Consider the following 46,501-nt stretch of genomic DNA (forward strand, 5'->3'; position numbering starts at 1 on the left):
TGACGATGATGTTTTGCTGGCGATGTTGAAGCAACGTGGGCGCGATTGGTCCGAAGTCCGGCCGGAATGGGGACTGGCCAATAATGCGGCAATCGTTTTTGCGAGGCGCGAACTGACCCGAAGCGTGGACCTTGGCGGACGGGTATTTCTTCATGAGTATGACCCGGACATGGATCCAAATGGCGACATCCTGGAAAGCCTGCTCAGCGCGCCCATGGTTGTCGCCAACTGGATTAACCTGCAGTATTTTGCTTCGGTTACTTCACCCCAGACTTACGGATCCGGAAACAAACTGTTGCATTCGGTCATTGGTGGCAAGCTGGGCGTAATAGAGGGAAATGACCCGCAGCTGAGAATAGGGCTACCACTTCAGTCGGTCCATGATGGGCAGCACTGGCGCCACGAGCCGGTTCGGCTTACGGTTTTGATTGATGCGCCGCGGCATCGAATCGAGCGCGTATTGCAACAGCGAAGCGAGGTCGCTGCCCTGGCTGAAAACCAGTGGCTTTTTCTGTATCGACACACAGGAAATGGCGTCGAATGTTACCGGGAGGGGGCCTGGCACTCACCAACGGGAGGCAATGGATCGGGCTCCTGAGCCCGATCCTCGGCAACGTTCGTCACAGGGGATGATTACCATTGCAAACGACTGCCTGAAGCCCCGGCAACTTTTCCGGCTCCTGCGGATGGGGTTCACGAATCCGGGTTATTGCAATATATGGACAATTTCAGCCTGTTCTGGTCTTCCCGACACTATGTCCTTTCATTAACGCGCTCTCAACCATTCCTCCAATGGCTCGACGGCCATTGGCCGGGCGAACCAGTAACCCTGAAACAGTTCACAGCCAAAGCCCCGCAGTGCATCAAACTGGGCCCTGGTTTCTATGCCCTCAGCCACGGCGATCAGATCCAGCTCATTGGCCAGAGCGATGACACCTTTGCACACGGCTGCATCTTTCTCATTCTCCGTGACGTCCTTGATAAAGCTGCGGTCAATCTTGATCTTGTCAATTGGCAGGGCGCGAAGGTAACTCAGGCTCGAAAAACCGGTACCAAAGTCATCTATGGCTGTTGCTATGCCCATGTCTCTCAGGGCATGAAGAATATCGACGGCGCCGTCGGTATCTTTCATCAGAATCCCTTCGGTGAGCTCCAGCTCCAGATGACGGGGCGGCAACCCCACCATGGTCAGCGCCTGCTGCAAGGTGGCAAGGAAACTGGACCGATGAAACTGGGTTGGCGAAAGGTTCACCGCCAGCCGGCCACTGAACAACCCTGCGTTGATCAGCTGAAGCGCATCGCTGCACGACTGTTCCAGCACCCAACGGCTGAGGGCGGTGATCTGCCCGGTCTCCTCAGCAATGGGAATAAACTGGGCGGGAGAGATGGCACCCTTTACCGGGTGATGCCACCGCACCAGTGCTTCGAGGCTCACCAGCTCGCCCTGGGCATCCAGTATCGGCTGGTAGTTCATATGAAGCTGATTGCCTTCAATGGCATCCTGAAGGTCATTCTTGAGTGCTACCCGGCGCTGTAATTTACTGTCGAGATCACCGGTGAAACGCTGCCAGGTATTCCGGCCCATCTGTTTGGCCTTGTACATGGCCATGTCAGCCTGCTGGATGAGTTTCTCCGGCGCGTCGGTGCCCGGTTCCAGAACCGCGATACCGACACTCGCTGAAATATGAAGTTCATGGGGGTTCACCCGATGGACCCGCTCAAGGGCTTCGATGACCCGTTCGGCCACAATCGCTGTTTCATCAGCGGTGGCCAGGTTTGGCAGCAGCAGCACAAATTCATCACCGCCAAATCGAGCCAGGGTGTCGCTTGGCCGCAGTATGGATGACAGCCGCTCAGTCACGCTTCTGAGCAAAAGGTCGCCGACCTTGTGTCCGAGGGTGTCATTGATGGGTTTGAATTCGTCCAGATCCACAAACAGAACCGCCAGAATATGGCCTTGTCGTTTTGCCAGCTCAAAATCGTGCCTCAGGCGATCATTGAACAGAGCCCGGTTTGGCAGGCCCGTGAGCGCATCGTGGGTGGCCTGATAAGCCAGTCGGTTCTCCTGCTCCCGCTGCTCGGAGATATCCGTCATGATGGCCGCGAAGTGACTGATGCGACCGGACTCATCACGAACCGGGGCCATCGAGAGCTGATTCCAAAAGGGAGTGCCGCGCTGATGGTAGCTTTTGAGGGTTATTTTCAGGGGCGCTCCGCGGCGTACGGCAGTTTTCACCTGTTTCAGGTCTTCCGGGTCAGTCCCCGGGCCGTCCAGTAACGTCGCTTTCTGACCGATCATCTCGGCCGCTGTGTAACCGGTAATTTTGGTGTAAGCGGCATTGACGTAAATCGTCTTCGCCGTGCCGGAGCGCACGTCGATAATCAACACCGCGTTGCGGCTGGCATCCAGGCTTCGGCGAAAGACCCGTTCCGACGCTTCGGCTCTGACCCGGCGGGTGACGTCCTTCGCAACTCCAAAAGCACCAGTGACCTTGCCATCCACCACAATGGGAATGAATGTAATATTGTAGTGAACCGGTTCTTCAGCGGGCGCACTGAGGGCCACGGAGAAGTTCTGGGGGTGCCCGGCCAAAGCGTTGCCAAACGCCGTTTCAAAGGACTCCTGATCATCCTCAGGCATCGCACCAGGCTGACCTATAATATCGCGGTAGTGCAATGGCTGCGTGTCCAGATCACCATGCTCCACGATGGTCGCGCCCTGCGGATTGATTTCCCGATAGAAACCCCGGGTATCGAAGCCAAAAATGGCATCCGGGCTCTGGGTAAATAGCGAGCGAAACTCCTGTTCCTTTATATTGAGTGCTTTGAGATGATCTTCCCGTACCGACAGGAGTGAGCGACTGATAATCAGCAGATAGCTGAACACCAGGCCCATCAGGATGATCAGCAGTGGCAACTGCCCCCGCAGGGTACTGAGCCCTGGCTGATCGGCATAGACCCCGATATGTAACTGAAGACCTTCCGGAAGTTGCCTGACTGCCTGCCCATAGAGAATCTGGCCGGTCGTGTGCTCAGCCTCTGAGTCGTCAGACTGCGCGGATTGCGGCGTCATCAACGCAACGGCAACGTCAAACCGGTGACCTCCCGATGGGAACAGGCCACTGAGCATGTCGTTAAGATCAAGGGAAGCCAGCAACAGATAGTCCGATCCATCACTGGCGGTCACCGATAGCAGTGCCTTGTGCCGATTGGACTTGTCCGGGATCAGCCAGCGGGTTTCTGACGGCTGGCCTGACCGCAGCCAGGCCTGGACCCGGGGTTCCGCAACCTGCTCGCTGCCCCATCGCTGGTATTCGGCATCCCCCGTGGCTTGCCAACGCATTGCGGCTTGCCCGTCAAACAGATAGAGCGCCGTCAGGGCAGAAATATCGTTAAAGTAAGCAGTTGAATCCTCGTCCAGCAAAGCGGGCGGGACGTCAAACTCAAGGCTCTGCCAGCGCCGCAGCATTCGTTCAAGAGCGGCCTCGTGCAATCGAATGCTCTTTTGCGCGAGTATGCTGACACTTTCGGCGAGCCGGGTTGCGGACCGGGTCCGCTCATCATGATGGGCCCAGCTGGCCACGGTGGCCAAAACAAACGTTAAGGCTACGGAGGCAACACCGGCGAAGATGGCAGCTGGTCTGGGTATCAGGCGGGTGGCAGCATACTTCCGTGCTGCCACCAGCAGAACGCCAACCGCAAGAAAAATAACGAAAGAACCGCCCCGGCCAAAGGCCAGGCTGCCGGGCAACTGCACCTTTGGCAACTGATCCAGGATCAGACCACTAAAGCCGACCAGGGCGCTGCTCGTCAGAAAGATAAGGAATAAGGCTTGCAGCCTGAGATCGCGCGGGGTTTCGGTCATCGAAAACTCGTACATCTACCGTCGAGCTGAAAGACTCCCTCCATACTCACGCATCGAATGACGTCATACCAAAGCTGCCTGCTTCGGGTAAGCCGCCTATCATTGGACCTGAGTGAATAACATGCAATAGGTTATTGCCGCTCTCGTGGCGAGGTCCATGTTAAAGGTTGTAAAACATGAAACAGATTAATGTCTTTTCGTTATCTTTCGGGTCAGCGAACCCCATGTCCTTGGGAATCACTCCCTCCCGTCACATGCAGAAGCCATTGAGAAGGCGGTTTCAAGGTGTTTATACTCGACAGCCTAGGCATGAAGTCTGTGAACCGCAGTCAGAAAAACAAGAATCGTCGACGCCGGCAACAGCGTGGCATCGACTCCATAAACATACACAAGGCTTATTGATGAAACTCGATCAGGCAATTCAGGAGCGTCGCTCCATCCGCGGGTTTACAAACGACCCGATTCCCCGTGAACTGCTGGAAGAAGTAATCGCACTGGCAAACCGCGCACCCTCCTCCATGAACACCCAGCCCTGGCACCTTCATGTACTGACCGGCGAACCGCTGGAGCGGGTCCGTCAGGGCAACACCGAAAGAATGCTTGGTGGCGTACCCCCTACCCGTGAAATCGAGGATTACGGTGCCTACGAGGGTGAACATCGCAAACGCCAGGTGGAAATCGCAGTACAACTGTTCGAGGCCATGGGTATCGAACGGGATGATAAAGAGCGTCGTCAGGACTGGGTCATGCGGGGTTTTCGTCAGTTTGATGCGCCCGTTTCCATTGTGGTCTGCTTTGACCGGGACCTGCTGAACAACACTATCGCTCACTTTGACACCGGTGCCATGACCTACGGTCTGGTACTGGCCGCCTGGAGCCGGGGCCTTGGTGCGGTCATTAACGGTCAGGGCATCATGCAGAGCCCGGTGGTGCGGGAAGTGGCTAACATTCCCGAAGACCAGGTCATTCTCACCTGCGTCGCCCTAGGCTGGCCGGATGAGGAGTTTGTAGCCAACTCGGTGATCTCCCGCCGGCGCCCGGTGAGCAATACGGCACGCTTCGTCGGCTTCGAAGAGTAAACAATTCAAGGCCTGAATGATCATGGAATCGATCATCACAGCGTTTGCAACCGGGTTCGGCCTGGGTTATTCACCCTGGCTGCCCGGCACGATCGGGGCGCTGCCAGGCCTGCTGCTGGCCTGGGTGATTCTCCGCCAGTCCCGACGGCGACAGGTCCTGAGCGTGCTCTTTCTGATCGTTCTGGCGGTGCCGGTTTGTCACATTACCTCCAACACCCTTGGTGGCAAGGACGACTCGCGGATTGTTGCTGACGAATTCCTCCTGTTTCCCGCGGCCGTGGCACTCCAGTCTGCTGCGCGCCATCCTGCCGTGCTGCTCGGCACCTTCGCGGTCAGTCGGGTAATGGATGGACTGAAACCTCCACCGGCGGCACAGGCAGAGGGCTTTGCCGGTGGCCTGGGCATTGTGCTGGATGACCTGATCGCCAATATTTACCTGTGGCTTCTGCTGGCGGCTGGTATCGCGGGACAGAGGCGAATCAGCAAGCACAGGTAATTAAATCCGCTCCAGTTCCTTGCCGGAGCCCCGGGTAGCAAACCAGTCCTTTCAAACGATCGTATGAGCCCTCTGATGCCAACAAGCCAGCGAGGTTCATATGCCCTACCAAGCCCCCACCAACGATCTGAAATTTCTGCTGTTTGACGTACTGGGCGTTGACCGCCTCAGTGAACTGGATACCTACACCGACGCCACCAGGGATCTGATTGAAGCCATTCTTGGAGAGGCCGGCAAAGTCTCGGCGGAAGTCCTGGCACCGACCAACCAGGACGGCGACCGGATTGGCTGCCAGTTTGATCCGGAGACCAAGAGTGTCACCACGCCCCCCAGCTTCAAACCGGCCTACCGTCAGTTTGTTGAAGGCGGCTGGACTGCGCTGGACTCGCCGGTGGCCCACGGCGGCCAGGGTCTGCCCCATACTCTCAAGTTTGTGGTGGATGAGATGGTCTGCTCCACCAACCTGTCACTGGGCATGTACGCAGGCCTCACCCACGGCGCCATCTCCGCGCTGTATGCCCACGGCTCCGATGAGCTCAGGAACACCTATCTGGAAAAGCTGATCAGCGGCGAATGGACCGGCACCATGTGCCTGACCGAGCCCCAGTGCGGCACCGACCTGGGCCTGATCCGCACCCGCGCCACGCCAAAGGAGGACGGCAGCTACGCCATCGAGGGCACCAAGATCTGGATCACCGGCGGTGAGCATGACCTGGTGGATAACATCGTGCACCTGGTGCTGGCCAAGCTGCCCGGAGCACCGGACACCACCAAGGGCATCTCGCTGTTCCTGGTGCCCAAGTTTCTGCCCGATGGCGCTCGCAACCCCGCCTTCTGTGGCGGCCTTGAGCACAAGATGGGCATCAAGGGCTCCGCCACCTGCGTGATGAATTTCGAAGGCGCCACCGGCTGGCTGGTGGGCGAGCCCAACAACGGCATGGCCTCCATGTTCACCATGATGAACGAAGCCCGGCTAATGGTGGGTATGCAGGGCCTGGGGCTGGCCGAGCGGGCCTACCAGGAGAGCCTCGCCTTCGCCCGGGAGCGCCTGCAAAGCCGTTCCCTCAGTGGCCCGAAAAATCCCGATGGCCCGGCGGATCCGATCATCGTGCACCCGGATGTCCGCCGCATGCTGATGCAGCAGAAGGTCATGAACGAAGGCATGCGGGCAATGGCCCTGTTCACCGGTCATCAACTGGATCTGTCCGTCGCTCACCCGGACGCTGATCACCGCGAGCGGGCCGACGACCTGGTGCAGCTGTTAACTCCGGTGGTGAAAGCGTTCCTGACCGATGAAGGTTCTGCCAATGCCAACATCGGCCTGCAGGTGCTTGGTGGCTCCGGTTTCACCACGGACTGGCCTCTGGAGCAACTGGTGCGGGACGGCCGTATTGCCCGTATCTACGAAGGCACCAATGGCATTCAGGCCATGGACCTGGTGGGTCGCAAGCTCCGCCTCAAGGGCGGCCAGCTTTTTGCGAACCTGTTTCAGGAGCTCACCGGCTACCTCGAAGCAACCCCCGATGCGCCGCATCAGGCAGCGCTGAAGGATGCTATTGCATCACTGCAGGAAGCAACCCAATGGCTGGCCAAAATGGCACCACAGGACCCGGAGCAGGCCGGTGCCGCTGCCACACCCTATCTGCGCCTGACGGCGTTGACGGTGATCGCTTACCTGTGGTCACGGATGGCGGCAACGGCCCAGGCCGGCATTGATTCCGGAGAAGGCAATCAGCGGTTGTTCGAGAGCAAGCTGGTCAGCGCACGGTACTTCATGGAGCGAGTACTGCCGGAACATCAGTTGCTGAAGCTGGATATTATCAGCGGCAAGGACAGCATCATGGCCTTCGAGGACGATCACTGGGCTGCCTGAATCTGGTGATCGCTACCCTGCAGCACCGATGCTGCAGGGTCCGACCAAAGCCCTCATTCAGCGCGGTTTGTATTGAGTGGGGCAGTAACCTCGCAGCACCCCGGCCGGACGCAAGGCCAAATGCTTGGTTCTGCGCCCGCTGACCCGCTGGCGCCAAAGCCTGAAGCTACGACCCTTGAGTTGACGCCGCATCAGCCCGATCACCGCTTTCTCGTCCAGACCGTAGGTCGCTGCGATCGCCTCGAAAGGTGTGCGATCTTCCCAGGCCATTTCGATCACCCGGGAAAGGTCGGCGTCGTCCAGTGCGGATGGCAAAGGCATCAAGCTCACTCAGGCTCACCCGTCTATTTTGGCAAGGGAAGCCGCCAGGGCTTCAACCCGCTGATTGGTCTCGCCAACCAGGGTATCAATTTCACCCGCCGACACACTGGACTTGCGCGCCAGTGTTCGCACCTCGTCGGCCACCACCGCAAAACCGCGCCCGGCTTCGCCGGCCCGGGCCGCCTCGATGGTCGCGTTCAGGGCCAGCAGGTTGGTCTGATCGGCAATGGTATTGATGGTTGAGAGTATGCCGCTGATCTTGCTGCTTACCTGTAGTACGGAGTCCATGGCCTCCTGGGTCTCATTGAGCGCCAGATGCCGGTCCGTGATATCGATACCGAAGAGCACATAACAACGCACATCACCGTTGAAGTGCTTCAGGGCCACCACCTGGTAGTCCAGTGCAAGTGGCGGCATGCCTGCCAGCTCAACGGAATCCCTGCCGCTGAACTCTGCAGTGGTTCGCAGGGCATTCAGATTATCAGTGGTCAGCTTCGACCAGAGCGCCCTGGCAACCTGAGTGACCTTGTCGTTGCTTTCGTATTTGTCATGCATCAGCGTGTTGGCGGACAGGAAGCTGCCATCCGGATTGAACTCCATGGTGATCATGGACCGTTCAATAGCCTCCAGACGCCGGGTGAAGTCGACGGTCTCCTGCTTGCTCCGGGTAATATCAGCTTCTACCGAAATAAACCGCTCCACCCGGCCACGCTCATCGAATACCGGTGCGATGGAAAGCGACACCCAGTAGGGTGTGCCGTTTTTATGGTAATTGAGGATTTCGGTGTAAAAGGGCTCCTGCCGGTCCAGGTGATAGCGGATGTTTTTAATGGTTTCAGGATCGGTGTCCTTGCCCTGCAGCATCGGTCCGGGCTTCTTGCCCCGGGCCTCTTCCAGGCTGTACCCGGTCAGTTTTTCGAAGCCGGCGTTGATGTACTCGATCTTGCCATCGGCATCCGTAATGATAATGCCGCTGTTGGCCTGATCAGCCACCAGCGACAGCATCTCCATTTTTTCCCGCTTTTCCACTTCTTCGGTCACGTCTTTGATGAACGCGGTATAGGTAATGCGACCGTCAAACTCGATTTTACTGATGGCGGCCTGGCCCCAGAGCCAGCTACCGTCCTTGCGTTGTACGTTGAGCTCCTTGTAACTGCCGACAATCCGGTTTTCGCCGGTCTTGCGGTTTCGATTTACAAAACCGTCGTGCTGGGACTGGATGCTCTTGGGCACCAGCATTTTCACGTTATTGCCCAGAACCTCCGACCGGTTATAGCCCCACACTGTTTCGGCAGCCTTGTTAAAGAAGGTGACGTTATTGTTTTCGTCGATGGACACCACCGCATCCATCGCCTGTTCCAGAGTCTGGTTCATCATTTCCCGGGCGTAACGCTCGCTGGTGATATTGCGTACGAAGACCGTGCGCTTCCGGGACTGACTGCCCGGCTCTTGCGACGCGGCCAGCTCGGCCCAGAAAGCCCGCCCGCTGGCACCGGTCAGTTGCACTTCCCTTGGCCGGCCATTGGCGCCAATGACAGCGTGAAGATCCGACGCAGGAAACAGACGGGAGGACGGTTGGCCAACGACGTCAGCCCGGTTGTACCCCCACAACTGCTCTGCTGCTGCATTAAAGAAAGTGACCTGGCCCTGCTCATTGACGGAAACAATCGCATGGGGCGCCTGCTCCAAAGCACGGACGTGCTGAGACTGCGAAAACAAGCGTGAAAATAGACGAAGCATAAAAGGTGAATCCTGTGCCGGGGGCAGCCGGGCTGGCTGTAGTGTGCCGATTTCGAAAACAGGTCGGAGAACATTGAATCGTTGTCAACGGGTATCGGCTTGACGGCTAAAAACGTTAGCCACTTTTACGGATAAAGGTCATGGAGCGGTTCATCGGGCGCGGTAAAAAATGTCTTAACAACCTGCCATTGAACCCGGCTCAAAGAGTCTGAATCAGCATCGGAATGGCGCAGGCCAGCTGCGAATGCACACTAAAGAGTCACTTTTAACCGGCCCTGCTCTCTCCGCCGACCACCCAAGTCCCTTCCGGATACCCGCCCCCGCTGTACTCAAACCACTCTGGCAAGGAATGGCATTTTATTTGCTAGCAATATTTTGATATTTGCTAGCAAATAAAGGAGCTGTCCCTTGCTGACCAACCAGCGAGTTCTTGTCATCGGAGGTAGTTCAGGAATCGGAGAAGCCACCGCTTTGCGGGCTGCCAGCCAGGGTGCCCGGGTAACCATCGCATCCAGAACGACCGACCGGCTTGAGTCCGCCCTGACACGTCTACCTGAAGGCGTGTCTGCCCGGTCGCTGGACGTGTGCATCGATCCCGATGTTGAACACTTCTTTACGACTCATGAGCCCTGGCACCACGTGATTCTGGCCGGATCTTCCACCCAGGTAGGCTCGATAAAATCACTTCCGCTTGAGCAGGCCCAGGCCGGTATGCAGAACAAATTCTGGGGGGCCTATCACGTCGGGCGTCATGCCCGGATCGTCAAAGGCGGGTCACTGACCTTCGTTTCTGGTGTCTATGCCCAGCGCCCCAACGTCAACGCGGTGTTGCAGGGTGCAATCAATGCCGCGGTGGAAGGGCTGATGAGGGGGCTTGCGCTGGAGCTCGGGCCATCCGGCGTGAGAGTCAATGCGGTATCGCCAAGCACCACCGCGACACCTCTCTGGGACCGCCTGGGCGCGGCCGGGCGTGAGCAGAAGTTTTCCGACATGGCGCGACGCCTGCCAGTCGGCAGGGTGGCCCTGCCAGATGATATCGCCCAGGCCATTCTTTTCGCCGCCACCAATGGCTTTGCCACCGGCTCCACCGTGCTGGTGGACGGCGGCGATGCCCTGGTGTGATCCCACATCACCGATTCCGAGGAGAAACCTTATGAAACTTCTGAACGTTCCGGTCATTGACCTTGAACCCTTTCGCCATGGCGACGACGCCGACAAGCAAGCCGTTGCCGAAGCCGTTGACCGGGCCTGTCGCGACATCGGTTTTCTGGTCATCAGCGGCCACGGGGTCAGCACCGACCTCATCGCCCGCACCCGGGAGATCTCACGGGCCTTTTTTGATCTGCCACTGGCTGAAAAACGGAAAGTTGCACGGCCATCCGTTGAGACAACCCGGGGATACATTGGCGTCGATGAAGAATCCCTGGCCCGTTCCCGGGATCCCAAGGCACCCGGCAGCGACCTCAATGAAAGTTTCATGATCGGACCAGTAGACACCCCGGCGGCGGATTACGCCTGTGCACCAGAGGCCGGAAAGCATTTCGCTCCCAACATGTGGCCGGAGAATCCACCGGAACTGAAAGAAATCTGGTCCGATTATTACCGGGAAATGGGCTCGCTGGCGGCCTTGCTGATGCGCATTTTTGCCATGGCACTGGGCCTTCCGGAAGATCACTTCGATAACAAAATTGACAAACACATCAGCCGCCTGCGGGTCCGCAACTACCCGGCGCAACTGGAGACTCCTGCTCCAGGTCAGATCCGGGCCGGCGCCCATTCCGATTACGGCAGCCTGACCATCCTCGCCACTGAAGACAAACCCGGCGGACTGCAGGTCTGCAACGCCAATGGCGACTGGGTTGACGTACCCATCGTGCCGGACTGCTTCATCATCAACATCGGAGATCTGCTGGCCCGCTGGACCAATGACACCTGGGTCTCCACCCTGCACCGGGTGGTCAATCCGCCAGCCGGTGCCGGCAGCGAGACCCGCCGCCAGTCACTGGTGTTCTTCCATAACCCCAATTACGACGCAGATATCACCAACCTGATACCAGAGACGACAGCCAAATACCCACCAACCACTTCCGGTGATCATCTCAGAGCACTTTATATGGCGACCCAGAATGGCTGACAAAGCCCGGCAGCACCGGTAAACGCAGCCTGTCCCGGACGGAACCCATACACAACCTTTGTATAACGCCGGTTATCGCCTCTCCGGAGCCGCCCAAATCCCTCAGCGGCTCCGGTTCTTTCCTCAGTAGTTGTCATACTGACACTTGTCAGGCTACCATCAGTGGAACAAGAAAAATAAACCTACACCGCGCCTGGCGATGGTTGGCGCTGTTCTGTTTTAACCAGGCAGCCCCGGCTTTGTGGCCACCATTTATCCAATCTGATCGGAGGACGCGCATGGAAGCTGACAACAAGGATAATAATCCGGAACTTACTGGCAGCGACCAACTGACCGAAGCCGTCGTCGACGGTGTACAGGACACATCCCTGACCGAGTTGCGCAGGGACCAGATTTGCGAGGCGGCGCTTGAGCTGTTCCTGAAAAAAGGGTTTGCCTCAACCACCATTCGTGACATCTGCGCCCAGTCAGGTGTCAATCAGGCCAGCATCTACGATTACATTGCCAACAAGAACGACATTTTGAGGCGGCTATTGAACAAGCTTTGGTTCAGCTCGGATGTGGTCAATCTGGCAGATCGCATTGTTCAGCATCAGGATGCGCCGTTTGAGGAGCAGGTCACCGAGTACCTGAGGGACTCCTGGACCAAAAAACGCAAGGGAACCTTACTGGCTTACCGGGCGGTGCCACACCTGCAGGAGGACGACCGCCGCGCCATGCGCATACGGGATGAGACCGTCATCCACTCATTGGCCAGCCAGCTCAGGCGCATGGCAAAACTGGCTGACAACGATCCCCGGGCAGAGATCCTCGCCAACCTGATCATTTTCATGGCCGCCTTCGCCCCGATGCGGGACTGGCTCCACAAGAACGTCGATGACGAGATCATTCTGTCCACTGTTGCTGCCGGCATCAATGCCATGGTGGTCCACCTGGCCGAGCAGCCAAACGAACCGGCCGAACTCTGACCTGATTTCCGGCCCATACAAAAAAGCCGGTCAGCCATGGAATGGCTGACCGGCTTTTCAAGTCCTTCGGGAAAGGTTGTCAGGCTGTTGCCAGACCTCCGCCCCCTGCCCGGTTCTGACGCCAGACCACAAAGTACATCACCGCGCACAACAAGCCGCCGACGATGGTGGTCCAGAATCCCGGGAAGCTGAAGGCGAAGCCTGCGGCCACGAACGGCAGCTTGAGCCAGCCACTGACCTTGCCCGCGCCCAGCATATAGCCTTCGAGGCCACCGGAGATAAACATGATGCCGACAATGATTGATGGCAACACATAGAACAACGGCGTCAGATCACCCTGCAGCACCAATGCCGGCTGGAACAGGAAGAACAGAGGCACAAAGTAGATCACCACCCCCAGCCGCATGGCCGTGAACGACGTCTTCATGGGTTTGGCTCCGGCGATGGTGCCCGCCAGGAAGGCCGCTGCCCCCACCGGTGGCGTAATCACCGACAGCATCGCGTAATAGACGATGAAGAAGTGCACCGCAACGGTATTCAGGCCACCGACCTCGATAATCGCCGGCGCCAGGGTCACCGCCAGGAAGATATAGGCGACGATGGCAAGGCCCGCCATGCCCATGATGAAGCAGGCAAGAACACCGAAGAAGATGATCATATAGATGTTGCCACCGCCCATAGCCACCAGGCCGGACGTCAGTGATCCCGTCACACCGGTAATGGTCAGGGCACTGACCACAAACGCAATGGGCAGGATAATGGCGGCAGTCTGGGTGACCAACACCCCGATCTGACGAGCGGTCTCAAACAACCGGCGCGGTGTCATCCGGGTTTCTTTCTGCAGGAAGGACAGGGCGATCATCAGAATGCAGGCATACCAGGGAGTGTAATACTCCCAGCGCATGTACAGCAGCCCCCAGATCAGGAAACCCAGAACCAGCAGGAACGGCCAGCCGCGCATCAATACCTTGCGGGTGGACGGCAGATCTTCCTGCGGCATACCTTTCATCCCGGTACGGGCAGCGTAGGCATCCACCTGCAGCATCAGGCCGAAATAGAACAACAGTGACGGGATGATGGCAGCCAGCAGCACTGTTGCGTAATCCACCCCGATGGTAATGGCCATGACGAAGGCAATGGCCCCCATCACCGGAGGCATCACCACACCACCGGTAGACGCACAGGCCTCGATGGCTCCCGCATAATGGGCCGGATAGCCCACTTTTTTCATGGTGGGAATGGTGATCGAACCGGTACCGGCAATGTTCGAGAAAATGGAACCCGACAGACTGCCCATAAAGCCGCTGGCCACTACCGCAACCTTGGCAGGACCGCCACGATAGCGGCCAAAGCCGGCGTTGGCCAGATCGATAAAGAAGTTACCGGCTCCGGTCGCCAGCAGCACCCCGGCAAACACCAGGAAGCCCAGCACGATCTCGGCGACAATCTTGGTGGTGATGCCCATCATGCCTTCGGCACGGAAGACGTGGGCTTCGATCATGTATTCAAAAGTGTAGGGAATGCCCATCAGCAGTCCCGGGAAGTAATCCGCCACCAGCGGATACATACCCAGCAAAATAACCACCAGCAGGAAGGGAATCCCGCCACTGCGGCGGGCCAGCTCCATCATCAGTAACCAGATGACGACGCCCATATAGAGATTGGTCCAGCCCGCCTGCACCATGTCCCAGGCGTTGGCGGCAAAATAGAAACTGATGGCCAGCGAAACCGCAGCGGCGACCAGATCGTACACCGGCACTTTTTTCTGGCCGGGATACGCCGGCAGCGCAATAAAGGCTGCTGCCGTAAAGAAACCGATAAAAACCCAGTAGTACTCACCTTCCAGCAAACGCTGGCCATTCCAGGTAAACCCGAAAATATAGGCAAGGCCCATCAAAAGTCCGCACACACTGAAGGTGACAAAGAGAATGCTTTGCCAGGAAAACAGTTGGCCGAGGCGGGTAATCTCGGACGGCGGTATGATTTCTTCATTAGGAGAGGAAGTAGTGGTCATGACGCCTCAGACGAAGAGTTGCACAGTTGCTCGGGAACCAGGAGGCAAAGCAATGCGGATGTAGCGGGTAACCCACTACATCCGTATCCACTGGTTATTACAGACGTGAACGGAAGCCTTCCAGGCCTTCAGTATGACGATTCAGGATTTCAAGAAACTCCTCATTCTCATGACTGGCCTGAATGCGGTTCTCGCGAGCTTCTTCCATTGCAGCCGTGCGGGCCTCGATCCAACGATCCATTTTGGCAATGGCTTCGTTGTTCCAGACATCGTCCTCTTCAGTCCAGGCACCCACTTCTTTCAGGTAACGCACCGTGCCTTCATGAACCGGCAGCGGGCTGCGGTTCAGGTAATCGCGGAACACTTCAAGTGACATACGGGTAGCAAGGGCATGGGTGCCTTTGTAGTCGTCGTAGGACTCGTGGAACCATTTCGCCATGCTATAGGCGAAATCGGCGTCCACATCGGCGGGCACGCCATAGAGGAAGTTGGAGGCAAGACCATCAACGCCACGGGCGGTACTTACGCCCATGCCGATCTCAACGGGAACCACCATCGGACGATGGGTCAGGAAGCCACTCCAGGCCTCGCTGTTGTCCAGATCCATCGGTAGCCAGCGAATGCCACCCGGGGAGCCTTCCATCTCGGACAGTACGGAACTGATAGGCGCACAGTAGGCAACGTCCGTCTTGCCTTCGACCACCGAACGACAATTTTCAACATAGCTGCTGGCAGGAACAAAGCGCAGGACTTCCTTGGCTTCTTCTTCCGACAGACCAAGATACGCTGGCAGCGCCTGAGTGACCGCTGTCACCATGGGCGGCGAAAACACACCCTGGGCGACCCGGACACCACCTTTTTTCAGGTCGTCCATGGTCTTGATATCGGAATCACCGGAAACCACGAAGCCCCAGGGCGTATCGTTGTGGTGCCACAAAATCCGCTGGGCAACCGGTTGGGTGCCGGCGTATCCGCCAATGCCCTGAACCTGGAAGCGAACCTCCGCGGCCGATACGGAGCTGATGGCAATATCCCGACGCTCGGTCAGACGACGATAACGCTGGGTCTCGCTGTCTTCAGGCACCACCCGGGTGTTTGAACCCATTTGCTGCTGAAAAATAGGGGCCCAACCGTTGGTGGAGGCAAAGCTGCCGCTGGAGGTACCTGGCGTACCGATAACCATCAGCCTTGGCATTTCGTAATCCGAGGCGTAGGCCATGCTGCTGGTGCCGATTGCAATGGCGGCAGCGATGGAAAGTGCAGAGCCCGCGGCCTGCCGTATGGTGAACTTTTTCATGCTAAATTCTCCGGTGTTGTTTTTATATTCAATCAGTTACTGATCGCCGGAATCACTTCTCCCTGTTGTCTGGCGAGCCATACAACACGCCCCTCAATGCTGTTAATTAGCCTTTTGCTGCCAGACGTCATGTCGGCAAAAAAGCAGGGCTGACATCTGTCAGGCTATGCAGGAAAGTTGCAAAGGTCAAGCTTTCTGACAACCACCGGTAAGGAAGAAACCGAGTATCTTCCCGGGTCTTGTCTACAATGAAGCTTGACAGAGTATTCCCGTCCGCCGTAGCGTTAGCCTGACAAGCGTCAGCCTAACGCGTGATCAAGTCATCATCCAGTTACAACGCGACCGGATTTCCGTCAGGGCTATAAGGGTGTCGGGCAAGAGTCCAGCAACATCTCTGTAACACCCGCGCCAACGCTCTGCACAGCTCGGTATCATAAGAACAACCCAAGGAGAAAATGCCAGTGAACGATGATATTTACAGCAATCCCCTACTGAACGATCTGACCATGTCAGAGAAAGCACGCCCTTTGTTGGAAGCGGTTAAAAAGCACATCCGCGACAACGTCGACCCCATTCTCGAAGAGTATGAGCGTCTGGGTGAAGGCCGTGCCGACCGGTTCAGCTACGCACCCGGTCAGCTGGAGCTGCTCGAGGGTGCCAAGCAGAAGGCCAAAGAGTCCGGCCTCTGGAACTTCTTCCTGCCCAACGCCGAAACCGGCGAAGGCCTGTCGAACCTGGACTACGCCTACATCGCCACCGAGCTGGGCAAGAACCCGCTGGCGTCCGAGACCCTGAACTGCTCCGCGCCGGACACCGGCAACATGGAAGTTCTGGAGCGTGTCGGCACGCCGGAACAGAAAGAGCAGTGGCTGAAGCCCCTGCTGAACGGCGAAATTCGTTCCGCCTTCGGTATGACCGAGCCTCACGTGGCTTCCTCAGATGCGCGCAACATCGGCACCACCGCAGTCCTGGAAGGCGATGAGTGGGTCATCAACGGCGAGAAATACTACATCTCCGGCGCCGGCGACCCCCGCTGCAAGATCATGATCACCATGGTCAAGACCAGCCCCGAGGCCGAATCTTTCCGTCAGCAGTCCCAGATTCTGGTACCCATGGATACCCCGGGCGTGACCGTTGTTGGCCCCATGCACGTGTTTGGCCACGATGACGCACCCCACGGCCACATGCACATCAAACTGGATAATGTCCGCGTACCCAAGGAAAACATCCTCTGGGGCGAAGGCCGTGGCTTTGAAATTTCCCAGCTGCGCCTCGGGCCAGGACGTATCCACCACTGCATGCGCTCCATCGGCGCTGCTGAAAAAGCTCTCGACCTGATGATCGACCGTGGCCAGACCCGCGAAGCCTTTGGCCGTCCGATCATCGACCTGGGCAAGAACATGGAAACTATCGGTCGCACCCGCGTCGAAATCGAAGCCATGCGCATGATCGTCCTCAAGGCCGCCAAGGCCATGGACGTCCTGGGTAACAAGGAAGCCCGTGTCTGGGTATCCCTGGCCAAGGCCATGGTGCCGGAGAAGGTCTGCAAGATCATCGACGATGCGATCCAGGTTCACGGCGCCACCGGTGTCAGCCAGTGGTCTCCGCTGTCGGACATGTACACCAAGCAGCGTACCCTGCGTCTGGCGGATGGTCCGGATGAGGTTCACCACAACGTGGTGGCCCGCGCCGAGGTGAGAGCCTACAACCAGAACGAGTACCGTCACCGCGCCAGCGACTACGTCGACAAGAACTGAGTGTAACCACGCGACGCACCAAGGAGTCTGTTTATGGAACTCAAAGACCGCATCGTCGTGGTAACGGGGGCGGCCGGTGGTATCGGCCGCGCTCTGGCACTTCGTTTTGCCCAGGAAGGTGCCCGCAAGGTTATCTGCGCCGACATTGACGGCGCTGGTGCTGAAGCGACCGCGAAGGAAATCGACGGTATTGGCCGCAAGGTCAATGTGGCCTCAGAGGACGACATCAAGGCACTGATTGATGACGTCGAAGCCAACGTCGGCCCCATCGACCTGTTCTGCTCCAATGCGGGCATTCTGGTCCAGGGCGGTCCGGAAGCGGCAAACGAGGACTGGCAGCGGATCTGGGACATCAACGTGATGGCCCACGTCTATGCCGCTCGTCACCTGGCGCCGCTGATGATCAGCCGTGGCGGTGGTTACTTCCTCAACACGGCCTCGGCCGCAGGCTTGCTGTCCCAGGTGGGCTCTGCCCCCTACGCGGTCACCAAGCACGCTGCGGTGGCATTGGCGGAGTGGCTGGCACTGACTTACGGCGACGATGGCATCAAGGTATCGGTGCTGTGTCCCCAGGCAGTTCGCTCAGCCATGACAAAGGGCCACGAAGACGGCGTAGCCAGCATCAACGGCATGCTGGAACCGGAACCCGTGGCTGAGGCCTGCGTAAAGGCTATCGCCGAGGAAACCTTCCTGGTGTTGCCTCACCCGGAAGTGCTGAAGTACATGCGCAACAAGACCGACAATTACGATCGCTGGATTGGCGGTATGCGCAAACTGAACCGGGCTTACAACCGGGAAAAAGAAGGTCAGCAGTAGCGCCCTCACAAGGGGACATGACCTTACGGAAAGCCGGGCCTGATCACTCAGGGCCGGCTTTTTTCTGAGGTTTCGCCCGTATGGCTACCAAGTCTGCACGCCAGACAAACTGAAAATCCGCCAGAATTTGACTTGTTTCACAGCTTTCGCGACAGTACTGGTCGCCGACAAAACCAATCGCTTGCTCAACCTGAATTCACGCCACCGATTCACGGGTTTTATCAGTTCACACAGCAAGCTCCTGCAAACCAGAGAGAGAAAACAATGAAAAAAACACAGCTCGCCATGAGTGTCGCCCTGATCGCCGGCATGACGGCTGCCTCCACCCTGAACGCAACCACCCTGCGTTTTGCCTCGGGCTATCCTACCGGCTCTATTACCAGTGAAGCACTGGAGGTTTTCCAGGAAAAACTCAAAACCTACTCGGATGGCTCACTGGACGTCAGGATTTTCGAGCTGTCATTGCTGAATCTGGCCGAAACTCCGCCCGGCATCCGTGACGGTATGGCCGACATGGGCGTGGTACTGACACCCTATTTCCCGCGGGACTTCCCCAATACCAACATGGTGGCGGAAGTATCCATGTCAGTAGAGCTGGGCAGCGAACCCCCCAGCCAGGTCGGCCTGGTCTATACCGGTGCCATGTCAGAATACATTTTGTTCCACTGCACCGACTGCCAGGACGAATTCGATGCCCAGAACCAGTTATTCCTGGGCAGTGCGGCAACGCCTCCCTACTCACTGCTGTGTCGCGAAAAGATCGACAGCATGGAAGCACTGGCAGGCAAGAACCTGAGAACCTCCGGCGCCCAGTGGGCCCGCTGGGCGGAAGCCGTGGGCGCCAACCCGATTACCATGTCTGTTAACGAAATCTACGAAGGCCTGAGTCAGGGCGTGGTGGATTGCTCCGTCCAGTCCACCTCAGAACTGTCGGTGTTCAACCTGTTTGAAGTGATCGATGACATCACTGTGAATTACCCCAGCGGTGTTTTCAGTGGGGTTGGTGCGGGCAATATCAACAAGCAGGCCTGGCAGGCACTGGACAACAGCCAGCGGGAAGCGCTGCTGAAAGCAGCGGCAAGCCTGTCCGCTGAATTCAGCTGGGGATATGAGGCCGGTGCGGTAGAAAACGAGGAAATTTCACGGAACCAGGGTATTGGCATCACCGAGGCCAGCGAGGAGATGCGGGAAGCCAACCGGACCTTTATCGAGGACGATCTTGAAGGCATCGCAGCCAACTACTCCGAACGCTACGGCGTCGCCGACGCCCCTGAGAAAATCCGGGTGTTCCGGGAGTTGCTCACCAAATGGGGTGACCTGATCGACAATGTTGAAAGCGGCGAAGAACTGGCAGAGCTTTACTGGGAAGAAGTCTTCTCGAAAGTGGATGCCAGCAGCTACGGTAACTGAAGGTCCAACGCTACAGTAACCTGGTAATCACAACGCCCCGGATCAGCAACTGACCGGGGCGTTCGCTTAGATACCGGCAAGTATCCTGATAAACTGGTGACACTCTCAACGCCCACCCCCGGAGTGACCACCATGCACGACTTCCTCAAGGCCCTGCCCAAAGCCGAGCTGCATCTTCATATTGAAGGATCACTTGAACCCGAGCTGATGTTCGCCCTGGCTGAACGCAATGGGATAGCCCTGCCCTATAACTCAATTGAGGCCGTGCGGGCCGCCTACGATTTCAACGACCTGCAGTCGTTTCTGGATCTCTACTACCAGGGCATGAGCGTGCTGCAGACGCCAGAGGATTTTTACGACCTGACCATGGCCTATTTGCGCCGGGCTCACCAGGATGGCGTGGTTCATGTGGATATGCACTTTGATCCTCAGGGCCACCTGGTGCGGGGCATTTCGCTGGCGGTGGTTATGGAAGGCCTGACCAGCGCTCAGGTCGACGCTGATAAGGAGCTGGGCGTGTCTTCGGCGCTGATCATGGCGTTCCTGCGGGACCGGCCAGCCACTGAAGCCATGGAGGTTCTCGAGAGCGCACAGCCCTGGCTGAGCCATATCAGTGCCGTAGGTCTGGACAGTGCCGAACAGGGCAACCCGCCGTCCCGGTTTACGGAGGTGTTCCGGCGGGCGAAAGACCTGGGGCTTGAGCGAGTCGCCCACGCTGGCGAAGAAGGACCTGCTGACTATATCCGTGAGGCTCTGGACCTGCTGGATGTGTCCCGTATCGACCACGGCGTGCGTTGTCTGGAGGATCCGGCGCTGGTGGCCCGCCTGCGGGACGAACAGACGGTACTGACGGTGTGTCCGCTGTCCAACGTGCGCCTGAAAGTCGTCGCGGACATGGCGGATCATCCGCTGCCGAAGCTGCTGGAAGCCGGACTGAACATCACCCTGAATTCAGACGATCCCGCCTACTTCGGCGGTGGCATGCTGGCCAACTACCAGGCCTGTGCCGATGCATTCGGCTGGAACAGGGACACTTTCAGAACACTGGCAACCAACGCCCTGCAGGCGGCCTACATGGCCGACAGCCGCCGCCAGCAGTTGTTGGCGCAGGTGACCGCCTGCAACTGACCACGGCGGCAATGAAGAAGCGACGCAATGCTTTATCGCCCGCTGCCGCAGTGGTATTTTCAGGCCCGATTCCTGTTAGCGACTGACCCACAACATCAATGAATAACTGACCGGCAAGACAGCGGGTCAGTATCAACCAATCAGGGGAGATCATCTGTATGTCAATTCGTCTTGAAGGTCGTGTCGCCATCGTGACCGGCGCCGGCGGCGGTCTCGGTCGTTGCCACGCACTGGCACTGGCTGCCCGGGGTGCAAAAGTGGTGGTCAATGATCTGGGCGCAGAGGCGTCCGAAGCCGTTGCTGACGAAATCCGTGCGGCCGGGGGCGAAGCCATTGCCGTGGCCTGTTCAGTGACCGATTACGCTGCCGTGGAAGCCATGGTCAAGCAGGCCATGGACAGCTGGGGACAGGTGGACATCCTGGTCAACAATGCCGGCATCCTGCGGGACAAGACCTTCGTCAAGATGGAGCTGGAGGACTTCCGCCTGGTGCTGGACGTTCACCTGATGGGCGCCGTCAACTGCACCAAGGCGGTCTGGGAAATCATGCGCAACCAGCAGTATGGCCGCGTCATCATGACCACCTCTTCATCCGGCCTGTTCGGGAATTTCGGTCAGTCCAACTACGGCGCCGCCAAGCTGGCCCTGGTGGGTCTGATGCAGACCCTGAGCCTGGAAGGTGAGAAGTACAATATTCGCGTGAACTCACTGGCACCCACCGCTGCTACCCAGATGACCGAAGGCCTGATGCCGGAAGACGTGCTGGCGAAGCTGCAGCCGGAAACCGTGTCGCCCGGCGTGGTGTTCCTGGCCTCTGAAGAAGCCCCGAACCGTACGATCCTGGCCGCAGGTGCCGGCTCCTTTGAGGTGGCCAACATTACCCTGACCCAGGGTCGTTACATCGGTGATGGCGAAGACGCCGCAGACCAGATCGCCGCTCACTTTGCCGAGATCGCGGACCGTACCGGTGACCAGGTGCCGGGCTCCGGCTCAGGCCAGGGCCAGCAGGAAATTACCAACCTGATGGCCAGCCAGAACAAGGCCTGACCCCAGGGGTGTTGCAACCATGACCGGTGACGGCAGATCCAGCGCAGTCACCGGTCATGGTCCCCGAAAACCTCCGCTCTTTACCACTCAGCGCTTGTGGCCCTGAATGTGGTCCTCAAGTCCCGCCAGTATCAGGTTAATGCTGAACTCCACGTCGGCATCGGACGGCTCCTGTTCCGGTGCGTCCGGCTCTGGCACGGGCTCCCCGTACAATGGCTTTAGCCTCAGACCTGCAGACGCCACATTGGCCATACCGATACCGTAGGTATAGAGCGCACTGGTGGCCCGCAACCGGTCCGCTTCATGAATTCCCGCCCGTTGCAGCGCACTGCGAATGTACTGATAGATCTCCCGCTCCCGGGGGGTGCCATAGGGGCTGCTGATCATATAGGGAAACAGGTTGGGGTATCGCCGGGCCACCACATAAAAGCCCTTGCCCAACTCCCGCAGGGCCTGCTTCCAGTCGCAAGGAGGCGGGTCCGGCAAGGGCACCTCCTCAAGTACAGTCTGGAAAACCCCCAACAGCAGAGCCTGTTTGTTTTCCACATGGTGGTAGATCGACATGGCATCCACCCCAAGCGCGCTGGCCAGCTTGCGCATACTCAGGTCTTCGACGCCGGTTTCCTGCATCAGATCCAGAGCGGCCTGATAAATACGCTCCGCAGTGAGCGGTTCCCGCCGGGGCCGGGCCTTTTTTGTCATGACAGTTCCTGCTCCAGACCATTGACCAACCCTACACCGTAGAGTAGATTTGGCAAGCACCCTACAGCGTAAGGCTGACTTCAGATTACGCCAGCCTTCGGGTTGCAACAACCGATATTACCGACGCACAACATCAGGCCCTGCAGCGCAGCGATCCGCTGTCCGGGGGCACCAGAACGCCATGTTACAGGGTCAGACATCATGATTCACGAATCCGGGATCAACGAATCCGGCGTCAGCTCTTCAGCCCTTGATGCAGCGGAGCGAATTCCGCATCCACCGCGACAACCGCTGGTGGGCAACCTGCTGCAGATACCCAAATCCCGGATGGCCCAGCATTTTCTTGACGTGTCCCGGCAGTATGACGGCATTTTCGAGATCGACTTTGCCGGCTTCAAGACACCGTTCGTGTCTTCGGCGGAACTGGTGGCGGAGCTATGCGACGAGCAGCGTTTCCGCAAGGTGATCAGGCCGCCATTGTCGCTGCTGCGCGGGGTGGTCGGCGATGCGTTGTTCACCGCTCACAGCGACCAGCAGCCCTGGGGCAAGGCCCACAGGATATTGATGCCCGCTTTCGGTCAGCGGGCCATGAAAAGCTATTTCGACGCCATGCTGGAAGTGGCTGAACAGCTGTCGGCCCGCTGGGAGTCGCGGCCTGGCCACGACATTCTGGTGGCGGATGACATGACCCGGCTGACTCTGGACACCATCTCGCTGGCAGGCTTTGGCTATCGCTTCCAGTCCTTTGACAGCGACCAGCTGCATCCGTTTCTGGACGCCATGGTCCGGGTGCTGGCCGCCAATATGGCAAAGCTGACCAAACTGCCGCTGTTCAATCGCTGGCGCAAGGATTCCCCGGACTACCTGAACGACGTGGCCCGGATGAATGAACTGGTGGACGAAGTCATTCGCGCCCGCCGCGAGCAGCCGGTCGAGGGCAATGACCTGCTGAACCTGATGCTGACCGCAGAAGATCCTGAAACCGGCGAGACCCTGGACGATGTCAATATCCGCCACCAGGTGCTCACCTTTCTGATTGCCGGCCATGAAACCACCAGCGGCCTGCTGACCTTTACCCTGTATTTCCTTTTGCGGCACCCCCATGTGCTGGCCCAGGCCTACGCTGAAGTGGACCGGGTACTGCCCGGTGATACCCGGCCGGAGTATCGCCACCTGGGCCGGCTGACGGTGATCGAACGAATACTGAAGGAAAGCCTGCGGCTGTGGCCGACCGCGCCTGCGTTCATGGTGGCGCCTTACGAAGACACCCTGATTGGCGGTCGTTACCTGATCCGCAAGGACCAGGGTGTGTCCATCGCCCTGCCCGCTTTGCACCGGGACCCGAAGGTCTGGCAAGACCCGGAATCCTTCGATATTGATCGCTTTCTGCCGGAAAACGAAGCGAAGCTGCCGCCCCATGCCTACAAGCCTTTTGGCAACGGTGAGCGGGCCTGCATTGGCCGCCAGTTTGCGTTGACCGAGGCCAAGCTGGCACTGGCGCTGATTCTGCAGCGTTTCGCCCTCAGCGACCCCCACGACTACCGGCTGGACATCAAGGAAACCCTGACCCTCAAGCCGGACAACTTTTATATCCGCGCCCGGCGCCGCCAGCCCCATGAGCGGCTATCGGTAAACCCGCAGACTGACCAGGGCGCCGACGACACAGCGAATCTCGATGCCATCGAGGGTCAGGGCGAACCCTTTGTGGTGGCCTGGGGCAGCAGCCTCGGCAGCGCCCGGGATATTGCCGAGGAAATCGCCGGCCGGGCCGAGAGCCTCGGCTTCAGTAGCCAGTGCCTGACCCTGGATGAACTGGCAGGCGGGCTTCCACAAACCGGCAAGCTGGTGGTGGTCACCGCCACCTACAATGGCTATGCCCCGGACAGTGCCAAGAAACTGGAGCAGCGCATTCTGCAACAGGCCTTTGCCGGCCGCGATCACAGTGCGCTTGAGTACGCGGTGCTGGGCTGCGGCAACACTCAATGGCCCAATTATCAGGCATTTCCCAGGCTGATTGAGCAAACCCTTGCTGAAACCGGCGCCCGGCAGATGCTGGCGCGCGGTGAAGCAGATGGCAACGGCGATTTTGACGGATCGGTGGAAGCCTGGCTTAACGGTTTGTGGTCCAGCCTGGGGGATCAGGACAGTCTCAACGACGTCACTCGTGCAGTGGGCCTGGACTTTCTCGACCAGGCCTCCACCCGCGCCAGCGTGCTACCGGCAGATGCCGTTACCCTGACCGTGATCGACAATCAGGAACTGGTGCAGCCGTTACCTGCGGCAACGGATATCAGCGGCAAGGCACCCCGGACCTCCACCCGGCGCCTGGTTCTGGCATTGCCCGAGGGCATGAGTTACCGGACCGGAGACCATCTGGCCCTCTATCCCGCCAACAGTCCCGGGCTGGTCAATCGAGTAGCTCATACCCTTGCGGTTGACGTGACCGACACCCTGGCCCTGGCCGCCACTGGTCCCAGACACCTGCCCCTGGGGAAAACCCTCAGCGTGGGCCAGTTGCTTACCAACTTCCTGGAACTTCAGGATCCCGCCAGCCGCAAAGACCTGCGAACACTGCTGGCCCATACCCGGTGCCCTCACACCGCAGAACAACTCAACGCCCTTCTGGATAATCCGGACCAGTTCCACGCCAGCATCACCGCGAAACATCTGTCCGTTGCAGATTTGCTGGTCAAGTTTCCGGCCATATCCCTGCCGTTCGCCGTATTTTTGGCCCTGTGCCCGTCACTGCGGCCCCGGTTCTATTCAATCTCGTCCAGCCCGTTGGCCAATCCGGCCCAGGTCACATTGACCGCAGGCACCGTTCAGGCTCCGGCGTGGTCCGGACTCGGGGAGTACCGGGGCGTAGCCTCCGGTTATCTGCAACCGCTGCAACCGGGCGAATCCGTTGTGGGCTATCTGCGCACGCCCAAACCGGCGTTTGCACCACCCGAAGACACCAGGCTACCGATGATTCTGGTGGGACCCGGTACCGGCATCGCGCCATTCCGGGGTTTTCTCGAAGAACGGTCACGGCAGGCAGCGGCAGGTCAATCCGTGGCGACCAGCCTGCTGTTCCATGGCTGCCGACATCCGGACCATGATTTTTTCTACCGGGAGGAGCTTGAGCACTGGGCGGAACAGGGCATTGTAGGGCTGAGAGCGGCCTATTCAGGCCTGCGGGAGCACCCTTTCCGTTATGTACAGGATGCCCTCTGGGCCGCCCGGCAGGAAGTCTGGCGGACACTGGAAGCCGGCGCGACCATCTATGTCTGTGGCGATGGCCGCCGCATGGCCCCGGCAGTGCGCGACTGCCTGTTGCGGATTCATCAGGAGCTCGGCAGCAGCAGCCGGGAAGAAGCCTCCGCCTGGCTGGCAGAACTGATGGCCAGCGGCCGCTACCGCCAGGACGTGTTCAATTCGGACTAATGCCGTATCCGCGACACCGGCTGTCACAGTTCGTCGCGGAAGTACTCCAGCAGATTGTCCGCCACCCGCTGGCCCATGGCCAGCCGGGTTTCGGTGGTGCCACTGGCGTAATGGGGGATAAGCACCAGGTTATCCAGTTCCAGCATCGCTGGCGGCACGTGGGGTTCGTTGGCCAGTACATCCAGTCCCGCTGCACGGATGCGGCCGCTTTGCAGGGCCCGGATGAGCTCCGGCTCATCCACGGTGGTGCCCCGGCCAATATTCACCAGAATGCCATCCGGCCCCAGGGCATCCAGAATTTCCCCGTTGATCATATTCTCGGTGGCGGCGCCGCCGGGTACAATCACCATCAGGAAATCGCTGTCGGCGGCCAGCTCCCGGAGCGAGTCAAAGTACCGGTATGGCACCTGCGGATTGGGCGTGCGCTGATGGTACCCGATGGTCATATCGAAGGCCGCCGCCCGCCGGGCCACTGCCTGACCGATCTGCCCCAGGCCGAAGATACCCAGGCGCTTGCCTGTCACCCGATTGGACAGCTCCAGGTCCCGCAGCCATTTGCCTTCGCGGACATTGCGCACGGCCGGCAACAGGCGCCGTGATGCCGCCAGCATCAGCATGATACCGGCGTCAGCCACATCGTCCGTCAATACACCGGGCGTGGTACCCAGATGAATACCCCGGGCCTCGGCAATGGCCACGTTCAGGGCGTCGGTGCCGACGCCGGAGGATGATATGATCTCAAGGTTGGGCAAGGCGGCCAGCAAAGATTCGGGGGCACCCTGGGCGGCATTGGTCAGCAGGGCACGAATCGACGGCCCCAGCTCTGCCAGCATGACATCCGCTGCTGCGGCATCGGCAGGCAATGTATGCAGCCGGAACCCGGCCTTCAGTTGCGGCAGGACGTTCGGTGGCAAACGCCCGGCAATCAGAACATCGATAGCCATGACCCGTTCTCTCTTGTTGTTCATCAGGAATGTCGGTGTGAGGCGACAGGGATTTTAAATAAGCAATCTACTGTTTACGGCAAGTTGGCCGGTTTCTCAACTCCTGAGCGTCCGAACGGGTGAAATGGATATTCGCCGGCCAGGACAAGATCCGTTTTGTTGTAATCACAGTATTTATTTAGCTAACAACACTTTGTGCCTTCAAAGGCGACAGGCTATGCTTTCCGGGCAAGCTCCCCCAATGGCTGGTAAACCCCGATGCTCCGATGGTTGGTAGCAGTAGTGACAGCGCTATTTCTGACTGGCTGCGCGTCGCTGGACAGTCATGGTATGCGATCGGCAACTGCGGATATTCTGAGCCGCACGGCAACAGCCTTGCGCACCATCGGCGGATCAGACCCCGAACGTTACCGGGCCGAACTGACCGAGTTGCTCGAACAGCCGAATATTGACCCCCTGACCCGATATCTGGAACAGCACGGTAACGACGCAGACCGCGCCCCCGTCCTCACCCGGGTGCGAGCCGAACAGGAAAAGCGGTGCCAGCGGGTCAATGACAGATTCACCCGGGAAAAACCCACATCAGAGCGCGCTGAACGTTTTCGCGCTGGCTATCTTTATTCCTGCCCGGAACAGGTGTCCGCCTACCAGGAAGCACTGGAAAAAACACAACGGTCCGACCGCGAACCGGTTGAGGACAGCGCGCCAGCCAGACGCCCGACGCCAGCCACGGCAACTGAAATGGACACAGCCAGCAACGGTCTGAACAGATCGGATGAGCAACGCTCGCCAGACGCCTCCAATGGCACGCAACAGCAAAGCGACTGCTATCTGCTGACCACCATTCGTAACTTCAGTGCCGCCCGCAACGCCTGCGAGGGCCCGGCACGGGCAGGCGACGCCAGGGCCCAGACCAACATGGCAGTGATTGAAAGAGCGTTCGAGAATTACCCCTCTGCCCACCAATGGGCGCAAATGGCAGCAGACACATCGGCGGATGCCTGCTTCCTGCTGGGCCAGATGCACGAAAGCGGCCAGGGCGTGCCGGTCAGCGCCGAGCGTGCGGTAAGCTGGTACACTAAAGCCGTCGATCTGGGACATGCAGACGCACCGGCCGCCCTGGAACGGTTGCTGAAAACCACCTCTGGAGAGCCCGCTCCGTGACCTCAGAGTCCTGTTAATGTTTGCTGCATTACAACGGCGCCTGACGATCTGGCGCGTCCACCCCTCGATGCGGTCGTTATTGTTGATGCTGGCCGCTCTGGTCGGTCTCTTTTTTTCCGGCATGCTGCTGCTTTCCGGCCTCAATCTGAATTACTCACAGCAAGCCCTGTCGGAACTTCGACGCAGCCAGATCGAGGAAGTTTTCACCACCGGCCTGACCCGTATACACGCCCGTCAGCAGATCCTCGAGCACTACACGGCCAGTCTCGCCACGATGGGCGAAAGCTTTCACCGGCTGGCGCAGGTGCAGCCATCCTCGGGCATCTCTGCAGCGACCTTGCGCCGGCAGCTGGAAGCGACGTTGCGGACTCAACTTGATGACTCCGACGGCGCCTCCGCTGCAGGACTCTGGTTCGAAAGCGGCGCCCTCAGCCCCCGCCCCTATACCGTTTACTTCATCAGGCCCGACAATGGCGACGCGCTTGAGGCCGCTGAACCGGCCGGCGCAGATGGCGGCTTCCGCAACAGCATCTGGTATCAGCGCACCCTGGGCGAAAACTGGCAACCATCGCGTCACCAGCCGGGCACCGTCTACTGGTCACCGGTTTACTTCGATCTGTCCACCAACCGCGCCGTTCTGACCCTGGCCAGTCCGATGTTCGGCGAAGACGGCCACCTGATCGGCATGGCAACAACCGCCTGGACATCGCAACAGATCATTGACCTGATAAGCCGCATGACCGTTACGGAAAACAGTTTTTCCTTCCTCAACGACCGCAACAACCGCAATCTGTCGAGCCTGAGTCAGGGCGAGGACAGCCTTCGGGAACAACGGATCATTGACGCCATTCTGGCGGAGAATCTTGGCGCGCAGCTAGCGGCGCAGACAGCACCTTCTGGCGCTGGCTTTTTGGGGGCGATTCAGCAACTGCAACACCGGACTCTGGAACTGGACGGTGAAGGCTATGAGCTCTATTACGCCATTACCCCCGCAGGCATGGTCTATGGCAGCGGCGTGCCCACCAGCGAGATTGATCAGGTACTGGTTCCGATGCGAGATGCCAACCTGAGGATCCTGTTGCTGACCGGAGCCGTGCTGTTGATCCTCAGCCTGTTTCTGCTCTACCGGATTATCATGATGGCCCGTGAGCTGCAGGCGTCCTACACCGACGCCCTGACCGGCCTGCCCAACCGGTCACGGTTGTTGAGGGATCTCGAGCAGAGCACCAGCCGCTTTCTTATCATTCTCAACGTAGACCGGTTCAAGGAAATCAACAGCCTGTTCGGCAACCGCTGTGGCGATGAAGTCCTGACCACCCTCGCCCGGCAGTTACGCAGCTACGTCGCCTCAGCAGCGGAGCTGGAACGGGCCAGAATCTATCGCCTGCCGGGTGATGAATTCAGCATTCTGGTGCCACTCGGACCCGACGACCACGTCTCCGGCATTGACCAGCTGGCCAGACACCTGGTCGCAACACTAGGTGCCCTTGAGGTTAACTGGCAGCAGCAGGCACTCAATGTGAGCATCAGTGCGGGGATTGCCCGGCAATACGCCGGCGACCAGGCGGGCAGTGCCGAACATTTGCTGAGCCAGGCCAAAGTGGCGTTGCTTCAGGCCCGGGAACAACAACGTCACTACCTGATTTACAACCCTGACCAAAAGGTTGAAGAAAATTACGAGCAGAACCTGGTCTGGGCGAGGCGCCTTAAAGAAGCGGTGGAGCAGGATCGTATTGTGCCGTGGTTTCAGCCCATATATGACAACACCAGCAAGCGCATCACCAAGTACGAATGCCTGGCACGAATGATCGGTGATGACGGCGAGGTCATCAGTGCCGGGCAATTTCTGGACATCGCCGACAAACTTCGCCTGAACCGGCAGATTACCCGGATCATGATCGAAAAATCCTTCGCCCGGTTTCATCACCAGCCCTTCGATTTCTCCATCAACCTGTCCTATTCGGATCTCACCGATCCGGACATTCTCAGACTGGTACACGACAAGCTCGTAAACACCGGCATTGGCCATCGGGTGGTCTTCGAGATACTTGAATCCGACGGTATCGGGAATTACGACGCGGTGCTGACCTTCATTGATATGGTCAAACCCTTTGGCTGCCGGATGGCGATCGATGACTTTGGTACCGGCTACTCCAACTTTGCCCACCTGCTGAGGCTCAAGGTGGACATCATCAAGATCGATGGCAGCCTGATCCAGCATCTGGGCGAAGACCAGACCACCTACCGGGTCACCAGTGGCATTGTCCAGTTTGCCACCAGCCTTGGCATTCAGACCGTCGCCGAGTTCGTGCACAACCGCAACGTCCAGGCCCGGGTTCTGGAACTGGGCATCGACTTTTCCCAGGGTGCCTGGCTGCAGATGCCAGGACCGGATATTGATACGCCGCAGCATCCGCAGATCACTACCTGACATCCGGCCTGCCGGGCCTTACTCCGCCAGCGGTTCCAGCTCCACCGACTCACCAGCAAGCACCCGGTACAGGTCTTCAAACTGACGGGTCAACGGGTGTTTGGGCGCCATGTGAATCAGTGGCTGCCGGCTCTGGTGGGATTCTTTCATCTTTACCGAACTGGACAGCCGCACTGGCAATACCGGCAAACCCTCATCCATCAGCTCCCTAAGCAACTGCTTCGGCAGACTGGCCCGGGGCTGGAACTGGTTGGCGATGATGCCTTCCACTACCAGATCCGGGTTGTGGTCTTCCTGCAGATCGCGGATCTCGTTGAGAATGTTGTACAGGGCCTGACGGGAAAAATCGTCGCAATCAAAGGGTATCAGACACCTTTCTGCTGCAATAAGTGCCGAACGTGCGTAAAAGTTCAGAGAGGGTGCAGTGTCGATGTAGATCTCTTCAAACTCCTCGCCGAGCTTCTTCAGGGCCTCCCGGAGCTTGTAGATCTTGTGTTTGGCCTCCAGTTTGCGCTCAAGAAATTCCAGTTCGGGACTGGCGGGCAGCACGTACAGGTTCTCCCAGGCGGTACCGTGGACAAATTCGTCCGGGCGACGATTGAAGACCGAGAATCCGACGGTCTGCTCCAGCAGGTCCGCCACCGTATTCTTCAGCTCGGAGGCAGGCTGACCCAGCAGGTAATGACTGGAGTTACCCTGCGGATCCAGATCCACCACCAGGGTTCGCTTGCCTCTGGCAGCACTGATTGCGGCCAGATTGCAGGTAATGCTGGATTTGCCGACACCGCCTTTCTGGTTGAACACCACACGCCTCATCGCACACCTCCATGGTGTTGGTCTGTCGTCGACATCCTGCGTGGATACAGCCGACTCCGGTTGGTGAATATCACGTTGCGCTCTTCCCGCTTTATCTTCAAGTAACCATTCCGGTGCTCACTGCCGCCAGTCACCCTCAGACCCAGAACCAGAGCGTCAGAACCAGCAGCAAAAGGCCGACAATCAGCGCCATAGCCCCCCAAGGGAACGCTGGCGGGCTCTCTTCTTCGAGCTGCGCTTCGAGATAATTACGTAACATCCGGGTATTGCGGGTGTTGGCCTTGAACACTGCGTCGAAGGCATCTCCGAAAACCGGCAGCAGACCACCCACAAACTCGATGACCATGTTGCGGATCATGCGGGCTTTCACCCGCTTGCTGGCACCGGCCCGCTGGGCTTCCAGCAGCACGTAGAGCGACAGTATCAGACCCGCGAGATCGCCGATCACCGGAATCAGGCCGATCACCGGACTCAGGCCGAAGGTAATTCGGGTAAATGGAATCCGGATGTTGCTGTCAGTGTAATAGCTGAATCGGTCCAGCCGCGCCAGGATGGCGTGGTACTGCTCTCGGGATAGTCGTTTTGCCATTGCAGGGTCTCCGCCCGGATTCATTGATCGCCGGCCGGCCGCTGCCGGCACCATCCTTTTCGTGCTCTGATTCAGAGTATACTGACCACCATTCAAATACACGAAGATGGAGCCCTGTGGCCTTATGAAATTCCGCATCATCCCGGTAACCCCCTACCAGCAGAACTGCACCCTGATGTGGTGCGAGGAAACCCTTGAAGGCGCGGTGATTGATCCGGGTGGCAACATTGAACGCATCCTGGCCGCGGTTGAGGAGGAAGGGATCGTCATCAGGAAGATACTGCTGACTCACGCCCATCTGGACCACGCCGGTGCAGTGGCAGTCCTGGCCAGAGAGCTTGGACTGACCGTGGAAGGCCCGCAAAAGGAAGACCTGTTCTGGATCGAAGGCCTGCCCATGCAAAGCCAGCGTGCAGGTTTCGCCCACGCCGAGAGCTTCACTCCGGACCGGTGGCTGGAAGATGGCGACACGGTGAGTTTTGGCAAGGTGGAACTGCAGGTGCTGCACTGCCCGGGTCATACCCCCGGGCACGTGGTGTTTTACCATCCGCAGAGCCAGCTGGCCCAGGTAGGGGACGTACTGTTCGCCGGATCCATTGGTCGCACCGACTTCCCCAGGGGCGATTACAACACCCTGATCCACTCGATCCGGGACAAGCTGTTCCCGTTGGGCGACGATGTCCGCTTCATACCGGGCCATGGCCCCATGTCCACCTTCGGCCAGGAGCGGGCCACCAATCCTTTCGTATCAGATCATCGGGGTTAGTCCCGCTCCGCAGACTCCCGGATATCAATCACCACCGTCACCATCATTCCTGGCCCCAGTAATTCGGTGGGGCCGTCATCCAGCGAGATTCGTACCGGCAGTCGCTGGGTAATCTTGGTGAAATTGCCGGACGGATTCGGGTTTGGCAGCAAGGCAAACTGACTGGTGGCGGCACGGCCGATAACCTGAACCGTTCCCGTGAACTCCTCTTCAGGATAGGCGTCAACCCTGACCCGAACCGGTTGGCCGGCGCGCAGCTCCCCGATACGGGTCTCCTTGATTTTGGCCTCAACCCACAGGTCATCCGCCGTATGCATCATCAGAATAGGCTGGCCCGCCGACAGATATTCCCCGGCCTCTACGAATATCCGGTTCACAACCCCGTTGCGGGGACTGCGAATGATCATATCGTCCAGGTACTGGCGCTGCTGCTTCAGATCAGCACGGGCCTCCTCCAGATCCTGCAGGGTGACATCCAGCCGAGCCCTCAGCATTTCCGGATTGGGCAGCGTCATCTGTGATGTCGCCACACCCAGGCGGGCATTGGCCAGTGCCGTGCGGCGTACCAGCACCTGCTGCCGGGCCTGCTCGACTCTGGCCAGAGCAGACTGATAGGCAAAGTAATCGCGATCCCGCTCCTGGCCAGGCAATGTTCCGCTTTCAAACAGCCGCTGGGAGCGCTTCCAGGTACGCTCAGCATCCTCCAGATCGGTTTCCGCTACCCGCAGCGCTGCCAGATCCGTTGCCAGTTCGCCCTCGGAGACCTGAACTCCACCCTCAAGCTGACTCACGGACAGAGCAATCTGCTGCTCCTCAAAAGCCACCTGAGCCTGCATTCTGGCGACCCTTGACTGACGTTTGTCGAGCTCCAGTTCGTCGGGTGCACTGTAAAGCCGGGCAATCAGGCTGCCCTCATCCAGCTGATCACCTTCGGTGACGACAAATTCCTGGATCAGCCCCGGCAGCCGACTGCTGACGGTGACCAGATTGGTGGTGATACTGGCGTTATCCTCGATAACGTGGATCTGCCGGTAGTAGAACCAGCTGGCAAACCACCAGACGCAGCCCAGCAGAAGAACCGCCACCAGCAGCAGGCGCGCCAGGCGCCGGGGTGTAGACCCGGTCGGTTTAGCGGAACTGACTTTGGTTTGTTCACTGCTCATTGTCGATATCCCCGGTTTTCACTGTTTTTGTTGTACATTCATACTCCATCGGGTCAGCAGCCAGGACGGCACCAGAATGATGGTCAAGGCCGCCACCACTACCCAGAAACCATCCTGATAGGCGTAGATGGACGCCCAGAAAACCTCCATCCGCCCCACCAGTTCCGAGGCTGCAAATGCCTGCTGGCTTTCACTGGTACCCAGTCGTCCGGCCACTCCCTGCAGCTGCGATAGCGTTGACATCGCTACGCTGTTACCCGGCGTCAGGCCATCAGCCAGATGATCACTGTGAAACGCCGTACGACGCTCCATCAGCAGCACCAGGGCGGCGGTACCCAGGGCGCCACCCAGCTGCAAAACAAAATTGATCACCCCCGAGCCATAACCGATCAGCGCTATCGGCAATGAACCTATGGCCCGGGCGAAGGTAGGCGGCGGGAAGGTAGCCATACCCGCGGACATCAGCGTCAGCGACCAGGCCAGGGAAGCGAACGATGTGCCATCATCAATATGGGCAAACCGGTAAACGGCGTAAATCGCAAAGCCCAGACCCGGTATGGTCAGGTAATGGGGCGGCCAGCGGTCGCTCAGCTTTCCCACCACCGGCACCAGCAGTGCCAGCACAATGGTAGACGGCAGGAACATCATACCGGCGGTGATCGGGTCGTAGCTCAGAATGGTCTGCACGAACAACGGCAGCAGATACATGATGGCGTAAAAGGCGCCGCCAAACAGGAAGATCGACGAGCAACCCGCCATGAAACCCTTGTACCGGAAGATCGACAGATCCAACAAGGGCTTGTCGACCCGTTGCTCCCAGCTGATAAAAATCACCGATAACACCAGGGTCAGCAGCAACAGGCCCTGCACGCCTTCACTTTGCCAGCCCCAGCGCGGGGTATTGGAAATTGCCGCCAGCAGGGAAAAAATCGCCGCAAACAACGTAACCGCGCCAAGCCAGTCAAAGGGTGGCCGCGGGCCATCGGTCATACGACCCGGCAGGAAAAAATACCCCATCACCATGGCAACCAGGCAAACCGGCAATACCACAAAAAACACATAGTGCCAGGACAGAGTCTCCACCAGCCAGCCACCCACCACCGTAGCCAGGGTCAGCGGCAAACCCAGGCTCATTCCGTATATGGCCGTGGCCAGACCCCGCTGCTGTATCGGAAACACCGAATACAGCGCCTCCATCGCCAGCGGCCGCAGCAACCCGGTCATGGCCCCCTGCACCACCCGGGCGGTCACAATTGCGCCGAGACTGGTAGCAAAGCCGCCCAGCAACGAAGCCCCGATGAACACCGCCAGCAAACCCAGATAGGTCGCCCGCTGGCCAAATGCCTGGGACAGCCAGGGTGCGACCAGCAATGCAACCGTCGTTGCCGCCAGGAATCCGGTGGAAATCCACTGCACCTCGGCGTCGCTGATGCCAAGCGAGCCCTTGATGTGAGGGGTTGCCACATTGACGATGGTGATGGACATCCCGAGCGCCACCAGTCCCAACAATACCGTGACGGTGACCAGCCACTTATAGTTGGGACCGTAACGCTGGAACATCATGTCCAATGGAGACATGGAACTCCCGGTCAGTGCCCGCTGGAGGTAGAAAAAGATTTGTTCGGCTAGAGTGTCTGAGGCTAATCAATGCCGCAGGCCCCCTCGTCGTCTCTTTGGACGAATTTAGCATGCTTCCTAAATTTAGGCGATCAGCGGCCGATAAAGACTACAGACAAGAGTGGAAGGGTGCTCGCAAGAGATGCCAGGTACATGATCCGGATCAGGAAACCACCTGTTACAAAGCCCTACCATAAACCAACATCACTGCGCTGGCCTTTGATTATACTTGGCTGCAAAACGACAACAGGAGTACAGCTATGCCGGTTGGCAAAAGCGTCGGCTTTCGAACAAAAATCGCCCTTCCATACATACTGACGGCGCTGGCCATTGTGGTTCTTGGTGCTCTTAGCGTGAACACCTCCCGCAACCTTGTCAGCGACACCGACTTTCTGGCGGAAAATCTGCTGCCCGCAGCCACTGAAATACTGAATGGTGACCGCGATCTTTACCAGGCTCTGATCGCCCAGATGGCCTATGTCCAGGCCAGAGAGCGTAACCTGCGTCCCGAAGAACTCCGGGAAGAATTCAGGGAGAACGTTGAGCAGGCCCGCCGGCGCATGGATTCTGCCCAGAGCCGGATCAGCAACCCGCAGATGGATCAGGAACTGGAAGGCTTCAGTGAAGCCTTTGATGCCTGGGAAACTTCTGCCACCAGTGTGCTTTATCAGGCTGAAATCGGCGATACCTATGGTGCCCGGGAAATCATGCTGGCCGACACCAATGACCTGTTTGACGCACTGCGGGATTATTATGCCCGGGCCGGCCTGTTTGCCGAAGGCCAGGCCGCGGATCGCGCCGCTGAAGCCTCCGCGGAAGGTCAGCAAAGCGCCTTCATGATTCTGATCATCACGGTGCTGGTACTGATCGTCACTGCACTGATTTTCCTGGCCTCCATGCGCGTAGTGGTTGCCTCCATCCGCACCCTGCGAGACCAGCTCGATAACATTGCCCAGGGTGAGGGAGACCTGACCCAGCGAATTCCGGTTACCAGCAACGACGATCTGGGGCAACTGGCCGGATCCTTCAACCAGGTCCTGGCCAATCTGCAGACGATGATCCGCACTATCCAGGAACTGTCGTCCCAATTGGCCGGCGGTGCGAAGGATCTGGAACAGGCGGCGGGTGAGAACCGGGATGGCGTGTCCCGTCAGACCGACTCCATCACCATGGTGGCGACCGCCATCAACGAGATGCAGAGTGCCATTGAAGAAGTGGCCGGCAACGCCTCCCAGGCCTCTGAGGTCTCCCGTAATGCAGAGGGCAATGCCGCCAAGGGTGCGGACATCGTTCGTCAGTCCGGCGGTCAGGTTCGCCGCCTGGCGGGCCAGATCAACCAGGGTGTCGAGGTGATTCGCAAACTGGCGGATGATTCCAGCAACATCACGTCAGTTCTTGACGTTATTCGGGGCATTGCCGAGCAGACCAACCTGCTGGCCCTGAACGCCGCCATCGAGGCAGCCCGTGCCGGTGAGCAGGGCCGCGGCTTTGCGGTAGTGGCCGACGAGGTGCGGACCCTGGCGAAACGTACCCAGCAGTCCACCGAGAACATTCAGGAAATGATTACCGCCCTGCAGAACGGCGTATCCGACGTGGTCTCGGTGATGGAGTCCAGCACCCTCGAAGCCAGCGCCACCGAGAAGACCGCCGCCGAAGCCGAGGGCGAACTGACCTCCATCCTGGATGCCATGACCAACATCAACGACCTGAACACCAGCGTCGCTTCGGCAACCGAGGAGCAGACCCAGGTGATTGATGAGATCAACCGCAGCATCACCCAGATCAATGATCTGGCCAATGAGAGCGCGGAACGTTCTTCCGGAATCGACGGTATCAGTAAATCCCTGGCGGATTATGCCCGCCAGCTGAGCGATCAGGCGGGCCGTTTCAAGGTCTGAGAACCGACCGCAAAACGCTTGCTGCAAACCGATCAGGGCGCCCGGGCTATACCCGGGCGTCAGACCACCCGCACCAGCTCACCCCGTTCCCAACCCAGACGACCGGTTTCCACCACCTGCCGGCGAATACCCGGTACCGGGCGAATCATGAACAGATCGCCGTTGCGACCCAGCATGGACTTTCTGGCACCGGAGTTACGGGCCAGTTCTGCATGGACCCGCATGTGCTCGTCTTCACCGTGCACCGGAATCGCCAGATCCGGGCGCACCCAGTCGTACATGGCCCGCAACTCTTCGGACGCGGGATGACCGGAGGCGTGAATAGGCAGCTCGGCATCCTCTGCGGTGATCACCTCGACCCCCATGGTTTTCATGCGTGCAATCAGCCCCTCGATGGCCTCTTCATTTCCGGGAATGGCCCGGGCACTGAAAATCACCCGGTCGCCGGCTTCCAGTTCAAAATCCGGATGATTGCCGGCCGCCAGCCGGCGCAGGGCGGTGCGCGGCTCGCCCTGACTGCCGGTGGCCACCGCCAGCACTTCCCGTGGAGGCAGATACCCGAGGTGCGATGGCGTAATGATCTGATCTTCTGCATTCCACAGACCAACGGCGCGAGCCGCCTGATTCATGTTGATCAGCGATCGCCCCAGCAAGCCCATATAGCGGCCGGTTTCGCGGGCGACCCTGGCAAGGCTGTGTAACCGGGCGATATTGCTGCCGAAACAGGTCACCACCACGCGGCCCTCGGCACCCCGGACAACCTTCAGTAAGCCTTTGTGCAGCGCGGCCTCAGAGACTGAGTGCCCATTGACGGTGGCGTTGGTGGAATCACACACCATGGCATTCATGCCTTCCTCCGCCAGGGCCTTGAAGGTAGCGGGTGAATAGCCGTGACCCACCAGCGGATCATCATCCAGCTTCCAGTCACCGCTGTGGAATATCCGGCCTATGGGCGTGCGGATAACCAGCGCATTGGGATCCGGAATGGAGTGGGTCAGCGCCAACCACTGCACCTCGAACGGGCCGATCTGACGACGATCGCCGGTATCCACTACATGGATGGGCACCTGATCCAGCAGTTCGAACTCCGCCAGCTTGCGACGCAGGATCTCGGCAGTAAAACGACTGGTGTAAATCGGGCACTTCAGCAGTGGCCACAGGTAAGGCACGGCACCGATATGGTCCTCGTGGGCGTGGGTGATCACCAGGCCGGCCAGCTGCTCACGACGATCCGCAATAAAGGCCGGATCCGCCATCTGCACCGGTGGCTCGCCCCGGTGATGAACCGTGCCATCCGCCGACACCCGCCCCGGCTTCGGGAAAGTCACGCCACAATCAACCATCAGCCACTGGCCGTCATGACCATAAAGGTTCAGGTTCATCCCGATTTCGCCGGTTCCGCCCAGAGGCAGAAACCACAGGTCGTGTTCGTCAGGGGTCATGGCCGGTCCATTGCTCAGAGTGTTGGAGCGCATTGTAACCATTCAGGCCGGACAATAAATACTCAATGTCTGTTGTCACAGCCCGGTCACAGTCAGCTGACATGCTCGGAATCCCGGTAACCGGCAACAGGGAGACACAAGGATCATGTTCGACTTCGGCTGGATGGAATTGGCCTTTCTCGCCATGCTGGCGTTGATTATCGTCGGCCCGAAAGACCTGCCCAGGCTCGCCAATGCGGTGGGCAAACTCTGGGGACGTGCCCGCCGGCTCTACCGGGATGCGCTCGGTCAGCTCCAGAAGCTGGAGAACGAAATGGATCTTGCCAGCCGCCCCGACGAGCGCCTCAAGCCCTCCTACTACGATCTGCTGCCGGAGCATGTTCGTCAGGCCATGGAAATGGCCGAGCCCAGCCGCGATGCAGAGCACAATCGCAAAGTGGACGCCATGTTCAGGGAAGCACTCGCTGAGCTGCACCAGCCGGCGCCGGACACCGGGACAAAACACAGCGAGCCTGAGCAACCGGAAACAGGAGCACAGCGTCATGACCAGCCACGATGATCTTGATCTCAGCCGTGCTCCGCTGCTGGCCCACCTGCTGGAATTGCGGAAACGCCTGCTGATCTGCCTTGGTCTGTTTGCCGTTGCCTTTGGTGTGTCCTACCTGTTTGCAGAGCCCCTGTACCGCTTTCTGATGGAGCCTCTGGTGGACATTTTTGGCCCGGACTCGGGCCGGCGGATGATCTTTACGGGGTTGCACGAGGCGTTTCTTACCCAGCTCAAGCTGGCCTTTGTCAGCGCCCTGTTCTTCACCCTGCCACTAGCCCTGATTCAGGTCTGGAAGTTCATGGCACCGGGGCTTTACCAGCATGAGCAGGGCTACCTGAGATTGCTGTTTGCGTTAACACCAATCCTGTTTGTGGTCGGTGCCGCCCTCGCCTACTACGTGGTATTCCCTCTGGCCTGGCAATTTTTCCTGAGCTTTGAGGCGCCGGCTGTGGCCGGCTCCCTGCCGGTGGAACTGGAAGCGCGGGTCAGTGAATATCTGGGCCTGGTGATTCGCCTGATTCTCGCCTTTGGCCTCAGTTTCGAGTTACCCGTGGTATTGCTGTTACTGGCCCGTACCGGCGCCATTACCGCCGACAGCCTTGCCCACAACCGGCGCTATGCCATAGTCGCCATCTTCGCGGTGGCGGCCCTGGTAACGCCCCCGGATCTGATTTCCCAGATCGCCCTGGGCTCCCCGATCCTTTTGCTCTATGAAGCGTCCATCTGGCTCATCCGGCTGCTTGATCGCCGTGCCGCCCTCGCGGACAAGCCGACGACAAACTGACGTCTGTCATAAAAATTTATTGCCAGTTGCCGTCTGTGTCATTTTTCTGCCGCTCCCCGGTCATATTCCTTCCCTAACCTTCTTGTCAGGTCTGACGCCATATCGCTTGGTCAGACCTGCATGGCGTGCCTTTGTGCGCAACCTGAATAAAACCAGACACACATGGAATCATGGAGAGTGGAGCAATGAACGATCTGTCAAACGGCCTGCCGGTCAGTAATGAACCCATACAACCCATCGTGAACCGTCGTGACTTCATGAAGGGCAGCGCTGCCGGCGCCGCCGCTATTTCCTTCGGCGCCCTGGCCAGCGGCAAGGTCTCCGCCAGCGACTTTACCAACGACTACGGCCCGCTGGCGCCCGTTGCCGATGAGGTAACCGGCCTGGAGTTGCTGAAGCTGCCCCAGGGCTTCAAATACTGGTCCTTCGGCTGGCGCGGCCAGATCATGAATGATGGCACTCCGACGCCTGGCGTGCACGATGGCATGGCGGTTGTGGCGTCTCAGGGCGGCACCATTGCCCTCGTTCGTAACCATGAAATTCGTGGCGGTGGTAACGCCGTGCCTTCACCAGCCATCTACAACCAGGCAGCGCCAGGTGGTTGCAGCAACCTGCTGTTTGACCCGGTACGCAGCCGCTGGCAGGCCTCTTATATGAGCATCAGCGGCACTTCCACCAACTGCGCCGGCGGCCTGACCCCCTGGGGCACCTGGCTGACCTGTGAAGAAACCACCACCACCCTCGGTGGCGTGGCTCACGGCTGGGTTTTTGAGGTTCCGGGATTCGGCATTGCCAAGCCAGTCCCCCTCAAGGCCATGGGTCGTCGCGCCCATGAGGCCACAGCCACCGACCCGGTCACCGGCTACGTCTACATGACCGAAGACGCCGGCTCCTCGTCCGGTTTCTACCGCTTCCGCCCGAACCAGTACGGCAACCTGGCTGCCGGCGGTGTACTGGAAATGCTGAAGGTCAAGGATATGCCTCAGGCAGACCTGCGCCTGGATTATCCGAATGGCACCAGCTGGGAAGTCGAGTGGGTCACCATTGACCAGCCGGAAAGCATCAATCCCCGCAACTACACCCAGGGCTATAACAAGGGTGCGGCTCGTTTCAGCCGTCTGGAAGGGGCCTGGTACGACACCGGCCTGATCTACTTTGATTCCACCAACGGTGGAGCCATCAATCGTGGCCAGATCTTCCACTACGAGCCACGTCGAAATCGCCTGACCATGGTTTTCCAGAGCACCAATGAGCTGACTCACCCGGTCTCCCCGGACAACCTGGCAGTCAGCCCCCGTGGCGGCGTGCTGATCTGCGAAGACCGTAGCGGTTCCCTGCAGCGCATACTCGGATTGAGCCAGAACGGTGAGGTTTTCGAGTTTGCCCACAACAATGTGGTACTGACCGAAAACGACATCGCCACTGTGGATGCCATCTACCCGGGCGTTGCCAGCTCGGTCAGAGCCGGCAGCTACACCAACTCCGAAACCGCAGGCGCGACCTTCTACGATCGCTGGTTGTTCCTGAACATCCAGAACCCCGGCATTACCGTCGCCATTACCGGCCCCTGGAACGAAGGCAATCTCTGACAGGGCTTCAACATCATGCCGGTATCCATGGGGGATACCGGCCCGGAATCAAAAAAGGATTATCATGAAAACATTAATTACAGCATTGGCCCTGATGATGCTGAGCATCACGGCACAGGCCCTGCCCACTCACTACTTTGGCGAAATCAACTACGCCGGCAATTACGATGGCACCGTCACCAGTAACAGTGCCTGGGTTAACCCCCCGGTGTTCGGCCTGAACAGCGCCGGCGAGCAGCAGGTGAACCTGTGGGGGCTCAACGCCAGCGCCGGTCAGGCCCTGTCACTGGACGTCACCAGCAGCGGCGATTTTATCGGCGGTATCAGCCTGTACCGGGGTGAAGTCAGCAGCAACGACCTGCGGTTCGGTAACTTCAACAACAGCGCTGACATCGGCAGTGCTGAGTTTATTGCCGGCACCAGTACCTTCATGGCGGATTCCTGGCTTAACGACCTGCTACTGGAACTGGACGGTTTCTATACAGTCATTGTCGGTGGCAAGAATGGCTTTGGCTTCGCTGACCGTTACGATTACGTAATGCAGGTATCCGGGCTGCCGGTTTCTGAACCCGGCAGCATGGCCCTTCTGGCATTGGGCATGACAGGCCTGATGGCCGCAAGGCGCCGTCGTTCTGCCTGATGGATCATAGACTTGTGCACACCCAGCCGGCAGGGACGCCGGCTACCTCCACGTGAGGTCAGGCCTGCCCTGCGCTGATCTGCCGCACCCGTGTTGTCATCCGGTAATGCCGTTCCACCGAATAGCTTTGATAGGCTGGACTCACTGCCATTATTCCGGCCTGCGTGTATCAGTCGTGCAATGGCAGCCAACAACGAGATGATGAGAGGTAACACCAATGAGCGACACCAAACAGAGCCGCCGGGTATTTCTGAGAACCGCCGCGCTGGGGGTAGCTGCCCTGCCGCTGGCCCGCTTCGCAACCCATTCGCCGACAGCCCATGCCAGCAAACCAAAAGCCGAAGATGGTCATGCACTTGACTACCTCAACAACGGCGCCGATTCGAACCATGAAAAACATAAGGATGGGCAGATGTGCCAGAACTGCGTGTTCTGGACCGGTGAAGTAGAAGATGGCTGGGGTAACTGTCAGCATCCTCAGTTTGCCAACGTGTTGGTGAATGCAGAAGGCTGGTGCAATACCTACGTGCCAAAACCATCCTGATTCTGCTGTCCTGAATATCTGACCGTCGGCGCCCGACCAATAACAATAGCGGGCGCCAGATCACAGCAATGACTCTATGGCCTCCTGCAACGCGGGGTCCTCCGGCGTCACCCGACTGCCAAAGTGGTTAACCACCCGTCCTTCTGCATTCAACAGGTATTTGTTGAAATTCCACTGCGGCGGCTGGCTTTGCTGACTGATAGCCCGGAAAACCGGATTGGCGTTTTCCCCGGTGACCGGTCCTGGCGCAATCATCGTAAAGGTGACCCCGAAGTTAACAAAACAGACTTCGGCCGCCTTTTCTTCCGACGCCGCCTCCTGACGGAAATCGTTGCTGGCGAAGCCGACCACCACCAGCCCCTGGTCACGGTAGGTCTGATGCAACGCTTCCAGCCCTTCGAATTGCCCGGTATAGCCACAGTGACTGGCCGTATTGACCACCAGCAATGGCTTGCCTGCAGCCTGTTCACAGAGATTGATGGATTCGCTTGAATGCAGCTTGCGGAACTCCTGATCCAGAAACGATGGGCACTCCGCAGCAAACGCTGAAGCGGACACCAACAACCCCATCCCCAGTGCGACCATCCGACGTGGACTGATCATTGCCTATCCTCCCTTTGGAAATAAGTCTTTAAAGGCCTGCTGATCTTTATACGGCATGCCCGGAAAGACAGCCTGTTGTCGATCATACAATAGCGGACATTTTCTTCGACCGTCATCGCCGAGCCGTATTGACCAACCACTATTACATCAACTGCTAGACTTCGTTCAGTACGAGCGGTTCAGACTCAACTGACACGGAGAAAACGCACCGATGACTGCCATTGTTGATTTCGTGAATTCGATCCTCTGGGGATACGTGCTGGTGTGGGGACTGCTGGCCGTGGGTGTGTTTTTCACCTTTCGTCTGGGTTTCCTGCAGTTCGTCAATTTCAATGAAATGATCCGGGCAATTCGTGGCTCCCGCGAGAGCGACGCCAACGGTATTTCTCCGTTTCAGGCCCTGTGTACCAGCCTGGCGTCCCGGGTCGGTACCGGCAATCTGGCCGGTGTGGCGGTGGCGCTTTATCTGGGTGGTGCCGGTGCCATTTTCTGGATGTGGATGGTCGCGCTGGTCGGTATGGCCACCGGCTACGCCGAAAGCACGCTGGCACAGCTCTACAAGGTGCGGGACGTCAAGGGTCAGTACCGGGGCGGGCCCGCGGTCTATATTGCCAAGGGGCTCAATGCGCCCTGGGCCGCCGTCATTTTTGCGGTTTGCCTGATTATTTCCTTCGGCCTGGTGTTCAATGCCGTCCAGGCCAACTCCATTGCCGATGCCATGGAAGGGGCCTTCGGCGTGCCCAAACTGGGTGTTGGCATCGCCATTGCCGTGTGTGCCGGGATTGTGATTTTTGGTGGCCTGAGGGCCATCGTGCGCTTTGCCGAGTTTGTGGTGCCGTTCATGGCCGGTGCTTACGTGCTGCTGGCTCTCGGTATCATGTTGTTCAACATTACCGAGGTACCGGGAGTGCTGCTGATGATCGTGAAAAGCGCCTTTGGTCTTGAAGAAGCCGCCGGCGGTGCCGCCGGCTCGGTTACCGCGGCCATGCTCAACGGCATCAAGCGGGGCCTGTTCTCCAATGAGGCCGGCATGGGTTCAGCTCCCAATATTGCCGCCACCGCCACTCCCGCCCCCCATCACCCTTCATCCCAGGGCCTGGTTCAGGCTTTCGGCGTGTTTATCGATACCATCGTCATCTGTACCGCCACTGCAGTGATGATTCTGCTGGCGGGCGTTGTAGAGCCCGGCTCGGGTGTCACCGGCACTCAACTGACCCAGCTCGCCATGGAGACTCACATTGGCAGCGCAGGCGGCTACTTTGTTGCCATTGCCATCCTGTTCTTTGCATTCACCTCGATTGTGGCCAACTACACCTACGCCGAAAACGCCATTATCTATCTGGGCGCCGGCAATACCCTTGGCATCTCCCTGCTCCGGGTCGCCGTGCTGGGCATGGTGGTGTGGGGTGGATACGAAGCAGTAACCACTGTGTTTAACGCGGCCGATGCTTCCATGGGGCTGATGGCCACTATCAATCTGATTGCCATCGTGCTGCTTTCCGGCACCGTGGTGAAACTCACCAAAGATTACATGGGCCAGCGCAAGGCCGGCGAAGTGCCCCATTTCAAGTCGAAGGACTATCCGGAGCTGGACAGGAAAATCGACAGCTCCATCTGGCGCTAACCCGCTGCTGGTCCGCAATCAGGCCAACTTGCCAGTGAGAGCGGCAAGCTGGCCTGATTGCGGATCATCTCAGCGGCCCTGGCTTATCCTGGAGCTCAGTTCCATATAGCGGTTGAGGATTCCTTCGATCTGTCCGAGACTTTGCTGTACCTGGGCTGAATTGTCCCGGGTAAATTCCGCCCCGAACACTGGTTTACCCTGCACCAGACGGGAATTGCGCAATATCGCCACCGCCTTCTCCACGGCAAAATCACCGGTTTCAGTCTGCAACTGCAGACTCAGGTGTACCTTTTCGCCTTGCTGCAGCGGGAGATCCCCGCCAAAGGCAATACCCCTGGCGTTGAAATCCTGCACCAGCACGTCAACCCACTCCCGGCTGAACAGGCTACGGCGCACCCGCACGCGAGCGTTGACCTGCACAAAAGGCAATCTCTTCTGACGACGACGTTCCTGCTGCATGCAACTTCCCCCGGCTGGTATTTCGATGCTGGCCATCTCTGTTCAGAGCCAAACCCGACACAAAAGAGGCATTTTTATAATTGGTCTCAATTTAGCAGAGATGCAGGAAACGCAAAGCCCTAAAGACGGACCCGTATCGTGAAATGTGACGAATAAGTAACCTTGGCCCCCGACAAAGATCTCACCCACAACTTCACCGACAACAGCGAGACTCCGGACGAACCTTTGAGAACGGCGTCACAAGTGGCAAACTGATGCCTCAGGTTTCAGAAACCTCAGACACCAACCAACCCAGAACAAGAAGGAATTCTGCATGAGTGATACCGTTCTTCTCGAACGCCACGCCAACGGCGTAGCCCTGGTTACCATGAACCGGCCGGAGGCCATGAACGCCCTGTCCAAGAGCCTCCGCGAGGCCTTGTACGACACCATGCAGGGCATCAAAGGGGATGACAGCATTCGGGTGGTGGTGCTGACCGGCGCCGGTGAGCGGGCCTTTACCGCCGGCCTGGATCTGAAAGAACTGGGCACCAACACCGACATGATGAGGGACGCCACCGATCCGGATCCGCGCTCCAATCCGGTTAACGCCATTCGCAGTTGTGGCAAGCCGGTCATTGGTGCCATCAATGGCGTGGCCATTACCGGAGGTTTTGAGGTGGCGCTGGCCTGTGATGTGCTGATTGCATCCGAGAACGCACGCTTCGCCGACACTCACGCGCTGGTCGGTATCATGCCGGGCTGGGGCCTCAGTCAGAAGCTGTCACGCATCATCGGGCTATCCCGGGCCAAGGAACTGTCCTTTACCG

Annotated in this window: 38 protein-coding genes; 24 read left to right on the forward strand and 14 right to left on the reverse strand. The window is 58.7% G+C overall.

Annotation, left to right across the window (positions count from 1 at the left end):
* The coding region (locus AAC035_RS00005; protein ID WP_339798618.1) for a putative inorganic carbon transporter subunit DabA at nt 1–598 on the forward strand (598 nt) is incomplete at its 5' end.
* Between the two features lie 168 nt (nt 599–766).
* Here AAC035_RS00005 and AAC035_RS00010 read toward each other — a convergent pair.
* Entirely contained in the window at nt 767–3,865 is a 3,099-nt protein-coding gene (locus AAC035_RS00010; protein WP_339798620.1) for an EAL domain-containing protein, read from the reverse strand.
* 401 nt (nt 3,866–4,266) lie between these two features.
* On the opposite strand from AAC035_RS00010, the gene AAC035_RS00015 reads away from it, so the two are divergent.
* The 3 genes from AAC035_RS00015 (at nt 4,267) to AAC035_RS00025 (ending at nt 7,313) form a co-directional block, all read left to right on the forward strand.
* Entirely contained in the window at nt 4,267–4,944 is a 678-nt protein-coding gene (locus AAC035_RS00015; RefSeq protein WP_339798622.1) for a nitroreductase, read from the forward strand.
* A gap of 22 nt (nt 4,945–4,966) precedes the next feature.
* Nucleotides 4,967–5,440: a phosphatidylglycerophosphatase A gene (locus AAC035_RS00020; RefSeq protein WP_339798625.1), complete on the forward strand. Its 474-nt coding sequence runs from the start codon at nt 4,967–4,969 to the stop codon at nt 5,438–5,440.
* A gap of 100 nt (nt 5,441–5,540) precedes the next feature.
* Nucleotides 5,541–7,313 carry an acyl-CoA dehydrogenase C-terminal domain-containing protein gene (locus AAC035_RS00025; RefSeq protein WP_339798628.1) on the forward strand — a complete coding sequence of 591 codons (1,773 nt, stop codon included), beginning with the start codon at nt 5,541–5,543 and terminating at the stop codon, nt 7,311–7,313.
* 57 nt (nt 7,314–7,370) lie between these two features.
* Here the strand turns inward: AAC035_RS00025 and AAC035_RS00030 are convergent, their stop codons facing one another.
* Both AAC035_RS00030 and AAC035_RS00035 read right to left on the reverse strand, forming a co-directional pair.
* Nucleotides 7,371–7,634: a TIGR03643 family protein gene (locus tag AAC035_RS00030; RefSeq protein ID WP_339798631.1), complete on the reverse strand. Its 264-nt coding sequence runs from the start codon at nt 7,632–7,634 to the stop codon at nt 7,371–7,373.
* A 15-nt stretch (nt 7,635–7,649) separates the two neighbouring features.
* Entirely contained in the window at nt 7,650–9,374 is a 1,725-nt protein-coding gene (locus tag AAC035_RS00035; RefSeq protein WP_339798633.1) for a PAS domain S-box protein, read from the reverse strand.
* A 408-nt stretch (nt 9,375–9,782) separates the two neighbouring features.
* Here AAC035_RS00035 and AAC035_RS00040 point away from each other — a divergent pair, with 408 nt between their 5' ends.
* From AAC035_RS00040 to AAC035_RS00050, 3 genes are all read left to right on the forward strand, one after another.
* The gene (locus AAC035_RS00040; RefSeq protein ID WP_339798635.1) at nt 9,783–10,496 is read left to right on the forward strand and encodes an SDR family oxidoreductase; all 714 of its coding nucleotides are present in this window, start codon (nt 9,783–9,785) and stop codon (nt 10,494–10,496) included.
* 31 nt (nt 10,497–10,527) lie between these two features.
* Nucleotides 10,528–11,508, forward strand: a complete 981-nt coding sequence (locus tag AAC035_RS00045; RefSeq protein WP_339798638.1) for a 2-oxoglutarate and iron-dependent oxygenase domain-containing protein — start codon at nt 10,528–10,530, stop codon at nt 11,506–11,508.
* A gap of 278 nt (nt 11,509–11,786) precedes the next feature.
* Nucleotides 11,787–12,476 carry a TetR/AcrR family transcriptional regulator gene (locus AAC035_RS00050; protein ID WP_339798640.1) on the forward strand — a complete coding sequence of 230 codons (690 nt, stop codon included), beginning with the start codon at nt 11,787–11,789 and terminating at the stop codon, nt 12,474–12,476.
* Nucleotides 12,477–12,555: 79 nt separating this feature from the next.
* Here AAC035_RS00050 and AAC035_RS00055 read toward each other — a convergent pair whose 3' ends face one another.
* Nucleotides 12,556–14,490: a TRAP transporter fused permease subunit gene (locus tag AAC035_RS00055; protein WP_339798643.1), complete on the reverse strand. Its 1,935-nt coding sequence runs from the start codon at nt 14,488–14,490 to the stop codon at nt 12,556–12,558.
* A gap of 97 nt (nt 14,491–14,587) precedes the next feature.
* Nucleotides 14,588–15,787 carry a TAXI family TRAP transporter solute-binding subunit gene (locus AAC035_RS00060; protein ID WP_339798645.1) on the reverse strand — a complete coding sequence of 400 codons (1,200 nt, stop codon included), beginning with the start codon at nt 15,785–15,787 and terminating at the stop codon, nt 14,588–14,590.
* A 461-nt stretch (nt 15,788–16,248) separates the two neighbouring features.
* On the opposite strand from AAC035_RS00060, the gene AAC035_RS00065 reads away from it, so the two are divergent.
* The 5 genes from AAC035_RS00065 to AAC035_RS00085 all read left to right on the forward strand — a co-directional run bounded on the left by AAC035_RS00065 (nt 16,249) and on the right by AAC035_RS00085 (nt 21,944).
* Nucleotides 16,249–17,544, forward strand: a complete 1,296-nt coding sequence (locus AAC035_RS00065) for an acyl-CoA dehydrogenase family protein (RefSeq protein WP_339798648.1) — start codon at nt 16,249–16,251, stop codon at nt 17,542–17,544.
* Between the two features lie 33 nt (nt 17,545–17,577).
* Nucleotides 17,578–18,360 (forward strand): SDR family oxidoreductase, encoded by a 783-nt coding sequence (locus tag AAC035_RS00070; RefSeq protein WP_339798650.1) that lies wholly within the window; start codon nt 17,578–17,580, stop codon nt 18,358–18,360.
* A gap of 264 nt (nt 18,361–18,624) precedes the next feature.
* Entirely contained in the window at nt 18,625–19,770 is a 1,146-nt protein-coding gene (locus AAC035_RS00075; protein WP_339798653.1) for a C4-dicarboxylate TRAP transporter substrate-binding protein, read from the forward strand.
* A 132-nt stretch (nt 19,771–19,902) separates the two neighbouring features.
* On the forward strand, nt 19,903–20,898 hold the full coding sequence (locus AAC035_RS00080) for an adenosine deaminase (RefSeq protein WP_339798654.1): 996 nt from the start codon (nt 19,903–19,905) through the stop codon (nt 20,896–20,898).
* Nucleotides 20,899–21,050: 152 nt separating this feature from the next.
* Entirely contained in the window at nt 21,051–21,944 is an 894-nt protein-coding gene (locus tag AAC035_RS00085) for an SDR family NAD(P)-dependent oxidoreductase (RefSeq protein WP_339798714.1), read from the forward strand.
* An 87-nt stretch (nt 21,945–22,031) separates the two neighbouring features.
* Here the strand turns inward: AAC035_RS00085 and AAC035_RS00090 are convergent, their stop codons facing one another.
* The gene (locus tag AAC035_RS00090) at nt 22,032–22,646 is read right to left on the reverse strand and encodes a TetR/AcrR family transcriptional regulator (RefSeq protein ID WP_339798656.1); all 615 of its coding nucleotides are present in this window, start codon (nt 22,644–22,646) and stop codon (nt 22,032–22,034) included.
* A 201-nt stretch (nt 22,647–22,847) separates the two neighbouring features.
* On the opposite strand from AAC035_RS00090, the gene AAC035_RS00095 reads away from it, so the two are divergent.
* The gene (locus AAC035_RS00095; RefSeq protein WP_339798659.1) at nt 22,848–26,072 is read left to right on the forward strand and encodes a cytochrome P450; all 3,225 of its coding nucleotides are present in this window, start codon (nt 22,848–22,850) and stop codon (nt 26,070–26,072) included.
* Between the two features lie 23 nt (nt 26,073–26,095).
* Here the strand turns inward: AAC035_RS00095 and AAC035_RS00100 are convergent, their stop codons facing one another.
* Nucleotides 26,096–27,040: a 2-hydroxyacid dehydrogenase gene (locus tag AAC035_RS00100; protein WP_339798661.1), complete on the reverse strand. Its 945-nt coding sequence runs from the start codon at nt 27,038–27,040 to the stop codon at nt 26,096–26,098.
* Nucleotides 27,041–27,346: 306 nt separating this feature from the next.
* Between AAC035_RS00100 and AAC035_RS00105 the strand changes: the two genes are divergently transcribed.
* Together AAC035_RS00105 and AAC035_RS00110 are read left to right on the forward strand one after the other, a co-directional pair.
* On the forward strand, nt 27,347–28,180 hold the full coding sequence (locus tag AAC035_RS00105) for a tetratricopeptide repeat protein (RefSeq protein ID WP_339798663.1): 834 nt from the start codon (nt 27,347–27,349) through the stop codon (nt 28,178–28,180).
* A gap of 16 nt (nt 28,181–28,196) precedes the next feature.
* Complete coding sequence (locus AAC035_RS00110; protein ID WP_339798666.1) at nt 28,197–30,611, forward strand: EAL domain-containing protein; 2,415 nt, start codon at nt 28,197–28,199, stop codon at nt 30,609–30,611.
* Nucleotides 30,612–30,629: 18 nt separating this feature from the next.
* On the opposite strand, the gene AAC035_RS00115 is transcribed toward AAC035_RS00110, so the two are convergent.
* On the reverse strand, nt 30,630–31,427 hold the full coding sequence (locus AAC035_RS00115) for a ParA family protein (protein WP_339798669.1): 798 nt from the start codon (nt 31,425–31,427) through the stop codon (nt 30,630–30,632).
* A 136-nt stretch (nt 31,428–31,563) separates the two neighbouring features.
* Complete coding sequence (locus AAC035_RS00120) at nt 31,564–32,016, reverse strand: DUF4112 domain-containing protein (protein ID WP_339798671.1); 453 nt, start codon at nt 32,014–32,016, stop codon at nt 31,564–31,566.
* Between the two features lie 124 nt (nt 32,017–32,140).
* On the opposite strand from AAC035_RS00120, the gene AAC035_RS00125 reads away from it, so the two are divergent.
* Complete coding sequence (locus tag AAC035_RS00125) at nt 32,141–32,782, forward strand: MBL fold metallo-hydrolase (protein WP_339798674.1); 642 nt, start codon at nt 32,141–32,143, stop codon at nt 32,780–32,782.
* Here the strand turns inward: AAC035_RS00125 and AAC035_RS00130 are convergent.
* Together AAC035_RS00130 and AAC035_RS00135 are read right to left on the reverse strand one after the other, a co-directional pair.
* Nucleotides 32,779–33,945, reverse strand: coding sequence for an HlyD family secretion protein (locus tag AAC035_RS00130; RefSeq protein WP_339798677.1), 1,167 nt, complete (start codon nt 33,943–33,945; stop codon nt 32,779–32,781). The genes AAC035_RS00125 and AAC035_RS00130 overlap by 4 nt on opposite strands.
* Nucleotides 33,946–33,963: 18 nt before the next feature.
* Nucleotides 33,964–35,523 (reverse strand): DHA2 family efflux MFS transporter permease subunit, encoded by a 1,560-nt coding sequence (locus AAC035_RS00135; RefSeq protein ID WP_339798680.1) that lies wholly within the window; start codon nt 35,521–35,523, stop codon nt 33,964–33,966.
* Nucleotides 35,524–35,822: 299 nt separating this feature from the next.
* Here AAC035_RS00135 and AAC035_RS00140 point away from each other — a divergent pair, with 299 nt between their 5' ends.
* Nucleotides 35,823–37,460, forward strand: coding sequence for a methyl-accepting chemotaxis protein (locus AAC035_RS00140; protein ID WP_339798683.1), 1,638 nt, complete (start codon nt 35,823–35,825; stop codon nt 37,458–37,460).
* 59 nt (nt 37,461–37,519) lie between these two features.
* On the opposite strand, the gene AAC035_RS00145 is transcribed toward AAC035_RS00140, so the two are convergent.
* Nucleotides 37,520–38,902 carry a ribonuclease J gene (locus AAC035_RS00145; RefSeq protein ID WP_339798686.1) on the reverse strand — a complete coding sequence of 461 codons (1,383 nt, stop codon included), beginning with the start codon at nt 38,900–38,902 and terminating at the stop codon, nt 37,520–37,522.
* Between the two features lie 145 nt (nt 38,903–39,047).
* Between AAC035_RS00145 and AAC035_RS00150 the strand changes: the two genes are divergently transcribed.
* The 5 genes from AAC035_RS00150 to AAC035_RS00170 all read left to right on the forward strand — a co-directional run bounded on the left by AAC035_RS00150 (nt 39,048) and on the right by AAC035_RS00170 (nt 43,006).
* Nucleotides 39,048–39,461 carry a twin-arginine translocase TatA/TatE family subunit gene (locus AAC035_RS00150; RefSeq protein ID WP_339798689.1) on the forward strand — a complete coding sequence of 138 codons (414 nt, stop codon included), beginning with the start codon at nt 39,048–39,050 and terminating at the stop codon, nt 39,459–39,461.
* Complete coding sequence (tatC, locus tag AAC035_RS00155) at nt 39,445–40,233, forward strand: twin-arginine translocase subunit TatC (RefSeq protein ID WP_339798691.1); 789 nt, start codon at nt 39,445–39,447, stop codon at nt 40,231–40,233. Before AAC035_RS00150 ends, tatC begins: the two co-directional genes overlap by 17 nt.
* Before the next feature lie 185 nt (nt 40,234–40,418).
* On the forward strand, nt 40,419–41,822 hold the full coding sequence (locus AAC035_RS00160; RefSeq protein WP_339798694.1) for an alkaline phosphatase PhoX: 1,404 nt from the start codon (nt 40,419–40,421) through the stop codon (nt 41,820–41,822).
* Nucleotides 41,823–41,886: 64 nt separating this feature from the next.
* Nucleotides 41,887–42,462 carry a PEP-CTERM sorting domain-containing protein gene (locus AAC035_RS00165; RefSeq protein WP_339798697.1) on the forward strand — a complete coding sequence of 192 codons (576 nt, stop codon included), beginning with the start codon at nt 41,887–41,889 and terminating at the stop codon, nt 42,460–42,462.
* A 217-nt stretch (nt 42,463–42,679) separates the two neighbouring features.
* On the forward strand, nt 42,680–43,006 hold the full coding sequence (locus tag AAC035_RS00170) for a high-potential iron-sulfur protein (RefSeq protein ID WP_339798699.1): 327 nt from the start codon (nt 42,680–42,682) through the stop codon (nt 43,004–43,006).
* Between the two features lie 60 nt (nt 43,007–43,066).
* Here the strand turns inward: AAC035_RS00170 and AAC035_RS00175 are convergent, their stop codons facing one another.
* The gene (locus AAC035_RS00175) at nt 43,067–43,609 is read right to left on the reverse strand and encodes a glutathione peroxidase (protein ID WP_339798702.1); all 543 of its coding nucleotides are present in this window, start codon (nt 43,607–43,609) and stop codon (nt 43,067–43,069) included.
* A 211-nt stretch (nt 43,610–43,820) separates the two neighbouring features.
* Between AAC035_RS00175 and AAC035_RS00180 the strand changes: the two genes are divergently transcribed.
* The gene (locus AAC035_RS00180; RefSeq protein ID WP_339798705.1) at nt 43,821–45,233 is read left to right on the forward strand and encodes an alanine/glycine:cation symporter family protein; all 1,413 of its coding nucleotides are present in this window, start codon (nt 43,821–43,823) and stop codon (nt 45,231–45,233) included.
* 69 nt (nt 45,234–45,302) lie between these two features.
* Here the strand turns inward: AAC035_RS00180 and AAC035_RS00185 are convergent, their stop codons facing one another.
* A complete protein-coding gene (locus AAC035_RS00185) occupies nt 45,303–45,692 on the reverse strand; it encodes a PilZ domain-containing protein (RefSeq protein ID WP_339798708.1) in 390 nt (129 codons plus the stop codon).
* A gap of 313 nt (nt 45,693–46,005) precedes the next feature.
* Between AAC035_RS00185 and AAC035_RS00190 the strand changes: the two genes are divergently transcribed.
* Nucleotides 46,006–46,501, forward strand: a 496-nt coding sequence (locus AAC035_RS00190) for an enoyl-CoA hydratase-related protein (RefSeq protein ID WP_339798711.1), incomplete at its 3' end; no start/stop codon positions are given.

It is taken from the genome of uncultured Marinobacter sp., assembly GCF_963974375.1.
GTDB lineage: Bacteria > Pseudomonadota > Gammaproteobacteria > Pseudomonadales > Oleiphilaceae > Marinobacter.

Bases quoted from the DNA above. Each gene is read 5' to 3' on its own strand.
- AAC035_RS00050 (WP_339798640.1), top strand. From the start codon at position 11,787: ATGGAAGCTGACAACAAGGATAATAATCCGGAACTTACTGGCAGCGAC.
- AAC035_RS00080 (WP_339798654.1), top strand. From the start codon at position 19,903: ATGCACGACTTCCTCAAGGCCCTGCCCAAAGCCGAGCTGCATCTTCAT.
- AAC035_RS00015 (WP_339798622.1), top strand. From the start codon at position 4,267: ATGAAACTCGATCAGGCAATTCAGGAGCGTCGCTCCATCCGCGGGTTT.
- AAC035_RS00120 (WP_339798671.1), bottom strand. From the start codon at position 32,016: ATGGCAAAACGACTATCCCGAGAGCAGTACCACGCCATCCTGGCGCGG.
- AAC035_RS00055 (WP_339798643.1), bottom strand. From the start codon at position 14,490: ATGACCACTACTTCCTCTCCTAATGAAGAAATCATACCGCCGTCCGAG.
- tatC (WP_339798691.1), top strand. From the start codon at position 39,445: ATGACCAGCCACGATGATCTTGATCTCAGCCGTGCTCCGCTGCTGGCC.
- AAC035_RS00115 (WP_339798669.1), bottom strand. From the start codon at position 31,427: ATGAGGCGTGTGGTGTTCAACCAGAAAGGCGGTGTCGGCAAATCCAGC.
- AAC035_RS00045 (WP_339798638.1), top strand. From the start codon at position 10,528: ATGAAACTTCTGAACGTTCCGGTCATTGACCTTGAACCCTTTCGCCAT.
- AAC035_RS00075 (WP_339798653.1), top strand. From the start codon at position 18,625: ATGAAAAAAACACAGCTCGCCATGAGTGTCGCCCTGATCGCCGGCATG.
- AAC035_RS00070 (WP_339798650.1), top strand. From the start codon at position 17,578: ATGGAACTCAAAGACCGCATCGTCGTGGTAACGGGGGCGGCCGGTGGT.
- AAC035_RS00095 (WP_339798659.1), top strand. From the start codon at position 22,848: ATGATTCACGAATCCGGGATCAACGAATCCGGCGTCAGCTCTTCAGCC.
- AAC035_RS00180 (WP_339798705.1), top strand. From the start codon at position 43,821: ATGACTGCCATTGTTGATTTCGTGAATTCGATCCTCTGGGGATACGTG.
- AAC035_RS00160 (WP_339798694.1), top strand. From the start codon at position 40,419: ATGAACGATCTGTCAAACGGCCTGCCGGTCAGTAATGAACCCATACAA.
- AAC035_RS00090 (WP_339798656.1), bottom strand. From the start codon at position 22,646: ATGACAAAAAAGGCCCGGCCCCGGCGGGAACCGCTCACTGCGGAGCGT.
- AAC035_RS00060 (WP_339798645.1), bottom strand. From the start codon at position 15,787: ATGAAAAAGTTCACCATACGGCAGGCCGCGGGCTCTGCACTTTCCATC.
- AAC035_RS00025 (WP_339798628.1), top strand. From the start codon at position 5,541: ATGCCCTACCAAGCCCCCACCAACGATCTGAAATTTCTGCTGTTTGAC.
- AAC035_RS00140 (WP_339798683.1), top strand. From the start codon at position 35,823: ATGCCGGTTGGCAAAAGCGTCGGCTTTCGAACAAAAATCGCCCTTCCA.
- AAC035_RS00170 (WP_339798699.1), top strand. From the start codon at position 42,680: ATGAGCGACACCAAACAGAGCCGCCGGGTATTTCTGAGAACCGCCGCG.
- AAC035_RS00185 (WP_339798708.1), bottom strand. From the start codon at position 45,692: ATGCAGCAGGAACGTCGTCGTCAGAAGAGATTGCCTTTTGTGCAGGTC.
- AAC035_RS00175 (WP_339798702.1), bottom strand. From the start codon at position 43,609: ATGATCAGTCCACGTCGGATGGTCGCACTGGGGATGGGGTTGTTGGTG.
- AAC035_RS00100 (WP_339798661.1), bottom strand. From the start codon at position 27,040: ATGAACAACAAGAGAGAACGGGTCATGGCTATCGATGTTCTGATTGCC.
- AAC035_RS00125 (WP_339798674.1), top strand. From the start codon at position 32,141: ATGAAATTCCGCATCATCCCGGTAACCCCCTACCAGCAGAACTGCACC.
- AAC035_RS00105 (WP_339798663.1), top strand. From the start codon at position 27,347: ATGCGATCGGCAACTGCGGATATTCTGAGCCGCACGGCAACAGCCTTG.
- AAC035_RS00030 (WP_339798631.1), bottom strand. From the start codon at position 7,634: ATGCCTTTGCCATCCGCACTGGACGACGCCGACCTTTCCCGGGTGATC.
- AAC035_RS00110 (WP_339798666.1), top strand. From the start codon at position 28,197: ATGTTTGCTGCATTACAACGGCGCCTGACGATCTGGCGCGTCCACCCC.
- AAC035_RS00150 (WP_339798689.1), top strand. From the start codon at position 39,048: ATGTTCGACTTCGGCTGGATGGAATTGGCCTTTCTCGCCATGCTGGCG.
- AAC035_RS00020 (WP_339798625.1), top strand. From the start codon at position 4,967: ATGGAATCGATCATCACAGCGTTTGCAACCGGGTTCGGCCTGGGTTAT.
- AAC035_RS00035 (WP_339798633.1), bottom strand. From the start codon at position 9,374: ATGCTTCGTCTATTTTCACGCTTGTTTTCGCAGTCTCAGCACGTCCGT.
- AAC035_RS00010 (WP_339798620.1), bottom strand. From the start codon at position 3,865: ATGACCGAAACCCCGCGCGATCTCAGGCTGCAAGCCTTATTCCTTATC.
- AAC035_RS00165 (WP_339798697.1), top strand. From the start codon at position 41,887: ATGAAAACATTAATTACAGCATTGGCCCTGATGATGCTGAGCATCACG.
- AAC035_RS00145 (WP_339798686.1), bottom strand. From the start codon at position 38,902: ATGACCCCTGACGAACACGACCTGTGGTTTCTGCCTCTGGGCGGAACC.
- AAC035_RS00130 (WP_339798677.1), bottom strand. From the start codon at position 33,945: ATGAGCAGTGAACAAACCAAAGTCAGTTCCGCTAAACCGACCGGGTCT.
- AAC035_RS00135 (WP_339798680.1), bottom strand. From the start codon at position 35,523: ATGTCTCCATTGGACATGATGTTCCAGCGTTACGGTCCCAACTATAAG.